A 55,550-nucleotide genomic window follows, 5' to 3' on the forward strand; every position below is an offset into this window, starting at 1 on the left:
ACCAATTTGAATGTATGCTTACTGTTATCTAGTTTTGAGAGAACACTCTCAATGGTTTGGTGGCGATAGCGAAGAGGTCACACCCGTTCCCATGCCGAACACGGAAGTTAAGCTCTTCAGCGCCGATGGTAGTCGGGGGGGTCCCCCTGTGAGAGTAGGACGCCGCCAAGCTATCATTACGGTAAAGGCAGCTCATCATGAGCTGCCTTTTTTGTGTTTTTCTGCATACGTTATATAATATGAGAAACGTAACGATATGCCTTTTTGCAAAAGCAGGTTTTATGCTTGTGCAAAGTGGAAATAATAGAGATAGAGCGATACAGTTGAAAAATTTTGCGAAACACCTTATAGTAAGATTAAAGTCAAATATAGTCAAAGTCAATAAAGGAGGGGGTTGAGTGGGACATAATATTTCTGACATCATTGAACAGTACTTGAAACAAGTATTAGATCAAAATGGCAAAGAAATTTTAGAGATCAAACGCAGTGAAATCGCTGATAAATTTCAATGTGTTCCTTCCCAAATAAATTATGTCATCAACACCAGATTTACAAGTGAAAGAGGATATATTGTTGAAAGTAAACGGGGAGGCGGCGGTTATATTCGTATTATCAAAATTAAAATGAATAACGAAGTCGTCCTCATCAATAATATTATTTCGCAGATCCATACCCACTTGTCCCAGGCAGCCTCTGATGACATTATTCTCAGACTGTTAGAGGACGGAGTTATTTCGGAAAGAGAAGCTAAAATGATGGTGAGTGTAATGGATCGTTCAGTTCTATATATTGATTTGCCCGAACGGGATGAACTAAGAGCCAGAATGATGAAAGCAATGCTCACATCTTTAAAACTAAAGTAAGCGGGTGAAAAGATTGATTTGTCAAGAATGCAATGAGAGACCGGCCACTTTTCACTTTACGAAAGTTGTTAATGGAGAAAAACAAGAAGTTCATATTTGTGAACAATGTGCAAAAGAAAATAGCGATTCATACAGTATAAGTGGAAACCAAGGGTTCTCGATTCATAATTTATTATCAGGGCTGCTGAATATGGAGTCCTCATTTCAAAACACCGGTTCTCAAATGTTCGGCTACTCAGAGCAAGGCACAGCTTGTAAGAAATGCGGTATGACGTTTCAGCAGCTGAGAAAAACAGGGCGTTTCGGCTGTGCGGAATGTTACGATACGTTCTACAGCCAAATTACGCCGATCTTGCGAAAAGTTCACAGCGGGAATACGGTGCATGCCGGGAAAATTCCAAAACGAATAGGCGGAAACCTGCATGTAAGACGGCAAATGGAAATGTTAAAAAAAGAACTTGAATCTTTAATACACCACGAAGAGTTTGAAAGAGCAGCGGAGGTCAGGGATCAGATCCGATCGTTAGAGCAGGAATTAAAAAGTACAGACAGTGAGGGGGAACAAGGGTAATGTCGCTCAAGCATTTTATTCAGGACGCACTAAGCAATTGGATGAAGCAAAAGGGACCTGAAAGTGACATTGTACTCAGCAGCCGTATACGGTTGGCCCGAAACTTTGAAAATATAAAGTTTCCCGCCCGGTATACGAATGAAGAAGCCTCATCCATCATTCAGCAATTCGAAGATCATTTTTCAGGTAAGGAACTGCCTGATATCGGTCAATTTCATTTAATCAGAATGAGTGAAGCTCAGCCTTTGGAAAAACGGGTGCTGATGGAGAAACATCTGATCAGCCCGAATTTAACGGAATCTCCTTTTGGCGGCTGTCTGCTTTCTGAAAATGAAGAAGTCAGCATTATGTTAAATGAAGAAGATCATATCAGAATTCAATGCCTCTTCCCCGGCTTCCAGCTTCTCAACGCCATAAAAGCGGCAAACCAGGTTGATGACTGGATTGAGGAGAAAGTGGATTACGCCTTTGGAGAGAAGAGAGGGTACTTAACAAGCTGTCCTACAAATGTAGGGACGGGACTAAGGGCTTCAGTCATGATGCATTTGCCGGGCCTTGTATTAACTAGGCAAATGAATCGAATTATACCGGCAATTAACCAATTAGGCTTAGTTGTTAGAGGAATTTACGGTGAAGGCAGCGAAGCATTAGGAAATATCTTTCAAATTTCAAATCAAATCACACTCGGAAAATCAGAACAGGACATTGTAGATGATTTAAACAGTGTGGCTGCCCAGCTGATTGAGCAGGAACGTTCAGCCCGAGAAGCGCTTTACCAAACTTCGAAAATTGAATTGGAGGACCGGGTATTCAGATCTTACGGCGTTTTATCCAACTGCCGTATGATTGAATCGAAGGAAACGGCGAAATGCCTTTCTGACGTTCGGCTGGGGATAGACCTGGGGATCATCAAAGGGCTATCAAGCAATATACTTAATGAACTGATGATTTTGACACAGCCGGGTTTTCTCCAGCAATATTCGGGCGGTGCATTACGGCCGAACGAAAGAGACGCGAGAAGAGCGGCTCTTATCAGGGAAAGGCTGCATTTAGAAATGAGTGCAAATAGACAGGAGGATGATTCGATATGATGTTTGGAAGGTTTACAGAGCGAGCTCAAAAGGTATTGGCACTGGCACAGGAAGAAGCACTGCGCTTAGGCCATAACAATATTGGAACTGAACATATCTTATTAGGTCTGGTTCGTGAAGGAGAAGGGATTGCGGCTAAAGCACTCCAAGCACTCGGGCTCGGTTCGGATAAAATTCAGAAAGAAGTGGAGAGCTTAATCGGACGGGGACAGGAAATGTCTCAAACGATTCATTATACACCAAGAGCAAAAAAAGTCATTGAGCTCAGCATGGATGAAGCTAGAAAGCTAGGACATTCTTATGTGGGAACAGAACACATACTTCTCGGATTGATTCGTGAAGGAGAAGGCGTGGCGGCGAGAGTTCTGAATAATCTCGGTGTCAGCTTGAATAAAGCGAGACAGCAAGTGCTGCAGCTTCTGGGAAGCAATGAGACGGGATCTTCTGCATCCGGTACCAACAGCAATGCAAACACGCCGACGCTTGACAGTCTGGCGCGTGATTTAACTGCGATTGCGAAGGAAGACAGTCTTGATCCGGTTATCGGGCGAAGCAAAGAAATTCAGCGTGTTATTGAGGTATTAAGCCGCAGAACGAAAAATAATCCCGTTCTTATCGGAGAACCGGGTGTAGGTAAAACTGCGATTGCTGAAGGCCTTGCACAGCAGATCATCAATAATGAAGTGCCGGAAATATTACGTGATAAACGCGTAATGACATTAGACATGGGTACGGTTGTAGCCGGTACGAAATACCGCGGAGAATTTGAAGACCGCTTGAAAAAAGTAATGGATGAAATACGTCAGGCCGGCAATATTATTTTATTCATTGACGAACTGCATACACTGATCGGAGCGGGGGGAGCAGAAGGTGCGATTGACGCATCGAATATCTTAAAACCTTCACTGGCCCGCGGAGAGCTTCAATGCATCGGTGCCACAACGCTTGATGAATACCGTAAATATATCGAAAAAGACGCGGCTCTCGAGCGCCGTTTCCAGCCGATTCAGGTGGATCAGCCGTCAGCCGATGAAAGCATTCAAATTTTAAAAGGGCTCCGTGACCGCTATGAAGCGCATCACCGCGTATCCATTACCGATGAAGCGATCGAAGCCGCGGTTAAATTGTCCGACCGTTATATTTCTGACCGCTTCCTTCCGGATAAAGCGATCGATTTAATTGATGAAGCCGGTTCAAAAGTGCGTCTCCGTTCTTTCACAACGCCTCCGAACTTAAAAGAGCTTGAGCAGAAACTCGATGAAGTTCGCAAGGAAAAAGACGCTGCCGTTCAGAGCCAGGAGTTTGAAAAAGCGGCTTCCCTTCGTGATACAGAGCAGCGCCTGAGAGAACAGGTGGAAGACACGAAAAAAACGTGGAAAGAAAAACAAGGCCAGGAGAACTCCGAAGTTTCTGTAGAGGATATCGCGATGGTTGTATCCAGCTGGACCGGGGTTCCCGTATCTAAAATTGCCCAAACGGAAACAGATAAGCTTCTCAATATGGAAAGCATTCTGCATTCCCGCGTCATCGGCCAGGATGAAGCCGTTGTAGCCGTTGCAAAGGCTGTCAGACGTGCAAGAGCCGGACTGAAGGACCCGAAACGTCCGATTGGTTCATTCATCTTCTTAGGCCCTACAGGCGTTGGGAAGACAGAGCTGGCAAGAGCGCTGGCGGAATCCATTTTCGGTGATGAGGAAGCGATGATCAGAGTGGATATGTCCGAATACATGGAGAAACACTCGACTTCACGCCTTGTCGGTTCTCCTCCCGGATATGTCGGCTATGATGAAGGCGGCCAGCTGACAGAAAAAGTGAGAAGAAAACCTTACTCTGTCGTATTGCTTGATGAAATTGAAAAAGCGCACCCTGATGTGTTTAACATTCTCCTGCAAGTGCTTGAAGACGGACGCTTGACTGATTCAAAAGGACGCACTGTGGATTTCCGCAACACGATCCTGATTATGACGTCAAACGTCGGGGCGAGCGAGCTGAAGCGCAACAAATATGTGGGCTTCAATGTCCAGGATGAATCACAAAACCATAAAGACATGAAAGACAAAGTCATGGGAGAGCTGAAGCGTGCCTTCAGACCTGAGTTTATCAACCGGATTGACGAAATTATCGTCTTCCACTCCCTTGAGAAAAAACATCTTACAGACATCGTGTCGCTTATGTCTGATCAGTTAACAAAACGTCTGAAAGAACAAGATCTCTCTATCGAGCTGACGGATGCTGCAAAAGCAAAAGTAGCAGAAGAGGGCGTCGATTTGGAATACGGCGCACGTCCGTTAAGAAGAGCGATTCAAAAGCATGTGGAGGACCGGTTATCAGAAGAACTCCTCAGAGGCAATATTGATAAAGGCCAGCACATTGTTCTTGATGTTGAGGACGGCGAATTTGTCGTAAAAACAACTGCTAAAACGAACTAATATAGTGACAAACATGAGGCATACGTAAGCGAGTGTATGCCTCACTTTGTTATATAGAGAAATATTCGATAAGGAAGAGGTCTTACAACATATATGGCTAAATCAAAAACAAAATTCATCTGCCACTCATGCGGTTATGAATCCGCAAAGTGGATGGGAAAGTGCCCGGGCTGCGGGGCTTGGAATACAATGGTGGAAGAAACCATAAAAAAAGCGCCGGCGAATCGGCGGGCGGCTTTCTCCCACTCCGTTCAAACCGTCCAGAAACCATCACCCATTACATCAATTGAAACTTCAGAAGAACCCCGCGTTCACACAAAGCTTGAAGAATTCAACAGAGTGCTTGGCGGCGGCGTTGTGAAAGGCTCGTTAGTATTGATCGGCGGCGATCCCGGGATCGGAAAATCAACGCTCCTTCTCCAAGTATCCGCACAATTAGCAGATACAGCCGGCAGCGTGCTTTACATTTCAGGGGAAGAATCCGTGAAGCAAACGAAGTTGCGCGCCGACAGACTTGGCATCAACAGCCAAATGTTACATGTTTTATCTGAAACCGATATGGAGTATATTTCGTCTGCTATACAAGAGATGAAACCCGCATTTGTTATCGTAGACTCCATTCAGACCGTTTACCAAAGTGATATCACCTCAGCTCCCGGCAGTGTATCGCAAGTAAGAGAGTGTACGGCCGAATTGATGAAAATTGCGAAAACAAACGGCATACCTATTTTTATCGTCGGACACGTCACAAAAGAAGGATCGATCGCAGGGCCGAGATTGCTTGAGCACATGGTCGATACCGTTCTATACTTTGAAGGAGAGCGGCACCATACATTCCGTATTTTGCGGGCTGTAAAAAACCGGTTCGGCTCAACAAATGAAATGGGCATCTTTGAAATGCGGGAAGAGGGGCTTACGGAAGTGCTCAACCCTTCTGAAATTTTCTTGGAAGAGCGTTCTGCCGGGGCATCGGGTTCGAGTATCGTTGCATCAATGGAAGGAACGAGACCGATTCTGGTTGAAATCCAGGCGCTCATATCACCGACCAGTTTTGGAAACCCGCGCCGCATGGCTACAGGCATTGACCACAACAGGGTATCGTTAATTATGGCTGTGCTTGAGAAGCGGGTGGGTCTTTTGCTTCAAAATCAAGATGCATATTTAAAGGTCGCCGGCGGGGTCAAACTGGATGAACCGGCGATTGATTTGGCAGTAGCCGTCAGCATTGCCTCAAGCTTCAGAGATACACCGCCGAATCCCGCAGATTGCTTTATCGGTGAAGTGGGACTGACAGGAGAAGTCCGCAGGGTGTCAAGAATCGAACAGCGCGTAAAAGAAGCGGCGAAACTCGGCTTCAAGCGCATGATCATACCTGAGGCGAATGCAGACGGGTGGACAATACCAAAAGGGATTGAGGTTGTCGGAGTAGCAAATGTTGCTGAAGCGCTTCGTACTTCATTAGGAGGATCATAATAGATGGAAAAAGAGAAAAAAGGGGCGAAACAAGAGCTTGACCTGTCTGCAATTCTGCAGTTCGTTGCACCGGGCACCCCGCTCAGAGCCGGGATAGAGAATGTACTTCGGGCAAATACAGGCGGCCTGATTGTTGTCGGATACAATGATAAGGTAAAGCAAGTCGTGGATGGCGGTTTTCATATTAATACATCATTTGCGCCCGCTCACTTATACGAGCTGGCCAAAATGGACGGTGCCATTATTTTAAGTGATTCCGGCCAGAAAATTCTTTATGCGAATACGCAGCTTATGCCGGAGGCGACCATTTCTTCTTCAGAAACGGGAATGAGGCACCGTACGGCGGAACGGGTGGCGAAGCAGACCGGCTGTCTCGTCATCGCCATTTCTGAGCGCAGAAATGTCATTACGTTATATCAGGACAGCATGAAGTACACACTAAAGGACATAGGTTTTATTTTAACAAAGGCAAATCAGGCCATTCAAACGCTCGAGAAGTATAAAACCATTTTAGACAAAACGATTACGGCTTTAAACGCATTAGAGTTTGAGGAGCTTGTGACATTCAGTGACGTACTGTCTGTCATGCATCGGTATGAAATGGTGCTTCGAATAAAAAATGAAATCAATATGTATATTAAAGAACTCGGAACGGAAGGACACTTAATCCGTCTGCAGGTGATTGAACTGATTACGGACATGGAAGAAGAGGCGGCACTTTTCATCAAAGACTATGTCAAAGAAAAAATCAAAGATCCGTTCGTGCTGTTAAAAGAGCTTCAGGATATGTCCAGCTATGATCTGCTTGATGATTCCATTCTGTTTAAACTGCTTGGATATCCGGCTTCTACGAATCTTGATGATTATGTGCTCCCGAGAGGATACAGGCTGCTGAACAAAATTCCGCGTCTGCCGATGCCGATTGTTGAAAATGTGGTTGAGGCGTTCGGATTTTTGCCAAGCATAACGGAAGCCACTGTAGAAGAGCTTGATGATGTCGAGGGTATCGGCGAAGTGCGCGCCCAAAAAATCAAAAAAGGCTTAAAACGCCTTCAGGAAAAACACTATATAGATAGACAGCTTTAAGTATCGCTTAAACCTGTCGGAATCCGGGTATATTATTGTTAGTTTTTGTTTATTCTGAATTTGTAGGCTCTGACAGTCTGCTGAAAAAATGCTACTTAAAAGGAGGTGGAGGTATGTTAAAACGAATAGTTCAGGCGTTCTTCATTATTGTGGGCGGCGTTGTCGGTATCTTTTTAATACCTGAATTGTTTGTGCTGTCAAATATACAGGACATACCTTTAATAACAAACGCATATACGTCTGCTGCAATTGGTGCTATTATCTTTTTTCTCATCAGTATATGGACGACAGAATATGTGATTAATTGGGTAAAATGGATTGAAGATTCTTTGCTGAGAGCTCCGGTGCCGGATCTGTTATTCGGGAGTCTCGGATTGGTTTTTGGACTTATCATCGCATATCTCATTGTAAACGTGATTCCGCTGGACAATATTCCGTACCGTATATTCAGCACCATCATTCCGGTCTTTCTGGCTTTCTTTCTCGGTTATCTGGGCTTCCAAGTCGGATTTAAGAAAAAGGATGAACTGATCAGTCTTTTCTCCATTTCTGCAAGAATGCAGAAGAAAAAGGGAAGTGCTGATGAGGAGCAGGAAGAACAGGATAAAAGGCTGAAAATCTTGGATACAAGTGTTATTATTGATGGGAGAATTGCAGATATTTGTCAGACGGGCTTTTTAGAAGGCGTCATTGTCATTCCTCAATTTGTGCTGGAGGAATTACAGCATATCGCTGATTCTTCAGATGTTTTAAAACGTAACAGAGGACGCCGCGGACTGGATATCTTGAATCGCATTCAAAAGGAACTGGATATTACGGTTGAAATTTATGAAGGCGACTTCGAAGACATTCAGGAGGTTGACAGCAAGCTTGTCAAACTTGCGAAGCTGACTTCCGGCGTCGTTGTGACGAATGATTTTAATTTAAATAAAGTATGCGAGCTTCAAAAGGTTGCAGTACTGAATATTAATGACCTTGCAAACGCGGTGAAGCCGGTTGTGCTTCCGGGCGAAGAGATGAATGTGCAGGTGATTAAGGACGGGAAAGAGCATAATCAAGGTGTGGCTTACTTGGATGACGGCACGATGATTGTTGTGGAAGAAGGCCGCAATTATATAGGGAAACATATTGATGTGCTCGTAACCAGCGTACTGCAGACAGCGGCGGGACGAATGATTTTTGCCAAGCCCAAGCTGCTTGAGAAAGCTCTTTAAGAGGGAGTTCATATGGAGTATGTTGTCGTTATTCCGGCTGCCGGACAAGGAAAAAGGATGAAGGCCGGGAAAAATAAGCTGTTCATCAGCTTAAAAGGTGCGCCTGTTATTATGCACACACTGCGGGTTTTTGAAAGCCACGCACCCTGTCAGAAAATAATCCTGGTGATAAACGAGAGTGAACGGGAAGATTTTCGCCAGCTGCTGGCCCAATGTCCGATTCAGACGGAAATTGAGCTTGTTACCGGAGGTGCGGAGCGTCAGCACAGTGTATACGAAGGACTGAAAGTGATTGATAAGGAATCGGTCGTCCTTGTTCATGACGGAGCGCGCCCGTTTGTCACACATCAGCATATCGATAAGCTCGTTGAAACAGCAGAGGAGGCGGGAGCGGCTGTCCTGGCTGTTCCTGTGAAAGACACGATAAAACGGGCGGAAGGCTCCCGGGCTGCGGAGACCTTTGACCGTTCAAGCTTGTGGGCCGTTCAAACGCCGCAAGCTTTTCGTCTTTCTTTATTGAAGACGGCGCATATGGAAGCGGAAAACAAAGGCTTCTTAGGTACGGATGACGCCAGCCTCGTCGAGCGTCTTGATGGATATCAGGTGAGTATCGTTGAAGGCAGCTATACCAATATTAAGCTGACAACGCCGGATGACCTGATATTTGCGGAAGCAATCATGAAAGCGGAAAGTGGGAATCATAATGTTTAGAATCGGACAAGGATTTGATGTGCATCAATTAACGGAAGGCCGTCCTCTCATCATCGGCGGAATTGAAATTCCTTATGAAAAGGGGCTGCTCGGACATTCAGATGCTGATGTATTGCTGCATACAGTCGCAGACGCGTGTCTCGGAGCGGCAGGTGAAGGAGATATCGGCAAACATTTCCCGGATACTGATCCGGAATTCAAGGATGCGGATTCTTTTAAGCTGCTTCAGCATGTCTGGAACATTGTAAAAGAAAAAGGGTACGTACTCGGAAATATAGACTGCACGATTATTGCGCAAAAGCCGAAAATGGCGCCGCATATTGATGCTATGAGAAAACGGATAGCTGAAGGCCTTGAGGCGGACGTCTCTCAAGTAAACGTAAAAGCGACGACGACTGAAAAGCTCGGGTTTACCGGAAGAGCCGAAGGAATTGCCGCTCAGGCAACCGTTCTGATCCAAAAAGCCTGATCATTGTTTTGATGCCGGGTCTATTTGGTGGTAGAATAGATACATATATTCGGCTAGAGGCTACAGACGAGATGAAAGGAAGTATTTGAACATGGGAAATGAAGTACGCGTTCGTTATGCACCGAGTCCGACCGGACATTTGCATATCGGTAACGCCAGAACGGCGCTTTTTAACTATTTATTTGCCCGCAGCCAAGGCGGAAAGTTTATTATCCGGATTGAGGATACGGACAAAAAGCGAAATATTGAAGGCGGAGAGCAAAGCCAGCTCAACTATTTGAAATGGCTCGGCATGGACTGGGATGAAAGTGTGGATGTCGGCGGAGAATACGGCCCGTACCGCCAGTCTGAGCGTAACGACATTTACAAAGAGTACTATGAAGAGCTTCTTGAAAAAGGGCTTGCTTATAAATGTTTCTGTACGGAAGAAGAACTTGAGAAAGAACGTGAAGAGCAAATCGCCCGCGGGGAAATGCCGCGCTATTCCGGCAAACACAGAAACCTGACTCAGGAAGAGCAGGAGCAGTTTTTAGCCGAAGGCAGACAGCCGAGCATCCGTTTCCGCGTGCCGGAAGGGAAAATCATCGCATTTAACGATATCGTAAAAGGCGAGATTTCTTTTGAATCAGACGGCATCGGCGACTTTGTCATCGTCAAAAAAGACGGAACACCGACGTATAACTTTGCTGTCGCGATTGACGATTACTTAATGAAAATGACGCACGTGCTCCGCGGTGAGGATCACATTTCAAATACACCGAAACAGATCATGATTTTCCAGGCATTCGGCTGGGATATTCCTGTCTTCGGACATATGACGCTTATCGTAAACGAAAGCCGCAAAAAATTAAGTAAACGTGATGAATCAATTATCCAGTTTATTGAGCAGTATGATGAGCTGGGTTACCTGCCTGAAGCGCTGTTTAACTTTATCGGACTTCTCGGCTGGTCTCCCGTCGGTGAAGAAGAGCTTTTCACAAGAGAACAATTCATTGAAATTTTTGATGTAAATCGTTTGTCTAAGTCACCGGCTCTGTTTGATATGCATAAACTGAAATGGGTCAACAACCAATACGTTAAAGCGCTGGATCTTGATCAAGTGGTTGAGCTGACCCTGCCGCACCTGCAAAAAGCAGGAAAAGTCGGCACTGAGCTTTCTGCCGAAGAACAGGAATGGGTTCGTAAATTAATCTCTCTTTACCATGAGCAATTGAGCTACGGCGCTGAAATTGTCGAGCTGACTGATTTGTTCTTTAAAGATGAGATCGAGTATAATCAAGAGGCAAAAGCCGTTCTGGAAGAAGAACAGGTGCCTGAAGTGCTCAGCGTATTTGCTGCGAAGCTTGAAGAGCTTGAAGAATTTACGCCTGAGCTGATCAAAGCCTCAATCAAAGCTGTTCAGAAAGAAACAGGCCATAAAGGCAAAAAGCTGTTCATGCCGATTCGTGTAGCGGTTACCGGTCAGACACACGGTCCGGAGCTTCCGCAGGCCATTGAGCTGATCGGCAGAGAAACAGCCGTCAGACGCCTGAAAAGCATTTAAATATACGATTGTTGACAGGGAAGAGTATAAAACAATGACCATTACAGAAAGAATCTTCGTCGGCTGAGAGAGATTCATGCGTCATGTTTTAGAAGTGCGCCCTTAAGACCTTTGAAGAACATTTCTGCGGAAATCAGTATTTAAAGGCGGCCGCCGCCGTTACCGGCTTTTAAGTTGGGAAAACAGTGACTTGTTTTTCAAACAGAGTGGAACCGCGCGGTAAAAGCGTCTCTGTCATGTTTACATGCAGAGGCGCTTTTTTTATAGGCGGAAAAACAGACTGGAGCGGGGAGAGAATGGGGGGAAGCATGTGTTTTTTAAAATGCTAAAAGAAGACATAGATACAGTGTTCGATCAAGATCCGGCAGCAAGAAGCTATTTCGAAGTTGTTTTAACTTATTCTGGTTTACATGCTATATGGGCGCATCGGATTGCACATGCTTTATATAAACGGAGATTTTTCTTCCTGGCGCGCCTGATATCACAGATTGCCCGTTTCTTTACCGGAATTGAAATCCATCCCGGCGCGACCATCGGGAGAAGGTTTTTCATTGATCACGGTATGGGGGTCGTCATAGGGGAAACATGTGAAATCGGCAATAACGTGACGGTATTCCAAGGTGTCACTCTTGGTGGGACGGGAAAAGAAAAGGGAAAGCGGCATCCGACCATAAAAGATGATGCTTTAATTGCAACCGGAGCGAAGGTGCTCGGCTCTATTACGGTCGGGCAGGGCTCTAAAGTAGGGGCCGGCTCCGTTGTGCTTCGTGATGTTCCCGACTTTTCGACCGTTGTCGGCATACCGGGGAAAGTCGTCATTCAGAACGGAAGAAAAATCAAACGCGATCTCAATCACCAAGACTTGCCCGATCCGGTTGCTGACCGGTTTAGAGCATTGGAGCAGCAGATTTTTGAACTGCAGGCTGAACTGGAAGATAAAAAAGAAAGGATCAACCAAAAATGACCATTACACTTTATAATACATTGACACGGAAAAAAGAAACATTCGTTCCTCTTGAGGAAGGCAAAGTAAAAATGTACGTGTGCGGACCGACTGTATACAACTATATTCATATCGGAAACGCCCGTCCGGCGATTGTGTATGATACCGTACGCAACTATTTGGAGTATAAAGGATACGATGTTCAATACGTATCGAATTTCACCGATGTTGACGACAAACTGATTAAGGCGGCCAACGAGCTCGGCGAGGACGTCCCGACCGTTTCTGAACGGTTCATTAAAGCGTATTTTGAAGACGTGGGCGCCCTCGGATGCCGGAAAGCGGATCTTCACCCCCGGGTCATGGAAAACATGGACGCCATTATTGAATTTGTCAGCGAGCTGATTAAAAAAGGTTACGCTTATGAATCAGAAGGCGACGTCTATTTCAAAACAAGGGCCTTCGAAGGCTACGGCAAGCTATCTCAGCAATCCATTGATGAACTCAGATCAGGCGCGCGTATCCGTGTCGGCGAGAAGAAAGAGGATGCGCTGGACTTTGCGCTTTGGAAAGCTGCTAAGGACGGAGAAATTTCATGGGATAGCCCTTGGGGAAAAGGCCGCCCGGGCTGGCATATTGAATGCTCCGCAATGGTGAAAAAGTATTTGGGTGACGAAATCGATATTCACGCCGGCGGTCAGGACCTGACATTCCCGCACCATGAAAACGAAATCGCGCAATCTGAAGCATTAACAGGCAAGACATTCGCAAAATACTGGCTTCATAACGGATATATCAATATCGATAATGAGAAAATGTCAAAATCGCTCGGCAACTTTGTTTTGGTGCACGATATCATTAAGCAATATGACCCGCAGCTTTTGAGATTTTTCATGCTGTCCGTTCATTACCGCCACCCGATCAACTATTCGGAAGAGCTGCTTGAGAAAACAAAAAACGCGTTTAACCGCCTGAAGACGGCATACAGTAATTTAAACCATCGTTTGATTAGCAGCACGAATCTGACTGACAATGATGAGGAATGGCTCGCTAAAATCGAAGAGCACCGCACTGCGTTTGAAGAAGCAATGGATGATGATTTTAATACGGCGAATGCGATTTCCGTTTGGTTTGATCTGGCGAAGCTCGCCAATTACTACATGCAGGAAGACAATACGGCGGATCACGTGATTAAAGCCTTTATCAGCATGTTTGACAGAATCGGATCCGTTCTCGGACTTACACTCGGCGAAGAAGAGCTTGTCGACGAAGAGATTGAAGAGTTGATTGAGAAGAGAAATGAAGCCCGCCGCAATCGCGATTTTGCTTTGTCAGACCAGATTCGCGATCAGCTGAAAAGCATGAATATCATTCTTGAAGATACGGCCCAGGGAACTCGCTGGAAGCGGGGAGAATAAGCGGATGCTTCAATTTGAACAAATCAAAGATTCAAAGCAGTTAAACGGTCTTGCGCTCGCTTATATGGGTGATGCCATTTTTGAAATATACGTCCGGCATCACCTGCTTAAGCAAGGCTTTACGAAACCGAATGACCTTCATAAGAAGGCGAGCCGGATTGTATCGGCAAAATCACAGGCAGACATATTGTTCCGCCTTCAGGACGAATCCTTTTTCACGGAGGAAGAGGAAGCCGTGCTGAGAAGAGGCAGAAACGCGAAATCAGGGACGACGCCTAAAAACACAGATGTACAGACGTACCGCCATAGTACAGCTTTTGAGGCTTTACTCGGATACCTTTTTCTTGAGAAAAGAGAAGAAAGACTGAATCAGCTGATTGCTGAGGCTATACAAGTCGGGACGTCAGGGAGGAAAACAAATGAGTCAGCAACATGATTACGTCATAGGAAAAAACGCTGTGATTGAGACGTTAAAGTCAGATCGCAAGCTGTATAAGTTATGGATGGCGGAAAACACAGTAAAAGGACAGGCGCAGCAAGTTATGGAGCTTGCTAAAAAGCGCGGCGTCACCATTCAATTTGTACCGAGGAAAAAACTCGATCAGATGGTGGAGGGGCAGCATCAGGGTGTTGTCGCCCAGGTGGCGGCATATGAATATGCACAATTAGACGAATTATATAAAAGAGCGGAAGAGAGAAACGAACAGCCTTTCTTTCTCATATTGGACGAGCTGGAAGACCCTCATAATCTCGGTTCCATCATGAGAACGGCTGACGCTGTCGGTGCACACGGCATTGTGATTCCGAAACGCAGAGCGGTCGGACTGACGTCGACGGTCGCAAAAGCTTCGACCGGTGCGATTGAACACATCCCTGTCGTGAAGGTGACCAACCTTGCCCGGACACTTGATGAAATGAAGGAGCGGGGGATTTGGGTCGTCGGAACGGATGCATCCGCCCGGGAAGACTACCGCTCTATGGACGGCAAGATGCCTTTGGCGCTCGTTATCGGAAGCGAAGGCAGAGGAATGGGCCGGCTTGTGAAAGAGAAATGTGATTTTCTCATTAAACTTCCGATGGCCGGAAAAGTCACGTCTCTGAATGCGTCGGTAGCGGCCGGCCTTCTCATGTATGAAGTCTACCGGAAGCGCAATCCTTTAGGGGAATGAAGACAGATGGACATCCTGTTAGTAGACGGATACAACATGATTGGAGCTTGGCCGCAGCTAAAGGATTTAAAAGCGAACAGTTTTGAAGAAGCGAGAGATGTACTGATCCAGAAGATGGCGGAATATCAGTCCTACACGGGAATCAGAGTCATTGTGGTGTTTGACGCACATCTGGTAAAAGGCATAGAGAAAAAACAAACGAATCACAGAGTCGAAGTGATTTTTACACGGGAGAATGAGACGGCGGATGAGCGGATCGAGAAGCTTGCCCAGGCGCTGAATAATATTGCGACACAGATTCATGTCGCAACCTCCGATTATACGGAGCAGTGGGCGATTTTCGGACAAGGGGCTCTCCGCAAATCCGCCCGGGAGCTCCTGAGGGAAGTGGATACGATAGAACGGCGGATTCAAAGGCGGGTTTCAAAGATCACTTCTGAAAAACCACCGGGGAAAATCGAGCTTTCCGAAGAGGTTTTGAAAACGTTTGAAAAGTGGCGCCGAGGCGGTCTGGATTAGGTTGACGCTTTTTCGCCCATTAATGTATAATATTTCTATCTACGTGCGCCGGGGGGATCGCAGTGAATCTACAGAACAGCAAGGGAAAGTTCAACAAAGTGCAATTTTGCCAGTTGGAGGACGAGCAGGTCATTGAAAAGGTTCATGTTGGGGATAGTGATGCGTTAGATTACTTGATTACGAAGTACCGTAATTTTGTACGGGCGAAAGCAAGGTCTTATTTTTTAATAGGGGCCGACAGAGAAGATATTGTACAGGAAGGGATGATAGGCTTATATAAGTCTATCCGAGACTTTAGAGAGGACAAGCTTACTTCATTTAAAGCTTTTGCAGAATTATGCATTACCCGCCAGATTATTACCGCAATAAAGACAGCTACCCGTCAGAAACACATTCCTTTAAATTCCTATGTTTCTTTAGACAAACCTATTTTTGATGAAGAATCTGACAGAACACTGCTTGATGTCATTTCAGGCGCTAAAACGTTAAATCCTGAAGAGATGATTATTAATCAGGAAGAATTTGATGATATCGAAATGAAAATGGGAGAACTGCTGAGCGATCTGGAGAGAAAGGTGCTTGTTCTGTACTTGGACGGAAGAAGTTACCAGGAAATTTCAGATGATTTAAACCGACACGTAAAATCAATCGATAATGCCCTGCAGCGCGTGAAGCGCAAGCTTGAAAAGTATTTGGAAATAAGAGAAATCAGTCTGTAGCGGGTATCTGTGTCATATTGACAGAATTTTTCTGACTGTGCTATTTTATTAAGATAAATGATTGTTTAGGAAAAGGTGTAACGACATGAGAAAAAAGATTACGCTGGCATGCAAAACATGCGGAAATCGTAATTATACGACAATGAAAAGCTCTGCATCAGCGGCTGAGCGGTTAGAAGTTAAGAAGTACTGCAGCACTTGCAATTCACATACAGCTCATTTAGAAACAAAATAGTGTTCGCTTTTTAAATTGTGGAGGTCTTTTACATGCGCATGATGAGTTTCTTTAAAGATGTTGGGAAAGAAATGAAAAAGGTTAGCTGGCCTAAAGGCAAAGAGTTAACGCGCTATACGATCACGGTGATTTCAACGGTTATCTTTTTTGTTATCTTTTTTGCCCTCCTTGATACAGGAATTTCTCAATTAATTCGTTTAATAGTTGAATAATGATCAGCAATACGTGCTATAATAGATCATAATATCGTTTGCCAAAACCCGTTCAGCGGGTTTTTTATTGTGTTGAAAAAAGGATTCATAGGCTCTGAGCCTATTTTTTGTTTTACACTTCATTTTTAAATGCGGGGAGGGAAGGACTGCAGAGTCCTGATAGAATGGAAAAGAATTGGTATGTTGTTCATACGTATTCCGGTTATGAAAACAAAGTAAAAGCGAACCTTGAAAAACGTGTGGAATCAATGGGAATGCAGGATAAAATTTTCCGCGTTGTCGTCCCTGAAGAGGAAGAGACTGATATTAAGAACGGCAAGAAAAAAGTAGTCAAAAAGAAAGTGTTCCCGGGTTATGTGCTTGTTGAAATCGTCATGACTGATGATTCCTGGTATGTGGTCCGCAACACGCCGGGCGTTACCGGATTCGTCGGATCAGCCGGTTCAGGCTCAAAGCCGACTCCGCTTCTTCCTGGCGAAGCAGAAACCATCTTAAAGCGGATGGGCATGGATGAGCGGAAAACCGACATTGATTTTGAATTGAATGAGACAGTCAAAGTCATAGACGGACCTTTCGCCAACTTTACAGGATCAATTGAAGAGATTGATTATGATAAGAGCAAAGTGAAAGTATTCGTTAACATGTTCGGCCGTGAAACGCCGGTTGAGCTGGAATTTACCCAGATCGACAAATTGTAATGTGAAAAAACTTGAAATTGCTATATATTAATGATAATATAGCAAAGGTACGTCTTGGACTAATCCAAGGCAGCTAGCTTGATATTTCGTCATTCATATAAAGAATGAAACCTTGAGTGGGAGGGTTTACCCTATTACCACATCACGGACTTAAGGAGGTGTGTCTCGTGGCTAAAAAAGTAGTAAAAGTTGTAAAATTGCAAATTCCTGCTGGAAAAGCTAACCCAGCGCCGCCAGTTGGACCTGCACTAGGTCAAGCCGGTGTAAATATCATGGGATTCTGTAAGGAGTTTAACGCTCGTACAGCTGACCAAGCTGGTTTAATCATTCCTGTTGAAATTTCGGTTTACGAAGACCGTTCATTTACATTTATTACAAAAACTCCGCCTGCTGCAGTATTGCTTAAAAAAGCAGCTGGAATTGAGTCTGGTTCTGGTGAACCAAACCGTAATAAAGTGGCAACCGTTAAGCGCGATAAGGTTCGCGAAATCGCTGAAACGAAAATGCCTGACTTAAACGCAGCAGACGTTGAAGCGGCAATGCGCATGGTTGAAGGTACTGCCCGCAGTATGGGTATCGTTATCGAGGATTAATTTGTTTCTTGTCGGGTTGCGAGTTTTCACAAGTTCGCAACCCTTATTCGTGGGAGGTTATTCCGCTATAACCACATAAGGAGGAAATTTTAAAATGGCTAAAAAAGGTAAAAAGTACGTTGAAGCTGCGAAGCTTGTAGACCGTGCGAAAGCTTACGACGTCGCTGAAGCAGTGGCGCTTACTAAAAAAACAAACACAGCTAAATTCGACGCTACAGTTGAAGTTGCTTTTCGTTTAGGGGTTGACCCTCGTAAAAACGATCAGCAAATCCGCGGTGCAGTTGTACTTCCTAACGGAACTGGTAAAACTCAGCGCGTGCTTGTATTCGCTAAAGGCGAAAAAGCAAAAGAAGCTGAAGCTGCCGGTGCAGACTACGTCGGCGATTCTGATTACATCGCGAAAATCCAGCAAGGCTGGTTCGAATTCGATGTAATCGTTGCGACTCCTGACATGATGGGTGAAGTCGGTAAAATCGGCCGTGTGCTTGGACCAAAAGGTCTTATGCCAAACCCTAAAACAGGAACTGTTACATTCGAAGTAGAAAAAGCAATCGGCGAAATCAAAGCTGGTAAAGTAGAATACCGCGTTGACAAAGCTGGTAACATCCATGTTCCGATCGGAAAAGTTTCTTTCGAGGATGAAAAACTTGTTGAGAACTTCACAACAATGTATGATACAATCCTGAAAGCAAAACCGGCTGCGGCTAAAGGTGTTTACGTGAAAAACGTTGCCGTTACTTCTACTATGGGCCCTGGTGTCAAAGTAGACGCTTCTACTTTCAACGTAAAATAATATTTGACTTTAGATCAGCATTCTGATATGATTCAAAATGTTGTAAAATATAATATGTCATTTATACCGTAGACAGCAGGGGCCGTTGAGGCTTAATATCCTGCCGAGGTGTATATATATCACAGCTATTACGTTACGTATGCTTGTATATACAGCCTCCATGTCCACATGGAGGCTTTTTATATGAAATCGTCGTCACAGTCGTGATCACCTAGCGGTATAAGTGTTACACAAAATCTACAGGAGGTGTAACCATGAGCAGCGCAATTGATACAAAAAAAGTTGTTGTTGAAGAGATTGCTTCTAAACTGAAAGAAAGCAAATCAACGATCATCGTTGACTACCGCGGACTTAACGTTTCTGAAGTAACTGAACTCCGTAAACAGCTTCGCGAAGCTAACGTAGAGTTCAAAGTGTACAAAAACACAATGACTCGCCGTGCGGTTGAACAAGCTGAACTTGATGGTTTGAATGATGTCTTAACTGGACCGAATGCGATCGCATTCAGTACTGAAGATGTTGTCGCTCCGGCAAAAGTTCTTAACGAGTTCGCGAAAAATCACGAAGCTCTGGAAATCAAGGCGGGCGTTATCGAAGGAAAAGTATCTTCTGTTGAAGAAGTGAAAGCTCTTGCTGAACTTCCTTCACGCGATGGCTTACTTTCTATGTTGCTTAGCGTACTTCAAGCTCCAGTTCGCAACCTTGCACTTGCAGCTAAAGCAGTTGCAGACCAAAAGGAAGAACAAGGCGCTTAATCTGATTTTACCCTAAAATAAAACAAATGGAGGAATTTCAAATGGCTTTAAATATCGAAGAAATCATTGCTTCCGTTAAAGAAGCAACTGTACTTGAATTGAACGACCTAGTAAAAGCAATCGAAGAAGAATTTGGCGTAACTGCTGCTGCTCCTGTAGCTGTAGCTGGCGGAGCTGCTGCTGGCGGAGCTGCTGAAGAGCAAAGCGAATTCGACCTTATCCTTGCTGGTGCAGGTTCTCAGAAAATCAAAGTTATCAAAGTTGTTCGTGAAATCACTGGTCTTGGCTTGAAAGAAGCTAAAGAACTTGTTGACAACACTCCAAAACCACTTAAAGAAGGTATTGCGAAAGAAGAAGCTGAAGAGCTTAAAGCTAAACTTGAAGAAGTTGGCGCTTCTGTAGAAGTTAAGTAATCTTCACTTGCCTGTAGGGGAAGCTCGCTTTTATGAGGCGGGCTTTTTCTTTGCTTTTCTTTAAGTGCAATTAAAAAAGGAGGTTCTAATAATGAGTGAACACTATTATTCAGAAAAACCTTCAGTTAAAAGCGATAAACAGACATGGTCATTTACACTGCGGAACAGATCTTATACATTCACAAGTGACAGCGGCGTTTTCTCGAAAAAGGAAGTTGATTTCGGTTCGCGTGTCTTAATTGAAGCGTTTGAAGAGCCGGAGATCGATGGTGACTTCCTGGATGCAGGCTGCGGTTACGGCCCGATCGGTCTGTCGCTCGCCGGTGCATTTACAGACCGGACCGTGCACATGATTGACGTGAATGAAAGAGCCGTAGAGCTGTCAAATGAAAATGCAGAAAAAAACGGAATAAAAAACGTTCGGATTTATCAGAGTGATTTATTTTCAAATATTGATTCTGCTCAAACATTTGCTTCTATTATTACAAACCCCCCAATCCGCGCCGGAAAAAAAGTTGTCCATGCCATTTTTGAAAAAAGCGCTGAGCATTTAAGGGCTTCAGGTGAATTGTGGATCGTTATACAGAAAAAACAGGGCGGGCCTTCTGCCATTGAAAAACTGAAGGAGCTTTTTGACGAAGTTTCTGTGGTTCAAAAAAAGAAAGGCTATTATATCATAAAAGCAAAAAAAGTTTGACTTGAATTTTCAGCTATGTTAATATTGTAAAATGCCAATGTATATATTTTGCATGATATGCTCAAATAATCATAGTGCATGTATAAATTATACAAACATGGAAATGCTAATAAAATCGGTATTTGTTTTTGGATGTGGTTTTCTTAATTAGAAACCCTTTTTTCTTTTGTCTTGTAAAAGTATTTCTTTATCGTAAGAGATGCTTATTACACATATAATACGCATGATTTGAGGGGTGAATCAGTTGACAGGTCAACTAGTTCAGTATGGACGACACCGCCAGCGCAGAAGCTATGCTCGCATTAGCGAAGTGTTAGAATTACCAAATCTCATTGAAATTCAAACCTCTTCTTATCAGTGGTTTCTTGATGAGGGTCTTAGAGAGATGTTTCAAGACATATCACCAATTGAGGATTTCACTGGTAACCTCTCTCTAGAGTTCATTGACTACAGTTTAGGAGATCCTAAGTATCCCGTTGAAGAGTCAAAAGAACGTGATGTGACTTACTCAGCTCCGCTAAGAGTGAAGGTTCGTTTAATTAACAAAGAAACTGGAGAGGTAAAAGACCAGGATGTCTTCATGGGTGATTTCCCTATTATGACAGATACCGGTACTTTTATCATCAACGGTGCAGAACGTGTTATCGTATCTCAGCTTGTTCGGTCTCCAAGTGTATATTTCAGTGGTAAAGTAGACAAAAACGGTAAAAAAGGTTTTACCGCGACTGTCATTCCAAACCGTGGCGCATGGTTAGAATACGAAACTGATGCGAAAGATGTTGTGTATGTCCGCATTGATCGCACACGTAAGTTGCCGGTTACGGTTCTTTTGCGTGCTCTCGGCTTCGGTTCCGACCAAGAGATTCTCGATCTCATTGGTGAGAACGAATATCTCCGCAATACACTGGATAAGGACAACACCGAAAACAGTGACAAAGCGCTTCTTGAAATCTATGAGCGCCTTCGTCCTGGAGAGCCGCCTACAGTAGAAAACGCAAAAAGCTTGCTGGATTCCCGTTTCTTCGATCCGAAGCGATACGACCTTGCGAATGTAGGACGCTATAAAATTAATAAAAAGCTTCATATCAAGAACCGCCTGTTTAACCAGCGCCTTGCAGAAACACTGGTGGATCCGGAAACCGGTGAAATTCTCGCTGAAAAAGGGCAGATTCTTGACAGAAGAACACTTGATAAAGTACTGCCATACTTAGAAAATGGAATCGGCTTCAGAAAGCTTTATCCTAACGGCGGCGTTGTCGAGGATGAAGTGATGCTTCAATCCATTAAAATCTATGCTCCTACTGATGCAGAAGGAGAGCAGACGATCAATGTGATCGGCAATGCTTACATCGAAGAGGCGATTAAAAACATTACGCCTGCTGATATTATTTCTTCTATCAGCTACTTCTTCAACCTCCTGCACGGAGTGGGCGACACTGATGATATCGACCATCTCGGAAACCGCCGTCTGCGTTCTGTAGGTGAGCTCCTGCAAAACCAATTCCGTATCGGTTTAAGCCGGATGGAACGTGTCGTACGTGAAAGAATGTCTATTCAAGACACGAATACAATTACGCCGCAGCAGCTGATTAACATCAGACCTGTTATTGCGTCTATTAAAGAGTTCTTCGGAAGCTCACAGCTTTCTCAATTCATGGATCAGACGAACCCGCTTGCTGAATTGACGCACAAACGCCGTCTGTCAGCTCTCGGACCGGGCGGTTTGACACGTGAGCGCGCAGGTATGGAAGTACGTGACGTTCACTACTCTCACTACGGCCGTATGTGTCCGATTGAAACGCCTGAGGGCCCTAACATCGGTTTGATCAACTCATTGTCATCATTTGCGAAAGTAAACCGCTTTGGTTTCATTGAGACGCCATACCGCCGCGTTGATCCTGAAACAGGAAAAGTAACGCCTAGAATCGACTACCTGACTGCTGATGAAGAGGATAACTATGTCGTAGCCCAAGCGAATGCTAAGCTGAGCGATGACGGTTCTTTCTTGGATGACAGCATCGTAGCGCGTTTCAGAGGGGAAAACACCGTTGTAGCCCGCAACCGCGTGGATTACATGGACGTATCTCCTAAACAGGTTGTATCTGCTGCGACAGCATGTATTCCGTTCTTGGAAAACGATGACTCGAACCGCGCCCTCATGGGAGCGAACATGCAGCGTCAGGCTGTGCCTTTGATGCAGCCGGAAGCTCCGATCGTCGGAACGGGTATGGAATACGTATCCGGTAAAGACTCCGGTGCAGCCGTTATTTGTAAACACCCTGGTATCGTAGAACGGGTGGAAGCGAAAAACGTATGGGTGCGCCGCTATGAAGAAATTGACGGCCAAAAAGTAAAAGGCAACCTGGATAAGTACAGCTTGCTGAAATTTGTCCGCTCCAACCAAGGTACGTGCTACAACCAGCGTCCGATCGTCAGTGTCGGCGATGAAGTAGTCAAAGGAGAAATCCTTGCTGACGGACCTTCAATGGAGCTTGGTGAACTTGCTCTCGGCCGCAACGTAATGGTCGGCTTCATGACATGGGACGGTTACAACTATGAGGATGCCATCATCATGAGTGAACGCCTTGTGAAAGATGATGTATACACATCTATTCACATTGAAGAATATGAATCAGAAGCACGTGATACAAAGCTTGGACCGGAAGAGATCACCCGCGATATTCCAAACGTAGGGGAAGACGCGCTTCGCAACCTTGATGACCGCGGAATTATCCGTATCGGTGCGGAAGTCAACGACGGAGACCTTCTCGTAGGTAAAGTAACGCCTAAAGGTGTAACTGAGCTTACGGCTGAAGAACGCCTTCTTCATGCGATCTTTGGAGAAAAAGCGCGTGAGGTCCGTGATACTTCTCTCCGTGTGCCTCACGGCGGCGGCGGAATTATCCACGACGTAAAAGTCTTCAACCGTGAAGACGGCGACGAACTTCCTCCGGGAGTGAACCAGCTTGTACGCGTATATATCGTTCAGAAACGTAAGATTTCTGAAGGTGATAAAATGGCCGGACGTCACGGAAACAAAGGGGTTATCTCGAAGATTCTTCCTGAAGAAGATATGCCTTACCTTCCTGACGGCACGCCGATCGATATCATGCTTAACCCGCTGGGTGTACCATCACGTATGAATATCGGTCAGGTATTAGAACTTCACATGGGTATGGCTGCCCGCTACCTCGGCATTCACATCGCGTCACCTGTATTTGACGGCGCGCGTGAAGAAGATGTGTGGGAAACACTTGAAGAAGCAGGCATGTCAAGAGACGCTAAAACAGTTCTTTATGACGGCCGTACGGGAGAACCGTTCGACAACCGTGTATCAGTCGGAATCATGTACATGATCAAACTGGCACACATGGTTGATGATAAACTTCATGCCCGTTCTACAGGTCCTTACTCACTTGTTACGCAGCAGCCTCTCGGCGGTAAAGCCCAATTCGGCGGACAGCGTTTCGGTGAGATGGAGGTTTGGGCGCTTGAAGCTTACGGCGCAGCTTACACGCTTCAAGAAATCCTGACTGTGAAGTCCGATGACGTGGTCGGACGTGTGAAAACATATGAAGCCATCGTCAAAGGCGACAATGTTCCAGAGCCTGGTGTTCCGGAATCATTCAAAGTATTGATCAAAGAGCTTCAAAGCTTAGGTATGGACGTAAAAATCCTCTCAGGCGATGAAGAAGAAATAGAAATGAGAGATCTAGAAGACGAGGAAGATGCGAAACAGGCTGACGGCCTTGCATTATCAGGTGATGAAGCGCCGGAAGAAACAGCATCTCCAGACGTTGAACGTGACGCAGTAACGAAAGAATAGTCTCTGATTGATAAAGGCAAGTGACATCGGTTAATCCGAAGATAAAAAGGGAGGTAGGCCCCTTGCTAGATGTGAACAATTTTGAGTATATGAACATCGGTCTTGCTTCACCGGATAAAATCCGTTCATGGTCTTTTGGTGAAGTGAAAAAGCCTGAAACGATAAACTATCGTACGTTGAAACCTGAAAAGGACGGCCTGTTCTGCGAACGCATTTTCGGACCGACTAAGGACTGGGAATGTCATTGCGGCAAGTACAAGCGGGTTCGTTATAAAGGCGTAGTTTGTGACCGTTGCGGAGTTGAAGTAACGCGGGCTAAAGTCCGTCGTGAGAGAATGGGGCATATTGAACTGGCTGCCCCGGTTTCTCACATTTGGTATTTCAAAGGTATTCCGAGCCGTATGGGTCTTGTATTGGATATGTCACCGCGTGCGCTGGAAGAAGTTATTTACTTTGCTTCTTACGTCGTAACTGACCCGGCCAATACACCGCTCGAAAAGAAACAGCTTTTATCTGAAAAGGAATACCGTGCGTATCTGGATAAGTACGGAAACAAATTCCAAGCCTCTATGGGTGCGGAAGCCATTAATAAACTTCTGCAGGACATCGACCTTGTCAAAGAAGTTGATATGTTAAAAGAAGAGCTGAAGACTTCTCAAGGACAGCGCCGTACACGTGCGATCAAACGCCTTGAAGTGCTTGAAGCCTTCCGTAATTCAGGAAACAAGCCGTCTTGGATGATCCTCGACGTGCTTCCGGTTATTCCGCCTGAATTAAGACCGATGGTTCAGCTTGACGGCGGACGTTTCGCAACGTCTGACCTGAACGACCTTTACCGTCGTGTCATCAACCGTAATAACCGTTTAAAACGTCTGTTAGACCTCGGCGCGCCAAGCATCATCGTTCAGAACGAAAAACGTATGCTTCAGGAAGCAGTCGACGCTCTGATTGACAACGGACGCCGCGGCCGTCCGGTTACCGGACCGGGTAACCGTCCGCTTAAATCTCTTTCTCATATGCTGAAAGGGAAACAAGGGCGTTTCCGTCAGAACCTTCTCGGTAAACGTGTAGACTACTCAGGCCGTTCCGTTATCGTCGTAGGCCCGCACCTGAAAATGTATCAGTGCGGTTTGCCGAAGGAAATGGCGCTTGAGCTCTTCAAGCCTTTCGTCATGAAAGAGCTTGTTGAAAAAGGCCTTGCTCACAATATCAAGAGCGCAAAACGCAAAATCGAACGCGTGCAGCCTGAAGTATGGGATGTACTTGAATCTGTCATTAAGGAGCATCCGGTCTTACTGAACCGTGCCCCTACTCTTCACAGATTAGGTATCCAGGCTTTCGAACCGACGCTTGTTGAAGGACGCGCCATCCGTCTTCACCCGTTAGTATGTACAGCTTATAACGCTGACTTTGACGGTGACCAAATGGCGGTTCACGTACCTTTATCAGCTGAGGCTCAAGCTGAGGCGCGCATTCTGATGCTTGCGGCCCAAAACATCTTGAACCCTAAAGATGGTAAACCGGTTGTTACGCCGTCTCAGGATATGGTATTAGGAAACTACTACCTGACGCTTGAGCGCGCCGGAGCAGTCGGCGAGGGTATGGTTTTCAAAAATACGGACGAAGCGCTTCTTGCTTATCAAAACGGTTATGTTCACCTTCATACGAGAGTAGCTGTTGCAGCGAACTCCCTTAAGAATGTGACATTTACTGAAGAACAGCGTTCAAAATTGTTAATTACAACTGTCGGTAAGCTCGTCTTCAATGAAATTCTTCCGGAATCATTCCCTTACATGAATGAACCAACGAAGAGCAACATTGAAGAGAAGACACCTGACCGTTTCTTCTTAGATAAAGGTGCTGACGTAAAAGCTGTGATTGCTGAGCAGCCGATCAACGCACCGTTTAAAAAAGGTATTTTGGGTAAAATCATCGCGGAAATCTTTAAACGATTCCATATCACGGAAACGTCTAAAATGCTTGACCGCATGAAAAACCTCGGTTTCAGATATTCAACGAAAGCCGGCATCACAGTAGGGGTTTCTGATATCGTCGTTCTCGATGATAAACAGGAAATCCTTGAAGAAGCACAAAGCAAAGTGGATAATGTTCTGAAACAGTTCAGACGCGGTTTAATCACCGAAGAAGAACGTTATGAAAGAGTCATTTCAATTTGGAGTTCAGCGAAAGATGTTATCCAAGGCAAACTGATGAAATCATTAGACGAGGTCAACCCGATCTACATGATGAGTGACTCAGGAGCCCGTGGTAACGCATCTAACTTTACACAGCTTGCGGGTATGCGCGGTCTGATGGCCAACCCGGCTGGACGAATCATTGAATTGCCGATTAAATCAAGTTTCCGTGAAGGTCTGACAGTATTGGAGTACTTTATCTCCACTCACGGTGCGCGTAAAGGTCTTGCCGATACCGCCCTTAAAACTGCTGACTCAGGTTACCTTACACGCCGTCTTGTTGATGTTGCGCAGGATGTTATCATTCGTGAAACAGATTGCGGAACAGACCGCGGTATTCTTGCAAAACCGCTCAAAGAAGGCACGGAAATCATCGAGCGTCTGGAAGAGCGTCTGATCGGACGTTTCGCCAGAAAACAGATCAAACATCCTGAAACGGGTGCTGTGCTCATTAACGAAAATGAATTGATCGATGAAGATAAAGCGCTGGAAATCGTTGAAGCCGGAATCGAAGAAGTGTGGATCCGTTCCGCGTTCACATGTAACACTCCTCATGGTGTATGTAAACGATGCTACGGACGAAACCTTGCAACCGGAACTGATGTTGAAGTCGGCGAAGCAGTAGGTATTATCGCCGCTCAATCTATCGGTGAGCCTGGAACACAGTTAACGATGCGTACGTTCCACACAGGCGGGGTTGCCGGAGACGATATCACACAAGGTCTTCCGCGTATCCAAGAGCTTTTCGAAGCGCGTAATCCTAAAGGTCAAGCGACGATTTCTGAGATTGACGGTACAATTGCCGAAATCAATGAAGTCCGCGACAAACAGCAGGAGATTGTTGTTCAGGGCGCTGTTGAGACCCGTTCATACACGGCACCTTACAACTCACGCCTGAAAGTGGCTGAGGGTGATCAGATTACCCGCGGTCAAGTGCTGACAGAAGGTTCAATCGATCCGAAAGAACTTCTTAAAGTCACTGACCTGACGACGGTTCAGGAATATCTTCTGCATGAGGTTCAGAAGGTTTACCGTATGCAGGGGGTTGAAATCGGCGATAAACACGTAGAAGTAATGGTTCGCCAAATGCTTCGCAAAGTCCGTGTAATCGATGCCGGAGATACTGATGTTCTCCCTGGCACATTGCTTGATATTCACCAATTTACAGAAGCGAACAAAAAAGTGCTGCTTGAAGGCAATCGACCTGCTACAGGCCGTCCTGTCCTTCTCGGTATCACGAAAGCTTCACTCGAGACGGATTCATTCTTGTCTGCCGCATCATTCCAGGAAACAACACGCGTTCTTACAGATGCTGCGATTAAAGGCAAGCGCGATGAACTTCTCGGCCTGAAAGAGAATGTTATCATCGGTAAACTGGTTCCTGCCGGTACCGGTATGATGAATTACAGAAAAGTAAAACCTGTTTCAAACGTTCAGCCTTCGGAAGATATGGTTCCGGCTGAATAACAGAAACTGCTGCAGGAAAGGCTGTTTTGACAGCTTTTCCTCAGTATTACAATTATTCTGGCGGGGACTGCACTAAAAAATGTCATACGTTGTTGACATCCGTCCCGCAGAGTGATAATATAACCAAGGTGCTCGAAATAAAACCTGTTACTTTGGAGGATATGTTTATGTCTTATGATAAAGTATCACAGGCCAAATCAATTATTATTGGTACGAAGCAAACAGTGAAAGCTCTAAAACGAGGTTCAGTGAAGGAAGTCGTCGTGGCAAAAGACGCGGATTCAGTTCTTACGGCTGGCGTTATCCAGCTTGCAAAGAACCAAAATACCGCTGTCTGTATGGTGGATTCCATGAAAAAGCTCGGCAAAGCCTGCGGAATTGAAGTGGGAGCAGCAGCTGTTGCCATTATGTTATAGCGTACTTTTTGTTTTTATATAAGATATCAATCTTGTGTAAAGACATTGTTTTTTGCCTAATGATGAACCACCTGGGTATGTGGGTTATAAAACGTAATGAAGGGAGGAACACAACATGCCTACAATTAATCAGCTAATTCGCAAGGGACGCGTGAGCAAAGTTGAAAACTCTAAGTCACCTGCACTAAACAAAGGATACAACAGCTTTAAAAAAGAGCACACTAACGTATCTTCTCCACAAAAACGCGGGGTATGTACTCGTGTGGGTACAATGACACCGAAAAAACCGAACTCAGCACTTCGTAAATATGCTCGTGTTCGTTTGACTAACGGAATCGAGGTTACTGCCTACATTCCTGGTATCGGTCACAACCTGCAAGAGCACAGCGTTGTACTGATCCGCGGCGGACGTGTAAAAGACTTACCGGGGGTACGCTACCACATCGTTCGTGGCGCGCTTGATACTGCCGGAGTTGAAAACCGTGCGCAAGGCCGTTCTAAATACGGTACGAAACGTCCTAAAGCAAAGTAATAATAATAAATCATTAAAACTATGAAGGGAGGATATTCAGATGCCACGTAAAGGTCCTGTAGCAAAAAGAGATGTTTTACCTGATCCGCTTTACAACTCTAAGCTGGTATCCCGCCTGATCAACAAAATGATGATCGACGGTAAAAAAGGTAAATCTCAAACAATCCTATACAAGTCATTCGATATCATTAAAGAACGCACTGGCAATGATGCAATGGAGGTTTTCGAACAAGCATTGAAAAACATCATGCCTGTACTTGAAGTAAAAGCACGCCGTGTAGGTGGAGCTAACTACCAAGTGCCTGTAGAAGTTCGTCCTGAACGCCGTACAACTCTTGGTCTTCGCTGGTTGGTTAACTATGCGCGTCTTCGCGGAGAAAAAACAATGGAAGAGCGCCTGGCTAACGAAATTCTTGATGCAGCTAACAACACTGGTGCTGCCGTTAAGAAACGTGAAGACACTCACAAGATGGCAGAAGCGAACAAAGCATTTGCTCACTACCGCTGGTAGGATTCATATAATCAAAATAATAATTCCCTAATAAGGAAGGAGAAATTACCCAATGGCAAGAGAGTTCTCCTTAGAAAAAACTCGTAATATCGGGATCATGGCTCACATCGATGCCGGTAAAACGACTACTACAGAACGGATCTTGTTCTACACAGGCCGTATCCACAAAATTGGCGAAACTCACGAAGGTGCTTCGCAAATGGACTGGATGGAGCAGGAACAAGAACGCGGTATCACAATCACTTCTGCAGCAACGACTGCACAGTGGAAAGGTTACCGTGTAAACATCATCGATACACCGGGACACGTAGACTTCACAGTTGAAGTTGAACGTTCACTCCGTGTACTTGATGGTGCGGTTGCCGTACTTGATGCTCAATCAGGTGTTGAGCCTCAGACAGAAACAGTATGGCGCCAAGCAACAACTTACGGAGTACCGCGTGTTGTATTTGTCAACAAAATGGACAAAATCGGCGCAGACTTCCTTTACTCTGTAGGCACTTTAAGAGACCGTCTTCAAGCTAACGCTCACGCAATTCAATTGCCGATCGGCGCTGAAGACAACTTCGAAGGTATTATCGACTTAGTAGAAAACGTTGCGTATTTCTACGAAGATGACCTTGGAACTCGTTCAGATGCGAAAGAAATCCCTGAAGAGTACAAAGAGCAAGCTGAAGAGCTTCGCAGCAGCCTGATTGAAGCTGTAGCTGAGCTTGATGAAGAGCTTATGGAAAAGTACCTTGAAGGTGAAGAAATCACTATCCCTGAACTGAAAGCTGCTATCCGTAAAGGTACACTGAATGTTGAATTCTACCCTGTACTTGTTGGATCTGCTTTCAAAAACAAAGGTGTTCAGCTTGTACTTGATGCTGTTCTTGACTACCTTCCTGCGCCAACTGATGTTGCTGCAATCAAAGGTGTACGTCCTGATACAGATGAAGAGATCGTTCGTCATTCTTCTGATGAAGAGCCGTTCTCTGCACTTGCATTTAAAGTTATGACTGACCCTTATGTCGGTAAGCTGACATTCTTCCGCGTATATTCCGGTACACTTGATTCCGGTTCATATGTAAAGAACTCTACAAAAGGCAAGCGTGAGCGCGTAGGACGTATCCTTCAAATGCACGCTAACAGCCGTGAAGAGATCTCTACTGTTTACGCTGGAGACATCGCAGCTGCTGTAGGTCTAAAAGATACTTCTACTGGAGATACTCTATGTGATGAGAAGGATCTTGTAATCCTTGAATCAATGGAATTCCCAGAGCCTGTTATCGACGTAGCGATTGAGCCTAAATCAAAAGCTGACCAAGATAAAATGGGTATCGCTTTAGCGAAACTTGCTGAAGAAGATCCTACATTCCGTACACAAACAAACCCTGAAACGGGTCAAACAATCATCTCTGGTATGGGTGAGCTTCACCTTGATATCATTGTTGATCGTATGAAGCGTGAGTTCAAAGTTGAAGCTAACGTTGGTGCTCCTCAAGTTGCGTACCGTGAGACATTCCGTACCGGTGCAAAAGTTGAAGGTAAATTCGTACGTCAATCAGGCGGACGCGGTCAGTTCGGTCACGTTTGGATCGAATTTGAACCGAACGAAGAAGGCGCTGGCTTTGAATTCGAAAACGCAATCGTCGGTGGTGTTGTTCCTCGTGAATACATCCCAGCCGTACAAGCAGGTCTTGAAGACTCTCTTGAAAATGGTGTCCTAGCCGGATTCCCGCTAATCGACATCAAGGCGAAACTTTTTGATGGATCTTACCATGATGTTGACTCAAACGAAATGGCGTTTAAAGTCGCTGCTTCTATGGCATTGAAAAATGCAGTCAGCAAATGTAACCCAGTTCTTCTTGAACCAATCATGAAAGTTGAAGTTGTTATTCCTGAAGAATACATGGGAGACATCATGGGTGATGTTACTTCTCGTCGCGGACGCGTAGAAGGTATGGAAGCTCGCGGTAACGCTCAAGTTGTGCGTGCGATGGTACCTCTTGCTGAAATGTTCGGTTACGCTACTGCCCTTCGTTCTAACACGCAAGGACGCGGTACGTTCACAATGTTCATGGATCACTACGAAGAAGTGCCGAAGAGCATCGCTGAAGAAATTATCAAAAAAAATAAAGGCGAATAATTGATTTTGCCACTTAACTCAAGTATAACTACTATTGTAAGATGAGGAAGTGAGAGCTTGCTTTCACTTTCTATCACTCTATACATTACTAATTAAAAGCTCTTAAGGAGGATTTTAGAATGGCTAAAGAAAAATTCGACCGTTCCAAATCACATGCCAATATCGGTACAATTGGACACGTTGACCATGGTAAAACAACATTAACTGCTGCTATCTCAACAGTACTTCATAAGAAATCTGGTAAAGGTACAGCTATGGCGTACGATCAAATTGATGGTGCTCCAGAAGAACGTGAGCGCGGTATCACAATCTCTACTGCACACGTTGAGTACGAAACTGACACTCGTCACTATGCACACGTTGACTGCCCAGGACACGCTGACTATGTTAAAAACATGATCACTGGTGCTGCGCAAATGGACGGAGCTATCCTTGTAGTATCTGCTGCTGATGGCCCAATGCCGCAAACTCGTGAGCACATCCTTCTTTCTAAAAACGTTGGTGTACCATACATCGTAGTATTCCTTAACAAATGCGACATGGTAGACGACGAAGAGCTTCTTGAGCTTGTTGAAATGGAAGTTCGCGATCTTCTTAGCGAATACGACTTCCCTGGTGATGATGTACCAGTTGTTAAAGGTTCTGCTCTTAAAGCTCTTGAAGGCGATGCTGAGTACGAAGAAAAAATTCTTGAACTTATGGCTGCAGTTGATGAGTACATCCCAACTCCAGAACGCGACACTGAAAAACCATTCATGATGCCAGTTGAGGACGTATTCTCAATCACTGGTCGTGGTACAGTTGCTACTGGCCGTGTAGAACGCGGACAAGTTAAAGTCGGTGACGAAGTTGAAATCATCGGTCTTCAAGAAGAAAACAGCAAAACAACTGTTACAGGTGTTGAAATGTTCCGTAAGCTTCTTGACTACGCTGAAGCTGGAGACAACATCGGTGCACTTCTTCGCGGTGTAGCTCGTGAAGACATCCAACGTGGACAAGTACTTGCTAAACCAGGTACAATCACTCCACACAGCAAATTCAAAGCTGAAGTTTACGTTCTTTCTAAAGAAGAGGGTGGACGTCATACTCCATTCTTCTCTAACTACCGTCCTCAGTTCTACTTCCGTACAACTGACGTAACTGGTATCATCAATCTTCCAGAAGGCGTAGAAATGGTTATGCCTGGAGATAACACTGAAATGATCGTTGAACTTATCTCTACAATCGCTATCGAAGAAGGAACTCGTTTCTCTATTCGTGAAGGCGGACGTACAGTTGGTTCAGGCGTTGTTTCTACAATCACAGAGTAATCGACTCGTTCATTAATACGGGGTCCCTTATGGGGCCTCGTTTTTTTGTTTCCCTGCTGATTCCATGTATAATAGAACGTATACAAATTTTAGGAGAAGACCGATGGACGATAACTTCAAGAAAACCAATCGTATTTCAATGCTTCAGCAATTGCTGATTAATGGCAGTGAACAAACCATTATGATTAATGGTGATGACAGGAGTAATCCGCTGCTTTTGTTTTTGCACGGCGGTCCCGGCACGCCTCAAATCGGCTATGCGAGAAAATACCAGAATGAGCTGGAAAAGCATTTCACCGTTGTGAACTGGGATCAGAGAGGGGCGGGTCTCTCTTATTCAAAGGAAATTCCGGGTTCATCTATGAATTTGGATCAGCTGACAGCTGACACCATTCAGCTGACCGAACGCTTATGCAAGCAATTCAGCAGGCAAAAAATATATATCGCCGGCTATTCGTGGGGTTCAGTTCTGGCGCTTCAAGTTCTTCAAGAGAGACATGATTTGTATTATGGGTATATCGGTATCAGTCAGGTGGTTAATATTCAAAAGGAAGAAACGGAAGCCTACCGGATGATGATGAAATGGAGCAGGCAACGCAAACATTTCCTGTTGGAAAAGACGCTGAGCTTTATCGGAGCACCTCCATGGGAGAAACAGCTGCAGCGAACGTTGTTTCTGCTTTGTATCGAGATGAGGGGAGGAGGCTTTACCCATCATCCGATCGGCGCTCTTAAAGCAGGGGGGCGAATGCTGTTTGGTGAACCGTACGGTGTGAGGGGGAGCTTCTTAGCCGCGCGGGGACAAATGTTCAGCCTGAAACACCTATGGGAGGATCTCATTTCCTTTGATGCAGGGGAATCAGTTTCTTCTATTGTAATACCGTGCTGTTTTATGTCAGGGAGATACGATTTGACGGTTCCGGGGACGACGTCTTATGAATATTATCAGAAGGTTGATGCGCCGTATAAAGAATGGCATTGGTTTGAGAACTCAGCTCATTCGCCTCACTTGGAGGAACCCGATCGCTTTGCCGAAGTTGTCAGCCGGTTCGCATCGTTCCATCTCTGAAAGAAAACAGTCATATCCTTGATTAATCATGGTATCACCTGTATAATAATCAAAGTGTGAAAACCACAAGGTTCTTTAAATAAACCTTGCAACATGCGTCTATTTTCTGTATAATAGTGTATGTTGGTCTTTGACTGCGATGAAGTGAGAGGTTGCTGACACACCCGGCCGCTTTGCCATGGCAAGGTGATCAGGTTTTTCTCACGGAGAACTGTCTAACGTGATGTAGGCGAAAAGGAGGGAAAATAATGGCAAAACAAAAAATTCGTATTCGTTTAAAAGCATATGATCATAGAATCCTTGATCAATCTGCAGAGAAGATTGTTGAAACGGCAAAACGTTCTGGTGCCAGCGTATCTGGTCCGATTCCGTTGCCAACTGAAAAATCAGTTTACACAATCCTTCGTGCGGTGCACAAATACAAAGATTCTCGTGAGCAATTTGAAATGCGTACACATAAACGTTTAATCGACATTGTGAACCCAACACCACAAACTGTTGATGCTCTCATGCGATTAGACTTACCATCTGGTGTCGATATCGAAATCAAACTTTAATTCTAAAATATAGAATGATCTTAATAGGAGGTGTGACGAATGACCAAAGGAATCTTAGGAAGAAAAATTGGTATGACGCAAGTATTCGCAGAGAACGGTGATCTTATCCCGGTAACTGTTATTGAAGCAGCTCCAAACGTTGTTCTTCAAAAGAAAACAGCTGAAAATGATGGCTATGAAGCGATCCAGCTTGGTTTTGACGATAAGCGCGAAAAGCTTTCAAACAAACCGGAAAAAGGACACGTTGCAAAAGCGGAAACTGCTCCTAAGCGCTTCGTTAAAGAATTACGCGGCGTGGATATGGATGCGTATGAAATTGGTCAGGAAGTCAAGGTTGAAATTTTCTCTGCAGGAGAAATCGTAGATGTAACAGGAGTATCTAAAGGTAAAGGTTTCCAAGGTGCAATCAAGCGCCACGGACAATCTCGCGGACCTATGTCTCACGGTTCACGCTACCACCGTCGTCCTGGTTCAATGGGACCTGTAGATCCTAACCGTGTATTCAAAGGTAAACTATTACCTGGACGCATGGGCGGAGATCAAATCACTGTCCAAAACCTTGAAGTCGTAAAAGTAGATGCTGAGCGCAATCTTCTTTTGATTAAAGGTAACGTACCTGGTGCGAGAAAAGCTTTAATCACTGTTAAAAGTGCTGTTAAATCTAAATAAGTCTCTTAGGAAAGGAGGAAATTGATCATGCCAAAAGTAGCATTATACAACCAAAACGGTTCTACTGCTGGTGATATCGAATTAAACGCTTCTGTATTTGGAATTGAGCCAAATGAGAGCGTAGTATTCGACGCTATTCTTATGCAAAGAGCTTCCTTACGTCAAGGATCTCACAAAGTAAAAAATCGTTCTGAAGTACGCGGCGGAGGTCGCAAACCATGGCGTCAAAAAGGTACAGGTCGTGCCCGTCAAGGTTCAATCCGTTCACCGCAATGGCGCGGAGGTGGTGTCGTATTCGGCCCAACACCACGCAGCTATTCTTACAAATTACCTAAAAAAGTTCGCCGCTTGGCAATCAAATCAGTATTGTCTTCTAAAGTGAACGACAACAACATTATTGTTCTTGAAGATCTTACTCTTGATACGGTTAAAACAAAAGAAATGGCAGCTGTCCTTAAAGGATTATCTATTGAGAAAAAAGCTTTAATCGTAACTGCGGATGCAAACGAAGCAGTATCTCTTTCTGCACGCAACATCCCTGGAGTTACAGTTGTTCAAGCTAACGGAATCAACGTGTTAGACGTTGTCAACCACGAGAAGCTTCTGATTACAAAAGCTGCGGTTGAAAAAGTAGAGGAGGTGCTTGCATAATGAAAGATCCTCGTGATGTTCTTAAGCGCCCCGTCATTACTGAACGTTCTGCTGATTTAATGACTGAAAAAAAATATACTTTTGAAGTTGATGTAAGAGCTAATAAAACAGAAGTGAAAGATGCAGTTGAAAGTATCTTTGGAGTGAAAGTTGACAAAGTCAACATCATGAACTACAAAGGGAAATCTAAACGTGTCGGCCGCTACACTGGTATGACTAGCCGTCGCAGAAAAGCGATCGTAAAACTTACTGCAGACAGCAAAGAAATCGAAATTTTTGAAGCTTAATTATCTGTAAAAAGAAGGAGGGAAATTCAAAATGGCGATTAAAAAGTATAAACCGACCTCTAACGGACGTCGTGGCATGACAACTTCAGATTTTGCTGAAATCACGACTGACCAGCCGGAAAAATCCTTGCTTGCGCCCCTTCACAAAAAAGGCGGACGTAACAACCAAGGTAAATTGACTGTACGTCACCAAGGTGGCGGACACAAACGCCAATACCGTGTTATCGACTTCAAACGCGATAAAGATGGTATACCTGGACGCGTTGCTACAGTTGAGTACGATCCAAACCGTTCAGCTAACATTGCACTAATCAACTATGTAGACGGAGAAAAACGTTACATTCTTGCACCAAAAGGAATTCAAGTAGGTACTGAAATCATGTCCGGCCCTGAAGCTGACATCAAAGTAGGTAACGCACTTCCGCTTATCAACATCCCTGTTGGTACAGTTGTGCATAACATTGAATTAAAACCTGGTAAAGGCGGACAGCTTGTACGTTCAGCTGGTACATCTGCTCAGGTTCTTGGTAAAGAAGGTAAATACGTTCTTGTACGTCTTAACTCTGGTGAAGTTCGCATGATCCTTTCTGCTTGCCGCGCTTCTATCGGTCAAGTAGGTAACGAGCAGCACGAACTTATCAACGTTGGTAAAGCAGGACGCTCTCGCTGGAAAGGCATCCGCCCTACAGTCCGCGGTTCTGTAATGAACCCTAACGATCACCCGCACGGTGGTGGTGAAGGTCGCGCGCCAATCGGACGTAAATCACCAATGTCTCCTTGGGGCAAACCGACTCTTGGATTCAAGACACGTAAGAAAAAGAACAAATCTGATAAATTTATCGTACGTCGTCGTAAAAATAAATAACGGGGTTGTCTACGGTTCATTTCGGACCGTAGTGCAATCACGAAGGGAGGTTCCAAAATGGCTCGCAGCTTGAAAAAAGGACCATTTGTCGATGGACACTTGATGACAAAAATCGAGAAATTAAATGAAACGGACAAGAAACAAGTTGTAAAAACTTGGTCTCGCCGTTCAACTATTTTCCCACAATTTATCGGTCACACTATCGCAGTATATGACGGACGTAAACACGTGCCTGTATTCATTTCTGAAGACATGGTAGGCCACAAGTTGGGCGAATTCGCACCGACTCGTACTTACAAAGGCCACGCCAGTGACGATAAAAAAACAAGACGCTAAGAGAGGAGGCTTTTAAATGCAAGCTAAAGCTGTTGCAAGAACAGTCCGTATTGCTCCTCGTAAAGCACGTCTAGTAATGGACCTGATTCGAGGTAAGCAAGTAGGCGAAGCAGTATCTATCTTGAACCTAACTCCGAGAGCTGCTTCTCCGATCATCGAAAAAGTTTTAAAATCTGCTATCGCAAATGCTGAGCACAACTACGAGATGGACGCTAACAATCTGGTTATTTCTCAGGCATTTGTTGACGAAGGCCCAACGTTAAAAAGATTCCGCCCGCGTGCTATGGGACGTGCGAGCCAAATCAACAAACGTACGAGCCACATTACAATCGTTGTATCAGAAAAGAAGGAGGGATAAGTAGTGGGTCAAAAGGTAAATCCAGTCGGTCTTCGTATCGGAGTCATTCGTGATTGGGAATCTAAGTGGTACGCTGGTAAAGATTACGCTGACTTCCTGCACGAAGATTTAAAAATTCGTGAATTCATTAGCAAACGCCTTTCTGACGCTTCTGTTTCTAAAGTAGAAATCGAGCGTGCAGCAAACCGCGTTAACATTACGATCCACACTGCTAAGCCTGGTATGGTAATCGGTAAAGGCGGATCTGAAGTTGAAGCACTTCGTAAAGCCCTTAACAGCCTTACTGGCAAGCGTGTACACATTAACATTCTTGAAATCAAAAGAGCAGATCTTGATGCTCAGCTTGTAGCTGACAACATCGCTCGTCAACTAGAAAACCGTATTTCTTTCCGCCGTGCGCAGAAACAACAAATCCAACGCACTATGCGTGCTGGAGCACAAGGTGTGAAAACAATGGTTTCCGGCCGTCTTGGCGGAGCTGATATCGCTCGTTCTGAATACTACAGTGAAGGAACTGTTCCATTGCACACTTTACGTGCTGACATCGACTATGCAACATCTGAAGCTGACACAACTTACGGTAAGCTTGGTGTAAAAGTCTGGATCTATCGTGGAGAGGTTCTTCCTACTAAGAAGAAAACTGAGGAAGGAGGAAAATAATATGTTATTACCAAAACGCGTTAAATATCGCAGAGAGCATCGCGGAAAAATGCGCGGTCGCGCTAAAGGCGGTACTGAAGTACATTTTGGTGAGTACGGTATCCAGGCTCTTGAAGCTTCTTGGATCACGAACCGCCAAATCGAAGCTGCACGTATTGCGATGACTCGTTACATGAAACGTGGCGGTAAAGTTTGGATTAAAATTTTCCCTTCAAAACCTTACACTGCTAAACCGCTTGAGGTACGGATGGGTTCCGGTAAAGGGGCTCCTGAAGGCTGGGTAGCTGTTGTAAAACCGGGCAAAGTTTTATTTGAAATTTCTGGTGTGTCTGAAGAGGTAGCTCGTGAAGCTCTTCGTCTTGCATCTCACAAATTGCCAATTAAAACGAAGTTCGTAAAACGTGAAGAAATTGGTGGTGAATCAAATGAAAGCTAATGAAATTCGTGACCTTACCACTGCTGAAATTGAACAAAAAGTAAAGTCTCTTAAAGAAGAACTTTTCAATCTTCGCTTTCAATTAGCGACAGGACAACTTGAAAATACTGCTCGCATTCGTGAAGTGCGCAAAGCTATCGCGCGCATGAAAACTGTGATTCGTGAAAGAGAAATTGCTGCCAACAAATAATCACTGAGGGGAGGTCGTGAGCATGAGCGAACGTAACCAACGCAAAGTTTACCAAGGCCGTGTTGTTTCTGACAAAATGGATAAAACCATCACTGTTGTTGTTGAAACATACAAAAAGGATCCTATTTACGGTAAACGCGTAAAATACTCAAAGAAATTCAAAGCACATGATGAAAATAACCAAGCTAAAATCGGAGACATCGTAAAGATCATGGAAACTCGTCCATTATCTGCAACTAAGCGTTTTCGTCTAGTAGAAGTTGTCGAAGAAGCTGTTATTATCTAATAAAGTTCGGAATTCTTTTTCCGAAGGGAGGTAACAAATAATGATTCAACAAGAGACTCGTTTAAAAGTTGCTGACAACTCCGGTGCGCGTGAGGTACTTACTATTAAAGTTCTTGGCGGTTCTGGACGTAAAACGGCTAACATTGGTGATGTAATTGTTTGCACGGTTAAACAAGCAACACCAGGAGGCGTTGTCAAAAAAGGTGAAGTCGTAAGAGCTGTTATCGTTCGCACAAAAAGCGGAGCACGCAGAACTGACGGATCATACATCAGCTTCGATGAGAATGCATGTGTTATCATCCGTGACGACAAGAGCCCGCGTGGAACTCGTATCTTCGGACCGGTTGCCCGTGAATTACGTGAAAACAACTTCATGAAAATTGTTTCTCTGGCTCCAGAAGTTATCTAATGAAATAAATGCCTTACTCAAGGAGGTGCGATCAGGATGCATGTGAAAAAAGGCGATAAAGTAATGGTTATCTCTGGTAAAGATAAAGGCAAACAAGGTACGATCCTTGCTGCTTTCCCTAAAAAGGACCGCGTTCTAGTTGAGGGCGTAAACATGGTGAAGAAGCACTCTAAACCAACTCAAGCAAACCCTCAAGGCGGTATTTCTAATCAAGAGGCGCCAATTCATGTATCAAACGTTATGCCGCTCGATCCTAAAACAGGTGAAGTGACTCGCGTAGGATACAAAGTGGAAGATGGCAAAAAAGTTCGTGTTGCAAAAAAATCTGGGCAAGTCTTAGATAAATAGTATTTAAAGGAAGGGAGGTCTATCTCATGAACCGCCTTAAAGAAAAGTACAATAAAGAAATTTCACCTGCTTTAATGACGAAGTTCAACTACGACTCTGTTATGCAGGTGCCAAAAATCGAAAAAATCGTAATCAACATGGGTGTCGGTGATGCTGTTCAAAACGCAAAAGCAATCGACAGTGCTGTTGAAGAATTAACGTTTATCGCAGGTCAAAAACCTGTCGTTACTCGTGCGAAGAAATCAATTGCTGGATTCCGTCTTCGTGAGGGAATGCCTATCGGTGCGAAAGTAACTCTTCGCGGAGAGCGCATGTATGATTTCCTTGATAAACTTATTTCTGTATCTTTACCGCGTGTACGTGACTTCCGCGGGATTTCTAAGAAATCTTTCGACGGTCGCGGAAACTACACTCTTGGTATCAAAGAACAGTTAATCTTCCCTGAAATTGACTACGATAAAGTAACAAAGGTTCGCGGAATGGACATCGTTATCGTAACGACTGCTAACTCTGACGAAGAGGCTCGTGAGCTATTAACTCAAGTAGGTATGCCGTTCCAGAAATAATCAATGAAAGGGAGGCGAAATCGTGGCTAAAAAGTCAATGATTGCGAAACAACAACGTACACCAAAGTTTAAAGTGCAAGAGTACACTCGCTGTGAACGCTGCGGACGTCCGCACTCAGTCATTCGTAAATTTAAACTTTGCCGTATTTGTTTCCGTGAGCTTGCATATAAAGGACAAATTCCTGGCGTGAAAAAAGCCAGCTGGTAATCCCCAAGAATGGGAAGGAGGTAATTATATAATGGTTATGACAGATCCAATTGCAGATATGCTGACTCGTATTCGCAATGCAAACATGGTACGTCATGAGAAGCTTGAAATTCCTGCTTCTAAATTGAAAAGAGAAATTGCTGACATTTTAAAGCGTGAAGGTTTCATTCGTGACGTTGAGTTCGTAGAAGACAGCAAACAAGGTATCATCCGCGTTTTCTTGAAATACGGACAAAACAACGAGCGCGTTATCACTGGTCTTAAAAGAATCAGCAAACCAGGTTTGCGTGTATACGCTAAATCAAATGAAGTACCTCGCGTACTTAACGGTCTTGGAATCGCGATTATTTCTACATCACAAGGTGTTTTAACGGACAAAGAAGCCCGTGCAAAACAAGCTGGTGGAGAAGTTCTAGCATACGTTTGGTAAGAAGTTTAACAAGAATGGAGGTGTTTTAGTATGTCTCGTGTAGGTAAAAAACTGCTTGAGATCCCTTCTGGAGTTACAGTAACGCTGAACGAAGGCAACACTGTAGCTGTAAAAGGACCAAAAGGAGAATTAACTCGTACTTTCCATCCTGATATGGAAATCAAAATTGAGGACAACGTGCTTACAGTTACTCGTCCTTCTGATCACAAAGAGCACCGTGCGCTGCATGGTACGACTCGCAGTCTGCTTGGAAACATGGTTGAAGGCGTATCTAAAGGATTTGAAAGAGGTTTGGAATTAGTCGGTGTCGGTTATCGTGCGGCTAAATCCGGAAACAAACTTGTTTTAAACGTTGGATACTCTCACCCTGTTGAGATTGTTCCTGAAGAGGGCATCGAAATCGAAGTTCCTTCTCAAACTAAAGTAGTTGTAAAAGGTACAGACAAAGAGCGTGTAGGAGCTATCGCTGCTAACATCCGCGCTGTACGTTCTCCAGAGCCTTACAAAGGTAAAGGAATCCGCTACGAAGGTGAAGTTGTTCGCCGTAAAGAAGGTAAATCTGCTAAGTAAGACCGCTTAAAGTGAAGAAAGGAGTGACCTAAGGATGATTACGAAAACTAGCAAAAATGCTGCTCGTCAAAAAAGACATGCCCGTGTTCGTGCTAAACTTTCAGGCACAGCTGAAAGACCTCGTCTGAATGTGTTCCGTTCAAACAAACACATTTATGCTCAAATCATCGATGATGTAAATGGTGTTACACTTGCTAGTGCCTCTACTCTCGATAAAGATTTGAACGTGGAAAGCACTGGTGACAGCGCTGCTGCTGCTAAAGTCGGTGAACTCGTTGCGAAACGCGCTTCTGAGAAAGGTGTTTCTGACGTAGTATTTGACCGCGGCGGATACTTATACCATGGACGTGTAAAAGCTCTGGCCGATGCAGCTCGTGAAGCCGGACTGAAATTTTAATAAAAAAAGGAGGGACACATGATTATGCGTCGTATTGACCCAAGCAAATTAGAGTTAGAAGAACGCTTAGTTACGGTTAACCGCGTAGCGAAAGTTGTTAAAGGTGGTCGTCGTTTCCGTTTCGCAGCTCTAGTCGTTGTCGGTGACAAAAACGGTCACGTAGGTTTCGGTACTGGTAAAGCACAAGAAGTACCTGAAGCAATCCGCAAAGCTGTTGAAGATGCGAAAAAGAATTTGATTGAAGTACCAATGGTTGGAACTACGATTCCACACGAAATCATCGGACGTTTCGGTGCAGGCAATATCTTGTTGAAACCTGCTTCTGAAGGTACTGGAGTTATCGCTGGAGGCCCTGTACGTGCGGTACTTGAGCTTGCTGGCGTTGCTGATATCCTTTCTAAGTCTTTAGGTTCTAACACACCGATCAACATGATCCGTGCAACACTTCAAGGTTTAAGTGAGCTTAAACGTGCCGAAGACGTTGCGAAGCTTCGTGGAAAATCTGTAGAAGAACTGTTAGGATAAGGAGGGAACATTAATGGCTAAATTAGAAATTACCCTCAAACGCAGTGTAATCGGTCGCCCGGAAGATCAGCGCGTTACTGTAAGAACACTTGGTTTAAAGAAAACAAACCAAACTGTCGTTCATGAAGATAACGCTGCGATCCGCGGTATGATTAATAAAGTTTCTCATCTAGTTTCTGTTAAAGAACAATAAAAATAAATTATAGGCTAAGGAGGTGTCCTAATGAAACTTCATGAATTAAAGCCTTCAGAAGGTTCACGTAAAGTACGCAATCGCGTAGGTCGTGGTATTGGTTCTGGTAACGGTAAAACAGCTGGTAAAGGTCACAAAGGTCAAAACGCTCGTTCTGGCGGCGGTGTACGCCCTGGATTCGAGGGGGGACAAATGCCTTTATTCCAACGTCTTCCTAAGCGCGGTTTTACAAACATCAACCGTAAGGAATACGCTATTGTGAACGTAGACAAATTGAACGGTTTTGCGGAAGGAACGGAAGTCACTCCTGAACTTCTTCTTGAGACTGGTGTTATTAGCAAACTTAATGCAGGAGTAAAGATTCTTGGCAACGGTAAATTAGAGAAAAAATTAACTGTAAAAGCCAATAAATTCTCTGCTTCTGCGAAAGAAGCTGTTGAAGCTGCTGGCGGTACAGCTGAGGTGATCTAACTTGTTTAAGACAATCTCCAACTTTATGCGTGTGAGTGATATTCGGAATAAAATCATTTTTACATTACTCATGCTTATCGTCTTTCGCATAGGTGCGTTTATCCCTGTGCCATATGTAAATGCTCAGGCGTTGCAGACACAAAGTTCGATGGGGGTTTTTGATCTCCTTAACACATTTGGCGGCGGTGCGCTTTATCAGTTCTCCATTTTTGCGATGGGAATTACGCCTTACATCACTGCTTCGATCATCATTCAGCTGCTTCAGATGGATGTTGTGCCGAAGTTTACCGAGTGGTCTAAGCAAGGTGAAGTCGGCCGCCGTAAATTAGCTCAGTTCACGAGATATTTTACGATTGTGCTTGGTTTTATCCAGGCATTAGGTATGTCTTACGGGTTTAACAACCTGGCAAACGGTATGCTGATTGAAAAATCCGGCATATCGACATATCTGATTATTGCTTTAGTACTCACTGGAGGAACTGCTTTTTTAATGTGGCTGGGAGAACAAATTACTTCCAATGGAGTAGGTAACGGAATTTCGATCATCATCTTCGCGGGGATTGTGGCTAGTATTCCGAAAACTGTTGGGCAGATTTATGAGACTCAATTTGTCGGCAGCAGCGATCAGCTGTTTATTCATATTGTAAAAATCGCTTTACTGGTGATTGCGATTTTGGCCGTTATTGTTGGTGTTATTTTCATTCAGCAGGCCGTACGCAAAATCGCGATTCAATATGCAAAAGGGCAAGGTCGTTCACCTGTTGGCGGAGGCCAGTCAACTCACCTTCCGCTTAAAGTGAATCCGGCAGGGGTTATTCCGGTAATCTTTGCGGTTGCGTTCCTTATTACGCCGCGTACTATCGCGTCATTTTTCGGAGAAAACGATGTGACAAAGTGGATTCAAGCCAACTTTGACAATACACATCCGGTGGGCATGACGGTTTATGTCGCATTAATTATCGCCTTTACGTACTTCTATGCTTTTGTGCAGGTAAACCCTGAACAAATGGCTGATAACCTTAAAAAACAGGGTGGCTATATCCCGGGGGTTCGTCCAGGGAAAATGACTCAAGATAGAATTACGAGCATTTTGTATCGACTTACGTTTGTGGGTTCTATATTCTTAGCCGTGATTTCCATTCTTCCTATCTTTTTCATTCAATTCGCTGGATTGCCTCAAAGTGCACAGATTGGCGGAACATCATTGTTAATTGTCGTCGGGGTAGCCTTGGAGACAATGAAGCAGCTGGAGAGCCAGTTAGTGAAACGTAATTACCGAGGATTTATGAAAAATTAGAGGACTGGTTTTAACCATTCCTCTAAATAAGAGAGGACGGGGGAAATCCGAATGAACTTAGTCTTAATGGGACTTCCTGGAGCCGGTAAAGGCACACAGGGAGAACGAATTGTTGAGGATTATGGGATACCTCATATCTCAACGGGAGATATGTTCCGTGCTGCTATGAAAGAAGAAACACCACTCGGACTCGAAGCAAAGTCTTATATTGATAAAGGCGAGCTCGTACCGGACGAAGTCACAATCGGCATTGTCAAAGAAAGACTAGGCAAAGATGATTGTGAAAGAGGTTTTCTTCTGGACGGATTTCCGCGAACAGTCGCTCAGGCTGAAGCTCTTGAAAACATTCTTGAGGAATACGGCAAGCCGATTGATTTTGTCATTAACATTAAAGTAGACAAAGACTCTTTAATGGAACGTTTGACTGGACGCAGAATTTGCAGTGTTTGCGGCACAACCTATCATTTGGTTTTCAATCCGCCGAAAACGCCGGGTGTTTGTGATAAAGACGGAGGAGACCTTTATCAACGGGCAGATGATAATGAGGAAACCGTCTCAAAACGGCTTGAGGTCAACATGAAGCAGACTCAGCCTTTACTCGATTTTTATTCTGAGAAAGGGTATCTTGTCAACGTCAATGGCCAGCAGGACATTAACGACGTGTACAAAGATGTGAAAGAGCTTCTTGGAGGATTGAGCAAATGATTATCTGTAAGACCCCTCGTGAGCTTAGCATCATGCGGGAAGCAGGGCGAATCGTGGCTTTGACTCATGAAGAGATGAAAAAGCACATTAAACCAGGAATCTCGACAAAAGAATTGGATCAAATTGCCGAACGTTTTATTGAGAAGCAGGGTGCAATCCCATCTTTTAAGGGGTATAATGGGTTTCGCGGGAGCATCTGTGTATCAGTTAATGAAGAACTCGTTCACGGAATTCCCGGTAAAAGGGTTTTGCGTGACGGTGACATTATCAGCATTGATATCGGTGCTAAATTAAATGGTTATCATGGTGACTCTGCTTGGACATATCCGGTAGGAAACATCAGTGATGATGATAAACGACTGCTGGAAGTGACAGAGGAGTCTTTATATAAAGGCTTGAAGGAAGCAAAACCAGGTGAACGTTTGTCGAATATTTCCCACGCAATACAAACGTATGTCGAAAATGAGCAGTTTTCAGTTGTTAGGGAGTATGTCGGACATGGTGTTGGTCAAGACTTGCATGAGGATCCGCAAATTCCTCATTACGGTCCGCCAAACAAAGGACCTAGGCTGAAGCCTGGTATGGTTCTCGCTATAGAACCGATGGTTAACGCTGGCAGCCGATATGTGAAAACATTGGCTGATAACTGGACGGTTGTAACGGTAGATGGGAAAAAGTGTGCTCATTTTGAACATACGATTGCGATTACGGAAACGGGTTTTGATATACTGACAAAAGTCTAGATGATGAAATGAATTCCATGACACATGTTTTTCATTCCGCACCTGGGCAGATTGTAGGTTTACAATTGGTCGGAAGAAAAACCGGCTAGCTGCTGTCATCGGAATGAAGACTCATCATCGTGTACTAAAGCAGACGGAGAAAAGCGTACATTTCATTCTCCTTAGAAAAAGAATATCAATCATTCACCCTTTATGATTGCGTATCTCCGGAAGTTCAGAACAGTATAAACGAAACAGGGCGTGTGACAAACGGATAACTGAGATTTTCTCTTTTGAAATTTGTCAGAGAGCAAGTTACTGATTTGAAGAAGGGAGAACACTTGAATGGCGAAAGACGATGTAATTGAAGTGGAAGGTACGATTGTCGAAACACTGCCAAACGCGATGTTCAAAGTTGAACTCGAAAATGGCCATACGGTTTTGGCTCACGTATCTGGTAAAATCCGCATGCACTTCATTCGCATTTTACCTGGAGACAAAGTTACGGTAGAATTATCTCCATATGACTTAACTCGTGGCAGGATTACGTACCGTTACAAATAAAGCACTCCGGAAACTGAAGGAGGTTGGAAACACATGAAAGTGAGACCATCAGTTAAACCAATCTGCGAGAAATGTAAAGTTATTCGCAGAAAAGGAAAAGTAATGGTGATCTGTGAAAATCCAAAGCATAAACAAAAACAAGGATAATTAATAAGGAGGTGCCCAGAGAATGGCTCGTATTGCTGGTGTAGATATCCCACGTGACAAACGTGTTGTTATTTCTTTAACATATGTCTTCGGAATTGGCCGCACAACGGCTCAGCAAGTCTTGAAAGAGGCTGGTGTTTCTGAAGATACTCGTGTGCGTGATCTTACTGAAGAAGAACTTGGTAAAATCCGTGATGTTATTGACAAACTGAAAGTAGAAGGTGACCTTCGCCGTGAAGTTTCTCTTAACATCAAGCGTCTGATCGAAATCGGAAGCTACCGCGGAATCCGCCATCGCAGAGGTTTGCCTGTTCGCGGACAAAACTCTAAAAACAATGCGCGTACTCGTAAAGGTCCGCGTCGTACTGTAGCTAACAAGAAAAAATAAGTAAGGGAGGTACCTAAACAATGGCTGCTGCTCGTAAACAAAACACGCGTAAACGTCGCGTGAAAAAGAATATTGAGTCAGGAATCGCTCATATTCGTTCAACTTTCAACAACACGATCGTTACGATCACTGATACTCATGGTAATGCTATTTCTTGGTCAAGTGCCGGAGCTCTAGGATTCAGAGGTTCTCGTAAATCGACTCCTTTTGCTGCGCAAATGGCTGCTGAAACAGCTGCTAAAGGTTCAATCGAACACGGACTTAAAACTCTTGAAGTAACTGTTAAAGGACCAGGTTCTGGCCGTGAAGCTGCAATCCGTGCTTTACAAGCTGCCGGACTTGAAGTTACAGCTATCAGAGACGTAACTCCTGTTCCTCATAATGGATGCCGTCCACCAAAACGTCGCCGCGTGTAATTTGTTTGTATAGATTTTGTGTCCCTGTCAATAATGGGTTATGATACAGTTATTTATGAAACGAATGCACCGACTCGTTGCCTGAGCACATACGGGACTAAACAATGGGGAATTTCGGATGGAATCTCATATGATTCTATTCGAGGTTTCGACGTTTTGAAGGAGGGTTTTAAGTAATGATCGAGATTGAAAAACCAAAAATCGAAACGGTTGAAATCAGCGACGATGCCAAATTTGGTAAGTTTGTCGTAGAGCCGCTTGAGCGTGGATATGGTACAACTCTGGGTAACTCCTTACGTCGTATCCTCTTATCCTCACTCCCTGGTGCCGCTGTAACATCGATCCAGATAGATGGTGTACTGCACGAATTCTCGACAATCGAAGGCGTTGTGGAAGATGTTACAACGATAATCTTGCACATTAAAAAGCTTGCATTGAAAATCTACTCTGATGAAGAGAAGACGCTTGAAATTGATGTACAGGGCGAAGGAACTGTCACAGCAGCTGATATTACACACGACAGCGATGTTGAAATCCTTAATCCGGATCTTCATATCGCGACTCTTGGTGAGAATGCGAGTTTCCGAGTTCGCCTTACTGCACAAAGAGGACGTGGGTATACACCTGCTGATTCGAACAAAAGAGACGATCAGCCAATCGGCGTGATTCCGATCGATTCAATCTTTACGCCAGTTTCTCGTTTATCTTATCAGGTAGAAAACACTCGTGTAGGCCAGGTTGCAAACTATGACAAACTTACACTTGATGTTTGGACTGACGGAAGCACTGGACCGAAGGAAGCAATTGCTCTCGGTTCAAAGATTTTAACTGAACACCTTAATATATTCGTCGGTTTAACTGACGAAGCTCAGCATGCTGAAATCATGGTTGAAAAAGAAGAGGACCAAAAAGAAAAAGTTCTTGAAATGACGATTGAGGAACTTGATCTTTCTGTCCGTTCTTACAACTGCTTGAAGCGTGCGGGCATTAACACGGTTCAAGAACTTGCGAACAAGACGGAAGAAGATATGATGAAAGTTCGCAACCTGGGACGCAAATCACTTGAAGAAGTGAAAGCGAAACTTGAAGAACTTGGACTCGGCCTTCGCAAAGACGATTGATCTAGTTTCCATGTGAACTAGGATTTTCGTGTGTTTTTTAATTAGAAACAGCATTCCATTAAAGGAGGGGACATCACATGTCATACAGAAAACTAGGACGTACGAGTTCACAGCGTAAAGCTATGCTTCGTGATCTTACAACAGATTTGATCATCAACGAAAGAATTGAAACAACTGAAACACGTGCGAAAGAACTTCGCTCTGTTGTTGAAAAGATGATCACTCTTGGTAAGCGCGGTGACTTGCATGCTCGTCGTCAAGCTGCTGCATACATTCGCAACGAGGTTGCTAATGAAGAAAATAACCAAGATGCACTTCAAAAATTATTCTCTGACATTGCAACTCGTTACGAGGAGCGCCAAGGCGGATACACACGTATTATGAAGCTTGGTCCTCGCCGTGGTGACGGTGCACCAATGGCAATCATCGAATTGGTTTAATCACATATTTTTGTGTATCTAAAGAAGGGCGGGACAGTTTCTAACTGGATCTATGCCCTTTTTTTAGATATCAGAACTTTTTATCATGAGACAGAAAAGCAGAGCTATAGCTGAGAGGAGGTCAGGCGCCCGTGGATCAAAAACAGCTTATATCCGTAAAAGACATTCTATTCCGCTACCGCAAAGATGCAGAAAGACCGGCGCTGGACGGTGTGAGTCTGGAGGTATATGAAGGAGAATGGCTTGCTATCGTAGGTCACAACGGTTCAGGGAAGTCGACTTTGGCCAGAGCGCTGAACGGGCTGATTTTGCCTGAGGCCGGAGAAATTGAAGTCGGCGGCATCAAGCTGACTGAGGATACCGTGTGGGATGTGCGAAAAAAAATAGGGATGGTCTTTCAGAATCCCGATAACCAATTTGTCGGAACGACTGTTCGCGATGATGTGGCTTTTGGTTTAGAAAACAATGGTGTTCCGCGCGAAGAAATGATTGAGAGAGTAGATTGGGCTGTCACACAAGTCAATATGCAGGATTTTCTTGATCAAGAGCCGCACCATCTCTCCGGAGGTCAAAAACAAAGAGTGGCGATCGCGGGAATTATTGCCGCGCGTCCTGATATTATGATTTTGGATGAAGCGACATCCATGCTTGACCCGATTGGGAGAGAAGAAGTCCTTGATACTGTCAGACGCTTAAAAGATCAGGGCATGGCCACCGTCATTTCGATAACACATGACCTGGAAGAAGCCGCAAGGGCGGACAGGATCATTGTGATGAACGGCGGCAGGAAATATGCAGAGGGCACGCCTGAAGAGATTTTTAAATTAAATGAAGACTTGGTTCGCATCGGTCTTGATTTGCCTTTCTCATTCCAGCTCAGCCTGCTTTTGAAAGAAAGCGGACTGGCGTTAACGAAAAACCATCTGACTCAGGAAGGGCTGGTGAATGAGCTGTGGACATTAAAATCAAAGATGTAGAACACCGCTATCAAATGAAGACACCGTTTGAACGGCTTGCTCTGTATGATATCAATGCCGTGATAAAAGAGGGCAGCTACGTTGCCGTCATCGGGCATACAGGGTCGGGCAAATCGACGCTCCTGCAGCATTTAAACGGTTTGCTGAAACCGACTAAAGGACAGCTTGAGCTCGGGAGCACGATTCTGGCAGCCGGTAAAAAAAATAAAGACCTTAAGACTTTGCGAAAAAAAGTCGGAATCGTTTTCCAATTTCCCGAACATCAGCTGTTTGAAGAGACTGTGCTGAAGGACATCGCATTCGGACCGATGAATTTCGGTGTAAAAAAAGAAGACGCTGAACGGAAAGCAAAAGAAATGCTGGGGCTTGTGGGCCTTCCGGAAGACATTTTGGATCGTTCACCGTTCGAGCTCAGCGGCGGCCAGATGCGCAGAGTGGCGATTGCCGGCGTTCTCGCGATGGAGCCGGAAGTGCTGGTTTTGGATGAACCGACGGCCGGTCTTGATCCGAGAGGGCGCCAGGACATTATGGACATGTTCTATGCGCTTCATCAGCGGGGAAACCTGACTACCGTTCTCGTCACCCACAGCATGGAGGACGCCGCCCGCTATGCTGACGAAATGATCGTCATGCACAAAGGAACCATTAAAGCGACGGGGAGTCCGCGTGACTTGTTTGTAAAAGGTGAAGAGATGGCCGAAATGGGACTGGATCTTCCTGAGTCGGTGAAGTTTCAGAGACGGCTTGAGGAGGCTCTCGGAGTTAAGTATGAAAAACCCATGCTGACCCTGCAGGATGCCGCGAGCGAAATTAAGGCTTTCTTTCAGGAGGAAAAGGACCAATGATGGACAGCATGATTATCGGAAAGTATGTTCCCGGATCATCGCTTATTCACCGATTGGACCCGCGAACAAAACTTGTCAGCATCTTTCTTTTTGTATGTATCGTTTTTTTGGCAAACAACGTACAAACGTATGCTTTGCTCGGTTTGTTTACATTCGGGGTGATCGCCTTAACACGAGTGCCGTTCAGCTTTTTGCTGAAAGGGCTTAAGCCGATTATCTGGATTGTGGCGTTTACCTTTTTATTACACATTTTCATGACGCATGAAGGATCTGTCATTTTTCAGCTTGGCTGGTTTAAAGTGTATGAGGGCGGACTTATACAGGGGATTTTTATCTCCCTCCGTTTCGTTTACCTTATCTTTATGACAACGCTGCTGACGCTGACAACAACGCCGATTGAAATAACGGATGGAATGGAGCAGCTCTTGAATCCTTTTAAAAAGGTGAAGCTGCCCGTACACGAACTCGCATTGATGATGTCGATATCATTGCGATTTATCCCGACATTGATGGAAGAGACAGATAAAATCATGAAGGCGCAAATGGCGAGGGGTGCGGACTTTACAAGCGGCCCGGTGAAAGACAGAATCAAAGCGGTTGTTCCGCTACTTGTCCCGCTGTTTGTCAGCGCCTTTAAACGCGCGGAAGAGCTTGCGGTCGCCATGGAGGCGAGAGGCTACCAGGGCGGTGAGGGGAGAACGAAATACAGAAAGCTCGTCTGGACCGGAAAGGATACCGGAGCCATTCTGCTCATCATCGTATTAGCCGTGTTATTGTTTTTCTTAAGAAGTTAGAGGTGCTGCTGAATGAGAGTGAAATGTACCATTGCTTATGACGGGCATTTATTTAACGGATATCAGGTTCAGCCTGGAAAGCGGACCGTTCAAAGTGAATTGGAAAAAGCGCTGGCCGTCATCCATAAAACGGACGGCAGGGTGCCTGTCATCTCATCGGGCCGCACGGACAGCGATGTTCATGCTGCCGGGCAGGTTATTCATTTTGATACGCCGCTGTCCATCCCGGCTGAGAAATGGCCGTTTGCGCTCAATGCCCTGCTGCCTGATGATATTGCCGTCAAAACAGCAGAGATTGCGGATGATGGGTTCCATGCACGATTTAGCGCAGTCCAAAAGGAATATCGCTACTTTGTATATACGGAGAAACACCCGGACGTATTTAAACGACATTACGCTTACCATTTTGCATATCAGCTTAATGTGCAGAAAATGAGGGAAGCTTCAAGGCACCTCATCGGGACACATGATTTCACAAGCTTTTGCGCGGCTGATACCGCGGTTCAGGATAAGGTCAGAACGATTTACGAGCTGGATTGGACTGAGACCGGAGACGGCCTGCAGATGCGGATCACCGGAAACGGTTTTCTCTATAATATGGTCAGAATCATTGCCGGAACGTTATTGGATACAGGAGCTGGAAAATTTTCTCCCGATGATGTAAAAGCAATGCTCGAAGCGAAGGATCGCGAAGCCGCGGGGCGCACCGCACCGGGGCACGGGCTGTATTTATGGAGCGTTTGCTATGACAACTAAACCAGGTGTAACATTTTCTTGACAGAGTCTGCATAAAGTTATAAGATATCATATGGTATGTATTTCAACCCCACGATAAGCCCCGGAACTTATTGTGTTGTGAAATAGAACGTAACAGAAGTTTATGAAAAAATGACAGATCATTTAGGAGGGAATTAAATGCGTACAACACCTATGGCTAACGCAAGTACTATTGAACGCAAGTGGTTAGTTGTTGATGCAGCAGGCAAGACTTTAGGACGTCTTTCTACAGAAGTTGCATCTATCCTTCGCGGGAAACACAAACCGACTTACACACCGCACGTTGATACTGGAGATCATGTGATCATCATCAACGCTGAAAAAATCGAGTTAACTGGTAAAAAGTTAACTGATAAAATCTACTACCGTCACACAATGCACCCAGGCGGTCTGAAATCAAGAACAGCTCTTGAAATGCGTACAAACTACCCTGAGAAAATGCTTGAACTTGCTATCAAAGGCATGCTTCCAAAAGGTTCTCTAGGTCGTCAAATGTTCAAGAAATTGAACGTATACCGTGGTTCTGAGCATCCACATGAAGCACAAAAACCTGAAGTTTACGAACTTCGCGGTTAATTAAAAAGGAGGTTACCAATTTGGCACAGGTTCAATATTACGGTACTGGCCGTCGTAAAAGTTCTGTAGCGCGTGTGCGCTTAGTTCCAGGAGAAGGTCGTATCGTCGTTAATAATCGTGAAATCAGCGAGCACATTCCATCTCCGGCTCTAATCGAAGATATCAAACAACCATTAGCTTTAACTGAAACAGCTGGTACTTATGATGTTTTAGTAAACGTACATGGAGGCGGCTTATCTGGTCAAGCTGGAGCAATCCGTCACGGTATCGCTCGTGCTTTGCTTGAAGCAGATCCAGAATACCGCGCAACACTTAAACGTGCTGGTCTTCTGACTCGTGACGCCCGTATGAAAGAACGTAAAAAATACGGTCTTAAAGGCGCTCGTCGTGCACCTCAGTTCTCAAAACGTTAATCGTTTTGGATGGCAAAAACCACAACTTCTTGGTTGTGGTTTTTTTGTATTTTTTTCTCATATCGAAGAGGTTATCCGATGTTTTTCTAGAATTGTTTGTTATACTCTATTCATTACCAATAAGGAGCGCAGTTATAATGAATAAGTTAGTCATACATAACAGCAAGGCATGGGATAAAAAAGTCGAAACAGGCAATGAATGGACGGTTGCGGTTGATTCTCATACAATTGGTGAAGCGAAAAAAGGCAATTGGAGCATCAGAATGACCCCCGAAAAAGATGTGCCGGCGGATTGGTTTCCGCCCATAGACGGTCTGAAGGTTCTTTGTCTTGCTTCAGGAGGAGGACAGCAAGGGCCGGTCCTTGCTGCTGCAGGAGCGGACGTCACCATCTTTGACAATTCGGAAAAACAGCTTGCGCAAGACAGAATGGTTGCCGAGCGGGACGATCTTACGCTTCGGACTGTCAAAGGCAGCATGAATGATCTGAGCTGTTTTGATGATGAGACATTTGATTTTATCGTGCACCCGGTATCGAATTGCTTTGTTGATACGGTTCTTCCGGTATGGAAAGAAGCTCATCGCGTATTGAAAAAAGGCGGGTCTTTAGTCTCCGGTTTTGTAAATCCCGTCGTGTTCTTATTTGATATGGATTTAGAGCAGGAAGGCGTACTAAAAGTAAAGTATTCCATTCCGTTTTCCGATGAAAAAGATCTGAGTAAGAAAAAGGTAAAGGAACTTATTGATAATCATGAAGCGCTTGAATTCGGCCATACGCTGGAGGATCAAATTAAAGGTCAGATTGACGCAGGCTTTATGGTTGCCGGTTTTTATGAGGACAAAGGCGGCCTCGTGCTGGATGAATACATTAATACATACTCCGTAACAAGAAGCATTAAAATATAAAAACGGCATCCCGTCAGAGGTGCTGTTTTTTTGCGGCTTTTTCCTGCGGACGGCTGATCACATTAGCCGAAACCGGTTCTATTCCAATTTCTCTGGCCCAAACCGACAGTTGTCCCATGTGGTGAATCTCATGCGCAAGGATGTGGCGGAGAATATCTTCTTTAGGAAAGGTTTGGTCCATCCAGTCCGGCTTAACAAGATCCGCCCCTTTGCGGGAGACCGCATGAATGACATCCTCCCGATACTGTTCAGACAGCTTTCTGAGATCCTGAATGCTCGTATAGCCAGACTCAGCGGGTAAAACATCATCTTTACCTAAAATGGCACGAGCCCAGCTGATCTCGACATCAATGATATGAAATAAAGTCCGCAAGATGCTCTCCATTCCGCCCGTCCGGGTTTTCGTCAGTTCCTCCCGGCTCAGCTTTTCACATATCATAAACCACTCGTCACGCACCGTCCAATTGTATTGAAACAGCTTTTTCATCACGTCACCTCAGCTCTTTATTCTTCCATTTAACATGAAACTCCTTCATTTGGGAGGATTTCCACTATCAACAAAGCATGCTTTTTCCCTTTTCCTTTCAAAATAACAGTAAAAAGGAGCGTGGCTGGCAATGGCAGAAGTATTATCTTTTTCAGACGTGAAACGGCAGAAGGATTTTGAGCTTGAGAAGAGTTTACTAAAGGAGCTGTCACTGACGCAGATCATTCAGTCCGTAAAAGCATGTCTTACCCCTTTGTTTCCCTTTCTTCAAGACGAAAACGGCATTCTGAGTGAAGGATGCATAGATTTTGCAATTGAAGCGTATTTATTAGGCGGCCGGTTCGGCGTCTTTGGCTATTATGGTGAGTCTTTGCAGAGGGCAAACGCCCGTTCGGCTGAAGAAGAGGAAGAACTGACGGCCGATTTTTTTGAATATCTTTGCAATTGGACGCATGAGCAATATTCTTCCGTTGAACAAAAAGAAATCTATGAA

General features: G+C 44.6%; 71 protein-coding genes, 1 rRNA gene, 1 pseudogene and 2 other annotated features (1 of these 75 running past the window's edge). Of the genes and pseudogenes, 72 read left to right on the plus strand and 1 reads right to left on the minus strand.

Annotated elements, in window-relative coordinates:
- Positions 1-55 precede the first annotated feature (55 nt).
- From rrf to ACWJJX_RS18385, 71 genes and pseudogenes are all read left to right on the plus strand, one after another.
- Positions 56-171 (plus strand): 5S ribosomal RNA (gene rrf, locus ACWJJX_RS18035).
- A 227-nt stretch (positions 172-398) separates the two neighbouring features.
- The gene (ctsR, locus tag ACWJJX_RS18040; protein WP_003156396.1) at positions 399-863 is read left to right on the plus strand and encodes a transcriptional regulator CtsR; all 465 of its coding nucleotides are present in this window, start codon (positions 399-401) and stop codon (positions 861-863) included.
- 13 nt (positions 864-876) lie between these two features.
- Positions 877-1,434: a UvrB/UvrC motif-containing protein gene (locus tag ACWJJX_RS18045; RefSeq protein WP_003156397.1), complete on the plus strand. Its 558-nt coding sequence runs from the start codon at positions 877-879 to the stop codon at positions 1,432-1,434.
- Positions 1,434-2,525, plus strand: a complete 1,092-nt coding sequence (locus tag ACWJJX_RS18050; protein ID WP_003156398.1) for a protein arginine kinase — start codon at positions 1,434-1,436, stop codon at positions 2,523-2,525. Before ACWJJX_RS18045 ends, ACWJJX_RS18050 begins: the two co-directional genes overlap by 1 nt.
- Positions 2,522-4,954 (plus strand): ATP-dependent protease ATP-binding subunit ClpC, encoded by a 2,433-nt coding sequence (gene clpC / locus ACWJJX_RS18055; protein ID WP_007410388.1) that lies wholly within the window; start codon positions 2,522-2,524, stop codon positions 4,952-4,954. The genes ACWJJX_RS18050 and clpC overlap by 4 nt, the downstream gene beginning before the upstream one ends.
- A 93-nt stretch (positions 4,955-5,047) precedes the next feature.
- A complete protein-coding gene (gene radA / locus ACWJJX_RS18060) occupies positions 5,048-6,427 on the plus strand; it encodes a DNA repair protein RadA (RefSeq protein ID WP_454023181.1) in 1,380 nt (459 codons plus the stop codon).
- 3 nt (positions 6,428-6,430) lie between these two features.
- Positions 6,431-7,513 (plus strand): DNA integrity scanning diadenylate cyclase DisA, encoded by a 1,083-nt coding sequence (gene disA / locus ACWJJX_RS18065; RefSeq protein ID WP_003156401.1) that lies wholly within the window; start codon positions 6,431-6,433, stop codon positions 7,511-7,513.
- Positions 7,514-7,626: 113 nt separating this feature from the next.
- A complete protein-coding gene (locus ACWJJX_RS18070; RefSeq protein ID WP_003156403.1) occupies positions 7,627-8,727 on the plus strand; it encodes a PIN/TRAM domain-containing protein in 1,101 nt (366 codons plus the stop codon).
- Between the two features lie 12 nt (positions 8,728-8,739).
- Positions 8,740-9,438: a 2-C-methyl-D-erythritol 4-phosphate cytidylyltransferase gene (gene ispD, locus ACWJJX_RS18075; protein WP_025650291.1), complete on the plus strand. Its 699-nt coding sequence runs from the start codon at positions 8,740-8,742 to the stop codon at positions 9,436-9,438.
- Positions 9,431-9,907 (plus strand): 2-C-methyl-D-erythritol 2,4-cyclodiphosphate synthase, encoded by a 477-nt coding sequence (gene ispF, locus ACWJJX_RS18080; RefSeq protein WP_003156407.1) that lies wholly within the window; start codon positions 9,431-9,433, stop codon positions 9,905-9,907. The genes ispD and ispF overlap by 8 nt, the downstream gene beginning before the upstream one ends.
- 91 nt (positions 9,908-9,998) lie before the next feature.
- Positions 9,999-11,450: a glutamate--tRNA ligase gene (gene gltX / locus ACWJJX_RS18085; RefSeq protein WP_015388783.1), complete on the plus strand. Its 1,452-nt coding sequence runs from the start codon at positions 9,999-10,001 to the stop codon at positions 11,448-11,450.
- A gap of 2 nt (positions 11,451-11,452) precedes the next feature.
- Positions 11,453-11,686 (plus strand) — a binding site (T-box leader).
- Positions 11,687-11,760: 74 nt separating this feature from the next.
- Positions 11,761-12,414 carry a serine O-acetyltransferase gene (gene cysE / locus ACWJJX_RS18090; protein ID WP_003156410.1) on the plus strand — a complete coding sequence of 218 codons (654 nt, stop codon included), beginning with the start codon at positions 11,761-11,763 and terminating at the stop codon, positions 12,412-12,414.
- Positions 12,411-13,811 (plus strand): cysteine--tRNA ligase, encoded by a 1,401-nt coding sequence (cysS, locus tag ACWJJX_RS18095; protein ID WP_003156411.1) that lies wholly within the window; start codon positions 12,411-12,413, stop codon positions 13,809-13,811. Before cysE ends, cysS begins: the two co-directional genes overlap by 4 nt.
- Before the next feature lie 4 nt (positions 13,812-13,815).
- Complete coding sequence (locus ACWJJX_RS18100) at positions 13,816-14,247, plus strand: Mini-ribonuclease 3 (RefSeq protein ID WP_003156412.1); 432 nt, start codon at positions 13,816-13,818, stop codon at positions 14,245-14,247.
- Complete coding sequence (gene rlmB, locus ACWJJX_RS18105; RefSeq protein WP_003156413.1) at positions 14,231-14,980, plus strand: 23S rRNA (guanosine(2251)-2'-O)-methyltransferase RlmB; 750 nt, start codon at positions 14,231-14,233, stop codon at positions 14,978-14,980. The genes ACWJJX_RS18100 and rlmB overlap by 17 nt, the downstream gene beginning before the upstream one ends.
- A gap of 6 nt (positions 14,981-14,986) precedes the next feature.
- Complete coding sequence (gene rae1, locus ACWJJX_RS18110) at positions 14,987-15,499, plus strand: ribosome-dependent mRNA decay endonuclease Rae1/YacP (protein WP_003156414.1); 513 nt, start codon at positions 14,987-14,989, stop codon at positions 15,497-15,499.
- 62 nt (positions 15,500-15,561) lie between these two features.
- Positions 15,562-16,218, plus strand: a complete 657-nt coding sequence (gene sigH, locus ACWJJX_RS18115; RefSeq protein ID WP_003156415.1) for an RNA polymerase sporulation sigma factor SigH — start codon at positions 15,562-15,564, stop codon at positions 16,216-16,218.
- Positions 16,219-16,303: 85 nt separating this feature from the next.
- Positions 16,304-16,453: a 50S ribosomal protein L33 gene (gene rpmG / locus ACWJJX_RS18120; RefSeq protein ID WP_003156421.1), complete on the plus strand. Its 150-nt coding sequence runs from the start codon at positions 16,304-16,306 to the stop codon at positions 16,451-16,453.
- A gap of 32 nt (positions 16,454-16,485) precedes the next feature.
- Positions 16,486-16,665, plus strand: a complete 180-nt coding sequence (secE, locus tag ACWJJX_RS18125) for a preprotein translocase subunit SecE (protein WP_003156422.1) — start codon at positions 16,486-16,488, stop codon at positions 16,663-16,665.
- A gap of 164 nt (positions 16,666-16,829) precedes the next feature.
- Positions 16,830-17,363 carry a transcription termination/antitermination protein NusG gene (gene nusG, locus ACWJJX_RS18130; protein ID WP_003156423.1) on the plus strand — a complete coding sequence of 178 codons (534 nt, stop codon included), beginning with the start codon at positions 16,830-16,832 and terminating at the stop codon, positions 17,361-17,363.
- Positions 17,364-17,530: 167 nt separating this feature from the next.
- Positions 17,531-17,956, plus strand: coding sequence for a 50S ribosomal protein L11 (gene rplK, locus ACWJJX_RS18135; RefSeq protein ID WP_003156430.1), 426 nt, complete (start codon positions 17,531-17,533; stop codon positions 17,954-17,956).
- Between the two features lie 94 nt (positions 17,957-18,050).
- Positions 18,051-18,749, plus strand: coding sequence for a 50S ribosomal protein L1 (gene rplA / locus ACWJJX_RS18140; RefSeq protein WP_003156431.1), 699 nt, complete (start codon positions 18,051-18,053; stop codon positions 18,747-18,749).
- Positions 18,750-18,797: 48 nt separating this feature from the next.
- Positions 18,798-18,940: a sequence feature (ribosomal protein L10 leader region), on the plus strand.
- Positions 18,941-19,003: 63 nt separating this feature from the next.
- Positions 19,004-19,504: a 50S ribosomal protein L10 gene (rplJ, locus tag ACWJJX_RS18145; RefSeq protein WP_003156433.1), complete on the plus strand. Its 501-nt coding sequence runs from the start codon at positions 19,004-19,006 to the stop codon at positions 19,502-19,504.
- A 41-nt stretch (positions 19,505-19,545) separates the two neighbouring features.
- Positions 19,546-19,917 (plus strand): 50S ribosomal protein L7/L12, encoded by a 372-nt coding sequence (gene rplL / locus ACWJJX_RS18150; RefSeq protein ID WP_003156436.1) that lies wholly within the window; start codon positions 19,546-19,548, stop codon positions 19,915-19,917.
- A 91-nt stretch (positions 19,918-20,008) separates the two neighbouring features.
- Positions 20,009-20,614, plus strand: coding sequence for a class I SAM-dependent methyltransferase (locus ACWJJX_RS18155; protein WP_015388780.1), 606 nt, complete (start codon positions 20,009-20,011; stop codon positions 20,612-20,614).
- Between the two features lie 244 nt (positions 20,615-20,858).
- Positions 20,859-24,440, plus strand: a complete 3,582-nt coding sequence (gene rpoB, locus ACWJJX_RS18160) for a DNA-directed RNA polymerase subunit beta (RefSeq protein ID WP_003156440.1) — start codon at positions 20,859-20,861, stop codon at positions 24,438-24,440.
- A gap of 62 nt (positions 24,441-24,502) precedes the next feature.
- Positions 24,503-28,102 carry a DNA-directed RNA polymerase subunit beta' gene (rpoC, locus tag ACWJJX_RS18165; RefSeq protein ID WP_007410398.1) on the plus strand — a complete coding sequence of 1,200 codons (3,600 nt, stop codon included), beginning with the start codon at positions 24,503-24,505 and terminating at the stop codon, positions 28,100-28,102.
- A gap of 167 nt (positions 28,103-28,269) precedes the next feature.
- Complete coding sequence (locus ACWJJX_RS18170) at positions 28,270-28,518, plus strand: 50S ribosomal protein L7ae-like protein (RefSeq protein WP_003156443.1); 249 nt, start codon at positions 28,270-28,272, stop codon at positions 28,516-28,518.
- Between the two features lie 115 nt (positions 28,519-28,633).
- A complete protein-coding gene (gene rpsL, locus ACWJJX_RS18175; RefSeq protein ID WP_003156445.1) occupies positions 28,634-29,050 on the plus strand; it encodes a 30S ribosomal protein S12 in 417 nt (138 codons plus the stop codon).
- A gap of 40 nt (positions 29,051-29,090) precedes the next feature.
- Complete coding sequence (gene rpsG, locus ACWJJX_RS18180) at positions 29,091-29,561, plus strand: 30S ribosomal protein S7 (RefSeq protein ID WP_003156447.1); 471 nt, start codon at positions 29,091-29,093, stop codon at positions 29,559-29,561.
- A 52-nt stretch (positions 29,562-29,613) separates the two neighbouring features.
- A complete protein-coding gene (gene fusA / locus ACWJJX_RS18185) occupies positions 29,614-31,692 on the plus strand; it encodes an elongation factor G (protein WP_007410399.1) in 2,079 nt (692 codons plus the stop codon).
- 119 nt (positions 31,693-31,811) lie between these two features.
- Positions 31,812-33,002 carry an elongation factor Tu gene (gene tuf / locus ACWJJX_RS18190; protein ID WP_003156451.1) on the plus strand — a complete coding sequence of 397 codons (1,191 nt, stop codon included), beginning with the start codon at positions 31,812-31,814 and terminating at the stop codon, positions 33,000-33,002.
- Positions 33,003-33,105: 103 nt separating this feature from the next.
- Positions 33,106-34,071 carry an alpha/beta fold hydrolase gene (locus tag ACWJJX_RS18195; RefSeq protein ID WP_326375298.1) on the plus strand — a complete coding sequence of 322 codons (966 nt, stop codon included), beginning with the start codon at positions 33,106-33,108 and terminating at the stop codon, positions 34,069-34,071.
- A 248-nt stretch (positions 34,072-34,319) separates the two neighbouring features.
- Positions 34,320-34,628 carry a 30S ribosomal protein S10 gene (rpsJ, locus tag ACWJJX_RS18200; RefSeq protein WP_003156464.1) on the plus strand — a complete coding sequence of 103 codons (309 nt, stop codon included), beginning with the start codon at positions 34,320-34,322 and terminating at the stop codon, positions 34,626-34,628.
- A gap of 39 nt (positions 34,629-34,667) precedes the next feature.
- Complete coding sequence (rplC, locus tag ACWJJX_RS18205) at positions 34,668-35,297, plus strand: 50S ribosomal protein L3 (RefSeq protein ID WP_003156465.1); 630 nt, start codon at positions 34,668-34,670, stop codon at positions 35,295-35,297.
- A 27-nt stretch (positions 35,298-35,324) separates the two neighbouring features.
- A complete protein-coding gene (gene rplD, locus ACWJJX_RS18210) occupies positions 35,325-35,948 on the plus strand; it encodes a 50S ribosomal protein L4 (RefSeq protein ID WP_454023182.1) in 624 nt (207 codons plus the stop codon).
- Positions 35,948-36,235: a 50S ribosomal protein L23 gene (gene rplW, locus ACWJJX_RS18215; protein ID WP_003156467.1), complete on the plus strand. Its 288-nt coding sequence runs from the start codon at positions 35,948-35,950 to the stop codon at positions 36,233-36,235. The genes rplD and rplW overlap by 1 nt, the downstream gene beginning before the upstream one ends.
- A 31-nt stretch (positions 36,236-36,266) precedes the next feature.
- Positions 36,267-37,100 carry a 50S ribosomal protein L2 gene (gene rplB, locus ACWJJX_RS18220; protein ID WP_003156470.1) on the plus strand — a complete coding sequence of 278 codons (834 nt, stop codon included), beginning with the start codon at positions 36,267-36,269 and terminating at the stop codon, positions 37,098-37,100.
- Positions 37,101-37,157: 57 nt separating this feature from the next.
- Positions 37,158-37,436, plus strand: a complete 279-nt coding sequence (gene rpsS / locus ACWJJX_RS18225) for a 30S ribosomal protein S19 (RefSeq protein WP_003156472.1) — start codon at positions 37,158-37,160, stop codon at positions 37,434-37,436.
- 16 nt (positions 37,437-37,452) lie between these two features.
- The gene (gene rplV, locus ACWJJX_RS18230; RefSeq protein ID WP_003156475.1) at positions 37,453-37,794 is read left to right on the plus strand and encodes a 50S ribosomal protein L22; all 342 of its coding nucleotides are present in this window, start codon (positions 37,453-37,455) and stop codon (positions 37,792-37,794) included.
- A gap of 3 nt (positions 37,795-37,797) precedes the next feature.
- Positions 37,798-38,454, plus strand: coding sequence for a 30S ribosomal protein S3 (rpsC, locus tag ACWJJX_RS18235; RefSeq protein WP_003156476.1), 657 nt, complete (start codon positions 37,798-37,800; stop codon positions 38,452-38,454).
- A 1-nt stretch (position 38,455) separates the two neighbouring features.
- Positions 38,456-38,890: a 50S ribosomal protein L16 gene (gene rplP / locus ACWJJX_RS18240; protein WP_003156478.1), complete on the plus strand. Its 435-nt coding sequence runs from the start codon at positions 38,456-38,458 to the stop codon at positions 38,888-38,890.
- Entirely contained in the window at positions 38,880-39,080 is a 201-nt protein-coding gene (gene rpmC, locus ACWJJX_RS18245) for a 50S ribosomal protein L29 (RefSeq protein ID WP_003156482.1), read from the plus strand. Before rplP ends, rpmC begins: the two co-directional genes overlap by 11 nt.
- 22 nt (positions 39,081-39,102) lie before the next feature.
- Positions 39,103-39,366 (plus strand): 30S ribosomal protein S17, encoded by a 264-nt coding sequence (rpsQ, locus tag ACWJJX_RS18250; protein ID WP_003156484.1) that lies wholly within the window; start codon positions 39,103-39,105, stop codon positions 39,364-39,366.
- Positions 39,367-39,406: 40 nt separating this feature from the next.
- Positions 39,407-39,775, plus strand: a complete 369-nt coding sequence (rplN, locus tag ACWJJX_RS18255; RefSeq protein WP_007410404.1) for a 50S ribosomal protein L14 — start codon at positions 39,407-39,409, stop codon at positions 39,773-39,775.
- A gap of 36 nt (positions 39,776-39,811) precedes the next feature.
- Entirely contained in the window at positions 39,812-40,123 is a 312-nt protein-coding gene (gene rplX / locus ACWJJX_RS18260) for a 50S ribosomal protein L24 (protein ID WP_003156486.1), read from the plus strand.
- Positions 40,124-40,149: 26 nt separating this feature from the next.
- On the plus strand, positions 40,150-40,689 hold the full coding sequence (gene rplE, locus ACWJJX_RS18265) for a 50S ribosomal protein L5 (protein ID WP_003156487.1): 540 nt from the start codon (positions 40,150-40,152) through the stop codon (positions 40,687-40,689).
- Between the two features lie 22 nt (positions 40,690-40,711).
- Entirely contained in the window at positions 40,712-40,897 is a 186-nt protein-coding gene (gene rpsN / locus ACWJJX_RS18270; RefSeq protein WP_003156488.1) for a 30S ribosomal protein S14, read from the plus strand.
- 31 nt (positions 40,898-40,928) lie between these two features.
- Positions 40,929-41,327, plus strand: a complete 399-nt coding sequence (gene rpsH / locus ACWJJX_RS18275; protein ID WP_003156489.1) for a 30S ribosomal protein S8 — start codon at positions 40,929-40,931, stop codon at positions 41,325-41,327.
- 30 nt (positions 41,328-41,357) lie between these two features.
- Entirely contained in the window at positions 41,358-41,897 is a 540-nt protein-coding gene (rplF, locus tag ACWJJX_RS18280) for a 50S ribosomal protein L6 (protein ID WP_003156490.1), read from the plus strand.
- A 34-nt stretch (positions 41,898-41,931) separates the two neighbouring features.
- Positions 41,932-42,294 carry a 50S ribosomal protein L18 gene (rplR, locus tag ACWJJX_RS18285; RefSeq protein WP_003156492.1) on the plus strand — a complete coding sequence of 121 codons (363 nt, stop codon included), beginning with the start codon at positions 41,932-41,934 and terminating at the stop codon, positions 42,292-42,294.
- Between the two features lie 24 nt (positions 42,295-42,318).
- Positions 42,319-42,819, plus strand: coding sequence for a 30S ribosomal protein S5 (gene rpsE / locus ACWJJX_RS18290; protein WP_003328273.1), 501 nt, complete (start codon positions 42,319-42,321; stop codon positions 42,817-42,819).
- Positions 42,820-42,832: 13 nt separating this feature from the next.
- Positions 42,833-43,012, plus strand: a complete 180-nt coding sequence (gene rpmD / locus ACWJJX_RS18295) for a 50S ribosomal protein L30 (RefSeq protein WP_003156497.1) — start codon at positions 42,833-42,835, stop codon at positions 43,010-43,012.
- 30 nt (positions 43,013-43,042) lie between these two features.
- Positions 43,043-43,483 carry a 50S ribosomal protein L15 gene (gene rplO / locus ACWJJX_RS18300; protein ID WP_003156499.1) on the plus strand — a complete coding sequence of 147 codons (441 nt, stop codon included), beginning with the start codon at positions 43,043-43,045 and terminating at the stop codon, positions 43,481-43,483.
- 1 nt (position 43,484) lies between these two features.
- Positions 43,485-44,780: a preprotein translocase subunit SecY gene (secY, locus tag ACWJJX_RS18305; RefSeq protein WP_003156501.1), complete on the plus strand. Its 1,296-nt coding sequence runs from the start codon at positions 43,485-43,487 to the stop codon at positions 44,778-44,780.
- A 51-nt stretch (positions 44,781-44,831) separates the two neighbouring features.
- Positions 44,832-45,485: an adenylate kinase gene (locus tag ACWJJX_RS18310; protein WP_102421961.1), complete on the plus strand. Its 654-nt coding sequence runs from the start codon at positions 44,832-44,834 to the stop codon at positions 45,483-45,485.
- Positions 45,482-46,228: a type I methionyl aminopeptidase gene (map, locus tag ACWJJX_RS18315; RefSeq protein ID WP_003156505.1), complete on the plus strand. Its 747-nt coding sequence runs from the start codon at positions 45,482-45,484 to the stop codon at positions 46,226-46,228. The genes ACWJJX_RS18310 and map overlap by 4 nt, the downstream gene beginning before the upstream one ends.
- 64 nt (positions 46,229-46,292) lie before the next feature.
- Positions 46,293-46,575, plus strand: a pseudogene (locus tag ACWJJX_RS18320) (KOW domain-containing RNA-binding protein).
- Positions 46,553-46,771 (plus strand): translation initiation factor IF-1, encoded by a 219-nt coding sequence (gene infA, locus ACWJJX_RS18325; protein ID WP_003156508.1) that lies wholly within the window; start codon positions 46,553-46,555, stop codon positions 46,769-46,771. The pseudogene ACWJJX_RS18320 and the gene infA overlap by 23 nt, the downstream one beginning before the upstream one ends.
- Before the next feature lie 33 nt (positions 46,772-46,804).
- Positions 46,805-46,918 (plus strand): 50S ribosomal protein L36, encoded by a 114-nt coding sequence (rpmJ, locus tag ACWJJX_RS18330; RefSeq protein WP_003156543.1) that lies wholly within the window; start codon positions 46,805-46,807, stop codon positions 46,916-46,918.
- A gap of 22 nt (positions 46,919-46,940) precedes the next feature.
- A complete protein-coding gene (rpsM, locus tag ACWJJX_RS18335) occupies positions 46,941-47,306 on the plus strand; it encodes a 30S ribosomal protein S13 (RefSeq protein ID WP_003156545.1) in 366 nt (121 codons plus the stop codon).
- A 20-nt stretch (positions 47,307-47,326) separates the two neighbouring features.
- On the plus strand, positions 47,327-47,722 hold the full coding sequence (gene rpsK / locus ACWJJX_RS18340) for a 30S ribosomal protein S11 (RefSeq protein ID WP_003156547.1): 396 nt from the start codon (positions 47,327-47,329) through the stop codon (positions 47,720-47,722).
- A gap of 176 nt (positions 47,723-47,898) precedes the next feature.
- A complete protein-coding gene (locus tag ACWJJX_RS18345) occupies positions 47,899-48,843 on the plus strand; it encodes a DNA-directed RNA polymerase subunit alpha (protein WP_003156549.1) in 945 nt (314 codons plus the stop codon).
- A 77-nt stretch (positions 48,844-48,920) separates the two neighbouring features.
- Positions 48,921-49,283: a 50S ribosomal protein L17 gene (rplQ, locus tag ACWJJX_RS18350; RefSeq protein WP_003156550.1), complete on the plus strand. Its 363-nt coding sequence runs from the start codon at positions 48,921-48,923 to the stop codon at positions 49,281-49,283.
- Between the two features lie 131 nt (positions 49,284-49,414).
- The gene (locus ACWJJX_RS18355; RefSeq protein WP_007615256.1) at positions 49,415-50,260 is read left to right on the plus strand and encodes an energy-coupling factor ABC transporter ATP-binding protein; all 846 of its coding nucleotides are present in this window, start codon (positions 49,415-49,417) and stop codon (positions 50,258-50,260) included.
- Positions 50,236-51,105: an energy-coupling factor ABC transporter ATP-binding protein gene (locus ACWJJX_RS18360; protein ID WP_003156552.1), complete on the plus strand. Its 870-nt coding sequence runs from the start codon at positions 50,236-50,238 to the stop codon at positions 51,103-51,105. Before ACWJJX_RS18355 ends, ACWJJX_RS18360 begins: the two co-directional genes overlap by 25 nt.
- Positions 51,102-51,899: an energy-coupling factor transporter transmembrane component T family protein gene (locus ACWJJX_RS18365; RefSeq protein WP_014304219.1), complete on the plus strand. Its 798-nt coding sequence runs from the start codon at positions 51,102-51,104 to the stop codon at positions 51,897-51,899. Before ACWJJX_RS18360 ends, ACWJJX_RS18365 begins: the two co-directional genes overlap by 4 nt.
- A 12-nt stretch (positions 51,900-51,911) precedes the next feature.
- Positions 51,912-52,655: a tRNA pseudouridine(38-40) synthase TruA gene (truA, locus tag ACWJJX_RS18370; protein WP_015388779.1), complete on the plus strand. Its 744-nt coding sequence runs from the start codon at positions 51,912-51,914 to the stop codon at positions 52,653-52,655.
- 159 nt (positions 52,656-52,814) lie between these two features.
- Complete coding sequence (rplM, locus tag ACWJJX_RS18375; protein ID WP_003156556.1) at positions 52,815-53,252, plus strand: 50S ribosomal protein L13; 438 nt, start codon at positions 52,815-52,817, stop codon at positions 53,250-53,252.
- Positions 53,253-53,272: 20 nt separating this feature from the next.
- Complete coding sequence (gene rpsI / locus ACWJJX_RS18380) at positions 53,273-53,665, plus strand: 30S ribosomal protein S9 (protein ID WP_003156557.1); 393 nt, start codon at positions 53,273-53,275, stop codon at positions 53,663-53,665.
- Positions 53,666-53,802: 137 nt separating this feature from the next.
- On the plus strand, positions 53,803-54,570 hold the full coding sequence (locus ACWJJX_RS18385) for a class I SAM-dependent methyltransferase (protein ID WP_146283877.1): 768 nt from the start codon (positions 53,803-53,805) through the stop codon (positions 54,568-54,570).
- 13 nt (positions 54,571-54,583) lie between these two features.
- Here the strand turns inward: ACWJJX_RS18385 and ACWJJX_RS18390 are convergent, their stop codons facing one another.
- A complete protein-coding gene (locus ACWJJX_RS18390; RefSeq protein WP_077721698.1) occupies positions 54,584-55,057 on the minus strand; it encodes a DinB family protein in 474 nt (157 codons plus the stop codon).
- Positions 55,058-55,187: 130 nt separating this feature from the next.
- Here ACWJJX_RS18390 and ACWJJX_RS18395 point away from each other — a divergent pair, with 130 nt between their 5' ends.
- Positions 55,188-55,550, plus strand: the 5' portion of a protein-coding gene (locus tag ACWJJX_RS18395; RefSeq protein WP_061861089.1) for a DUF2521 family protein. 81 nt of this gene lie beyond the right edge of the window; the window shows 363 of its 444 coding nt (coding positions 1-363); its start codon is at positions 55,188-55,190; its stop codon lies off the right edge, out of view.

The organism is Bacillus sp. YH3-2-B2 (genome assembly GCF_053663335.1).

Excerpts from the sequence above, each read along its gene's own strand:
- secE (WP_003156422.1), top strand. The coding sequence starts at position 16,486 with ATGCGCATGATGAGTTTCTTTAAAGATGTTGGGAAAGAAATGAAAAAG.
- ACWJJX_RS18345 (WP_003156549.1), top strand. The coding sequence starts at position 47,899 with ATGATCGAGATTGAAAAACCAAAAATCGAAACGGTTGAAATCAGCGAC.
- rpsQ (WP_003156484.1), top strand. The coding sequence starts at position 39,103 with ATGAGCGAACGTAACCAACGCAAAGTTTACCAAGGCCGTGTTGTTTCT.
- rplC (WP_003156465.1), top strand. The coding sequence starts at position 34,668 with ATGACCAAAGGAATCTTAGGAAGAAAAATTGGTATGACGCAAGTATTC.
- rplE (WP_003156487.1), top strand. The coding sequence starts at position 40,150 with ATGAACCGCCTTAAAGAAAAGTACAATAAAGAAATTTCACCTGCTTTA.
- nusG (WP_003156423.1), top strand. The coding sequence starts at position 16,830 with ATGGAAAAGAATTGGTATGTTGTTCATACGTATTCCGGTTATGAAAAC.
- rpsH (WP_003156489.1), top strand. The coding sequence starts at position 40,929 with ATGGTTATGACAGATCCAATTGCAGATATGCTGACTCGTATTCGCAAT.
- fusA (WP_007410399.1), top strand. The coding sequence starts at position 29,614 with ATGGCAAGAGAGTTCTCCTTAGAAAAAACTCGTAATATCGGGATCATG.
- rpsG (WP_003156447.1), top strand. The coding sequence starts at position 29,091 with ATGCCACGTAAAGGTCCTGTAGCAAAAAGAGATGTTTTACCTGATCCG.
- rplJ (WP_003156433.1), top strand. The coding sequence starts at position 19,004 with ATGAGCAGCGCAATTGATACAAAAAAAGTTGTTGTTGAAGAGATTGCT.
- rplN (WP_007410404.1), top strand. The coding sequence starts at position 39,407 with ATGATTCAACAAGAGACTCGTTTAAAAGTTGCTGACAACTCCGGTGCG.
- ACWJJX_RS18155 (WP_015388780.1), top strand. The coding sequence starts at position 20,009 with ATGAGTGAACACTATTATTCAGAAAAACCTTCAGTTAAAAGCGATAAA.
- rplA (WP_003156431.1), top strand. The coding sequence starts at position 18,051 with ATGGCTAAAAAAGGTAAAAAGTACGTTGAAGCTGCGAAGCTTGTAGAC.
- gltX (WP_015388783.1), top strand. The coding sequence starts at position 9,999 with ATGGGAAATGAAGTACGCGTTCGTTATGCACCGAGTCCGACCGGACAT.
- ACWJJX_RS18100 (WP_003156412.1), top strand. The coding sequence starts at position 13,816 with ATGCTTCAATTTGAACAAATCAAAGATTCAAAGCAGTTAAACGGTCTT.
- ACWJJX_RS18365 (WP_014304219.1), top strand. The coding sequence starts at position 51,102 with ATGATGGACAGCATGATTATCGGAAAGTATGTTCCCGGATCATCGCTT.
- rplP (WP_003156478.1), top strand. The coding sequence starts at position 38,456 with ATGTTATTACCAAAACGCGTTAAATATCGCAGAGAGCATCGCGGAAAA.
- ispF (WP_003156407.1), top strand. The coding sequence starts at position 9,431 with ATGTTTAGAATCGGACAAGGATTTGATGTGCATCAATTAACGGAAGGC.
- ACWJJX_RS18170 (WP_003156443.1), top strand. The coding sequence starts at position 28,270 with ATGTCTTATGATAAAGTATCACAGGCCAAATCAATTATTATTGGTACG.
- rpmC (WP_003156482.1), top strand. The coding sequence starts at position 38,880 with ATGAAAGCTAATGAAATTCGTGACCTTACCACTGCTGAAATTGAACAA.
- radA (WP_454023181.1), top strand. The coding sequence starts at position 5,048 with ATGGCTAAATCAAAAACAAAATTCATCTGCCACTCATGCGGTTATGAA.
- rplQ (WP_003156550.1), top strand. The coding sequence starts at position 48,921 with ATGTCATACAGAAAACTAGGACGTACGAGTTCACAGCGTAAAGCTATG.
- ACWJJX_RS18390 (WP_077721698.1), bottom strand. The coding sequence starts at position 55,057 with ATGAAAAAGCTGTTTCAATACAATTGGACGGTGCGTGACGAGTGGTTT.
- rplX (WP_003156486.1), top strand. The coding sequence starts at position 39,812 with ATGCATGTGAAAAAAGGCGATAAAGTAATGGTTATCTCTGGTAAAGAT.
- tuf (WP_003156451.1), top strand. The coding sequence starts at position 31,812 with ATGGCTAAAGAAAAATTCGACCGTTCCAAATCACATGCCAATATCGGT.
- rpmG (WP_003156421.1), top strand. The coding sequence starts at position 16,304 with ATGAGAAAAAAGATTACGCTGGCATGCAAAACATGCGGAAATCGTAAT.
- rplW (WP_003156467.1), top strand. The coding sequence starts at position 35,948 with ATGAAAGATCCTCGTGATGTTCTTAAGCGCCCCGTCATTACTGAACGT.
- disA (WP_003156401.1), top strand. The coding sequence starts at position 6,431 with ATGGAAAAAGAGAAAAAAGGGGCGAAACAAGAGCTTGACCTGTCTGCA.
- rplD (WP_454023182.1), top strand. The coding sequence starts at position 35,325 with ATGCCAAAAGTAGCATTATACAACCAAAACGGTTCTACTGCTGGTGAT.
- infA (WP_003156508.1), top strand. The coding sequence starts at position 46,553 with ATGGCGAAAGACGATGTAATTGAAGTGGAAGGTACGATTGTCGAAACA.
- rplL (WP_003156436.1), top strand. The coding sequence starts at position 19,546 with ATGGCTTTAAATATCGAAGAAATCATTGCTTCCGTTAAAGAAGCAACT.
- rplO (WP_003156499.1), top strand. The coding sequence starts at position 43,043 with ATGAAACTTCATGAATTAAAGCCTTCAGAAGGTTCACGTAAAGTACGC.
- rpsM (WP_003156545.1), top strand. The coding sequence starts at position 46,941 with ATGGCTCGTATTGCTGGTGTAGATATCCCACGTGACAAACGTGTTGTT.
- rpsK (WP_003156547.1), top strand. The coding sequence starts at position 47,327 with ATGGCTGCTGCTCGTAAACAAAACACGCGTAAACGTCGCGTGAAAAAG.
- rpmD (WP_003156497.1), top strand. The coding sequence starts at position 42,833 with ATGGCTAAATTAGAAATTACCCTCAAACGCAGTGTAATCGGTCGCCCG.
- ACWJJX_RS18070 (WP_003156403.1), top strand. The coding sequence starts at position 7,627 with ATGTTAAAACGAATAGTTCAGGCGTTCTTCATTATTGTGGGCGGCGTT.
- rplV (WP_003156475.1), top strand. The coding sequence starts at position 37,453 with ATGCAAGCTAAAGCTGTTGCAAGAACAGTCCGTATTGCTCCTCGTAAA.
- ACWJJX_RS18195 (WP_326375298.1), top strand. The coding sequence starts at position 33,106 with ATGGACGATAACTTCAAGAAAACCAATCGTATTTCAATGCTTCAGCAA.
- clpC (WP_007410388.1), top strand. The coding sequence starts at position 2,522 with ATGATGTTTGGAAGGTTTACAGAGCGAGCTCAAAAGGTATTGGCACTG.
- rae1 (WP_003156414.1), top strand. The coding sequence starts at position 14,987 with ATGGACATCCTGTTAGTAGACGGATACAACATGATTGGAGCTTGGCCG.
- rpmJ (WP_003156543.1), top strand. The coding sequence starts at position 46,805 with ATGAAAGTGAGACCATCAGTTAAACCAATCTGCGAGAAATGTAAAGTT.
- rpsS (WP_003156472.1), top strand. The coding sequence starts at position 37,158 with ATGGCTCGCAGCTTGAAAAAAGGACCATTTGTCGATGGACACTTGATG.
- rplM (WP_003156556.1), top strand. The coding sequence starts at position 52,815 with ATGCGTACAACACCTATGGCTAACGCAAGTACTATTGAACGCAAGTGG.
- rplR (WP_003156492.1), top strand. The coding sequence starts at position 41,932 with ATGATTACGAAAACTAGCAAAAATGCTGCTCGTCAAAAAAGACATGCC.
- rplF (WP_003156490.1), top strand. The coding sequence starts at position 41,358 with ATGTCTCGTGTAGGTAAAAAACTGCTTGAGATCCCTTCTGGAGTTACA.
- ACWJJX_RS18310 (WP_102421961.1), top strand. The coding sequence starts at position 44,832 with ATGAACTTAGTCTTAATGGGACTTCCTGGAGCCGGTAAAGGCACACAG.
- map (WP_003156505.1), top strand. The coding sequence starts at position 45,482 with ATGATTATCTGTAAGACCCCTCGTGAGCTTAGCATCATGCGGGAAGCA.
- ACWJJX_RS18385 (WP_146283877.1), top strand. The coding sequence starts at position 53,803 with ATGAATAAGTTAGTCATACATAACAGCAAGGCATGGGATAAAAAAGTC.
- rpsE (WP_003328273.1), top strand. The coding sequence starts at position 42,319 with ATGCGTCGTATTGACCCAAGCAAATTAGAGTTAGAAGAACGCTTAGTT.
- rlmB (WP_003156413.1), top strand. The coding sequence starts at position 14,231 with ATGAGTCAGCAACATGATTACGTCATAGGAAAAAACGCTGTGATTGAG.
- truA (WP_015388779.1), top strand. The coding sequence starts at position 51,912 with ATGAGAGTGAAATGTACCATTGCTTATGACGGGCATTTATTTAACGGA.
- rpsL (WP_003156445.1), top strand. The coding sequence starts at position 28,634 with ATGCCTACAATTAATCAGCTAATTCGCAAGGGACGCGTGAGCAAAGTT.
- ACWJJX_RS18050 (WP_003156398.1), top strand. The coding sequence starts at position 1,434 with ATGTCGCTCAAGCATTTTATTCAGGACGCACTAAGCAATTGGATGAAG.
- rpsJ (WP_003156464.1), top strand. The coding sequence starts at position 34,320 with ATGGCAAAACAAAAAATTCGTATTCGTTTAAAAGCATATGATCATAGA.
- ispD (WP_025650291.1), top strand. The coding sequence starts at position 8,740 with ATGGAGTATGTTGTCGTTATTCCGGCTGCCGGACAAGGAAAAAGGATG.
- rplB (WP_003156470.1), top strand. The coding sequence starts at position 36,267 with ATGGCGATTAAAAAGTATAAACCGACCTCTAACGGACGTCGTGGCATG.
- cysS (WP_003156411.1), top strand. The coding sequence starts at position 12,411 with ATGACCATTACACTTTATAATACATTGACACGGAAAAAAGAAACATTC.